Origin of the sequence: Streptomyces sp. NPDC005898 (assembly GCF_040629635.1) — a bacterium.
Lineage (GTDB): Bacteria > Actinomycetota > Actinomycetes > Streptomycetales > Streptomycetaceae > Streptomyces.
Window position 1 is genome coordinate 399230 of sequence record NZ_JBEXWC010000001.1, and the last position, 55491, is coordinate 454720.

Annotated in this window: 50 protein-coding genes and 2 pseudogenes (2 of these 52 only partly in view); 31 read left to right on the forward strand and 21 right to left on the reverse strand. The window is 72.3% G+C overall.

The features are described 5' to 3' along the window. The 3 genes from ABZ385_RS01530 to ABZ385_RS01540 form a co-directional block, all read left to right on the forward strand. A protein-coding gene (locus ABZ385_RS01530; protein ID WP_358909039.1) for an ATP-dependent DNA ligase crosses the window boundary here: on the forward strand, window positions 1–316 show its 3' portion. It extends 755 nt beyond the left edge of the window; the window shows 316 of its 1071 coding nt (coding positions 756–1071); the start codon falls outside the window, past its left edge; it ends in the stop codon at window positions 314–316. A 263-nt stretch (window positions 317–579) separates the two neighbouring features. Further along, window positions 580–2373 carry an FAD-dependent oxidoreductase gene (locus ABZ385_RS01535; RefSeq protein WP_358909041.1) on the forward strand — a complete coding sequence of 598 codons (1794 nt, stop codon included), beginning with the start codon at window positions 580–582 and terminating at the stop codon, window positions 2371–2373. A gap of 58 nt (window positions 2374–2431) precedes the next feature. After that, window positions 2432–3361: a DUF3048 domain-containing protein gene (locus tag ABZ385_RS01540; protein WP_358584931.1), complete on the forward strand. Its 930-nt coding sequence runs from the start codon at window positions 2432–2434 to the stop codon at window positions 3359–3361. Between the two features lie 13 nt (window positions 3362–3374). Here the strand turns inward: ABZ385_RS01540 and ABZ385_RS01545 are convergent, their stop codons facing one another. The 3 genes from ABZ385_RS01545 to ABZ385_RS01555 all read right to left on the reverse strand — a co-directional run bounded on the left by ABZ385_RS01545 (window position 3375) and on the right by ABZ385_RS01555 (window position 6780). Next, complete coding sequence (locus tag ABZ385_RS01545) at window positions 3375–4808, reverse strand: M64 family metallopeptidase (RefSeq protein ID WP_358584933.1); 1434 nt, start codon at window positions 4806–4808, stop codon at window positions 3375–3377. Window positions 4809–5025: 217 nt separating this feature from the next. Continuing rightward, window positions 5026–5994, reverse strand: coding sequence for an SDR family oxidoreductase (locus tag ABZ385_RS01550; protein ID WP_358584934.1), 969 nt, complete (start codon window positions 5992–5994; stop codon window positions 5026–5028). Window positions 5995–6015: 21 nt separating this feature from the next. Continuing rightward, window positions 6016–6780 carry an SDR family oxidoreductase gene (locus tag ABZ385_RS01555; protein ID WP_358584936.1) on the reverse strand — a complete coding sequence of 255 codons (765 nt, stop codon included), beginning with the start codon at window positions 6778–6780 and terminating at the stop codon, window positions 6016–6018. Between the two features lie 68 nt (window positions 6781–6848). Between ABZ385_RS01555 and ABZ385_RS01560 the strand changes: the two genes are divergently transcribed. The 4 genes from ABZ385_RS01560 to ABZ385_RS01575 are packed head-to-tail and all read left to right on the forward strand — an operon-like array spanning window position 6849 to window position 10346. Beyond that, the gene (locus tag ABZ385_RS01560) at window positions 6849–7616 is read left to right on the forward strand and encodes an enoyl-CoA hydratase family protein (protein ID WP_358909043.1); all 768 of its coding nucleotides are present in this window, start codon (window positions 6849–6851) and stop codon (window positions 7614–7616) included. Then, window positions 7613–8491 (forward strand): CoA-transferase, encoded by an 879-nt coding sequence (locus ABZ385_RS01565; protein ID WP_358697783.1) that lies wholly within the window; start codon window positions 7613–7615, stop codon window positions 8489–8491. Before ABZ385_RS01560 ends, ABZ385_RS01565 begins: the two co-directional genes overlap by 4 nt. Then, on the forward strand, window positions 8488–9273 hold the full coding sequence (locus tag ABZ385_RS01570; protein WP_358909045.1) for a CoA-transferase: 786 nt from the start codon (window positions 8488–8490) through the stop codon (window positions 9271–9273). Before ABZ385_RS01565 ends, ABZ385_RS01570 begins: the two co-directional genes overlap by 4 nt. Continuing rightward, a complete protein-coding gene (locus ABZ385_RS01575) occupies window positions 9270–10346 on the forward strand; it encodes a nitronate monooxygenase (RefSeq protein WP_358909047.1) in 1077 nt (358 codons plus the stop codon). Before ABZ385_RS01570 ends, ABZ385_RS01575 begins: the two co-directional genes overlap by 4 nt. 216 nt (window positions 10347–10562) lie before the next feature. Here ABZ385_RS01575 and ABZ385_RS01580 read toward each other — a convergent pair whose 3' ends face one another. From ABZ385_RS01580 to ABZ385_RS01595, 4 genes are all read right to left on the reverse strand, one after another. Then, window positions 10563–13214 (reverse strand): AAA family ATPase, encoded by a 2652-nt coding sequence (locus tag ABZ385_RS01580; RefSeq protein WP_358909049.1) that lies wholly within the window; start codon window positions 13212–13214, stop codon window positions 10563–10565. A 184-nt stretch (window positions 13215–13398) separates the two neighbouring features. Beyond that, on the reverse strand, window positions 13399–14556 hold the full coding sequence (locus ABZ385_RS01585; RefSeq protein WP_358909051.1) for an acetyl-CoA C-acetyltransferase: 1158 nt from the start codon (window positions 14554–14556) through the stop codon (window positions 13399–13401). Between the two features lie 46 nt (window positions 14557–14602). Further along, window positions 14603–15211, reverse strand: coding sequence for a TetR/AcrR family transcriptional regulator (locus tag ABZ385_RS01590; protein ID WP_358909301.1), 609 nt, complete (start codon window positions 15209–15211; stop codon window positions 14603–14605). A gap of 204 nt (window positions 15212–15415) precedes the next feature. Next, a complete protein-coding gene (locus ABZ385_RS01595; protein ID WP_358909053.1) occupies window positions 15416–16222 on the reverse strand; it encodes an SDR family oxidoreductase in 807 nt (268 codons plus the stop codon). A 127-nt stretch (window positions 16223–16349) separates the two neighbouring features. Between ABZ385_RS01595 and ABZ385_RS01600 the strand changes: the two are divergent. From ABZ385_RS01600 to ABZ385_RS01610, 3 genes and pseudogenes are all read left to right on the forward strand, one after another. Next, window positions 16350–16880, forward strand: a pseudogene (locus tag ABZ385_RS01600) (acyl-CoA dehydrogenase family protein); the annotation flags it as partial. Window positions 16881–17315: 435 nt separating this feature from the next. Next, a pseudogene (locus ABZ385_RS01605) lies at window positions 17316–17915 on the forward strand (acyl-CoA dehydrogenase family protein); the annotation flags it as partial. Next, window positions 17915–18895, forward strand: coding sequence for an acyl-CoA dehydrogenase family protein (locus ABZ385_RS01610; protein ID WP_358909055.1), 981 nt, complete (start codon window positions 17915–17917; stop codon window positions 18893–18895). The pseudogene ABZ385_RS01605 and the gene ABZ385_RS01610, both read left to right, overlap by 1 nt. A gap of 70 nt (window positions 18896–18965) precedes the next feature. Here ABZ385_RS01610 and ABZ385_RS01615 read toward each other — a convergent pair whose 3' ends face one another. After that, the gene (locus tag ABZ385_RS01615; protein ID WP_358909057.1) at window positions 18966–20129 is read right to left on the reverse strand and encodes a pentapeptide repeat-containing protein; all 1164 of its coding nucleotides are present in this window, start codon (window positions 20127–20129) and stop codon (window positions 18966–18968) included. A 193-nt stretch (window positions 20130–20322) separates the two neighbouring features. Between ABZ385_RS01615 and ABZ385_RS01620 the strand changes: the two genes are divergently transcribed. Beyond that, window positions 20323–20853, forward strand: coding sequence for a hypothetical protein (locus ABZ385_RS01620; protein ID WP_358909059.1), 531 nt, complete (start codon window positions 20323–20325; stop codon window positions 20851–20853). Between the two features lie 451 nt (window positions 20854–21304). Continuing rightward, entirely contained in the window at window positions 21305–21472 is a 168-nt protein-coding gene (locus ABZ385_RS01625; protein WP_358588855.1) for a hypothetical protein, read from the forward strand. 287 nt (window positions 21473–21759) lie between these two features. Here the strand turns inward: ABZ385_RS01625 and ABZ385_RS01630 are convergent, their stop codons facing one another. Both ABZ385_RS01630 and ABZ385_RS01635 read right to left on the reverse strand, forming a co-directional pair. Beyond that, window positions 21760–22362 carry a DinB family protein gene (locus tag ABZ385_RS01630; RefSeq protein ID WP_358588852.1) on the reverse strand — a complete coding sequence of 201 codons (603 nt, stop codon included), beginning with the start codon at window positions 22360–22362 and terminating at the stop codon, window positions 21760–21762. Window positions 22363–22376: 14 nt separating this feature from the next. After that, entirely contained in the window at window positions 22377–22526 is a 150-nt protein-coding gene (locus ABZ385_RS01635; protein ID WP_358909061.1) for a hypothetical protein, read from the reverse strand. A gap of 226 nt (window positions 22527–22752) precedes the next feature. On the opposite strand from ABZ385_RS01635, the gene ABZ385_RS01640 reads away from it, so the two are divergent. Both ABZ385_RS01640 and ABZ385_RS01645 read left to right on the forward strand, forming a co-directional pair. Then, window positions 22753–23937, forward strand: coding sequence for an anhydro-N-acetylmuramic acid kinase (locus ABZ385_RS01640; protein WP_358909063.1), 1185 nt, complete (start codon window positions 22753–22755; stop codon window positions 23935–23937). Between the two features lie 276 nt (window positions 23938–24213). After that, window positions 24214–25155, forward strand: a complete 942-nt coding sequence (locus ABZ385_RS01645; RefSeq protein WP_358909065.1) for a DUF2510 domain-containing protein — start codon at window positions 24214–24216, stop codon at window positions 25153–25155. A 159-nt stretch (window positions 25156–25314) separates the two neighbouring features. Here the strand turns inward: ABZ385_RS01645 and ABZ385_RS01650 are convergent, their stop codons facing one another. Further along, window positions 25315–25899 carry a TetR/AcrR family transcriptional regulator gene (locus ABZ385_RS01650; RefSeq protein ID WP_358588845.1) on the reverse strand — a complete coding sequence of 195 codons (585 nt, stop codon included), beginning with the start codon at window positions 25897–25899 and terminating at the stop codon, window positions 25315–25317. Window positions 25900–26102: 203 nt separating this feature from the next. Between ABZ385_RS01650 and ABZ385_RS01655 the strand changes: the two genes are divergently transcribed. Both ABZ385_RS01655 and ABZ385_RS01660 read left to right on the forward strand, forming a co-directional pair. Next, the gene (locus ABZ385_RS01655) at window positions 26103–26966 is read left to right on the forward strand and encodes a phosphatase PAP2 family protein (RefSeq protein ID WP_358909303.1); all 864 of its coding nucleotides are present in this window, start codon (window positions 26103–26105) and stop codon (window positions 26964–26966) included. Continuing rightward, window positions 26963–27877 carry a DMT family transporter gene (locus ABZ385_RS01660; RefSeq protein ID WP_358909067.1) on the forward strand — a complete coding sequence of 305 codons (915 nt, stop codon included), beginning with the start codon at window positions 26963–26965 and terminating at the stop codon, window positions 27875–27877. Before ABZ385_RS01655 ends, ABZ385_RS01660 begins: the two co-directional genes overlap by 4 nt. A 151-nt stretch (window positions 27878–28028) precedes the next feature. On the opposite strand, the gene ABZ385_RS01665 is transcribed toward ABZ385_RS01660, so the two are convergent. Together ABZ385_RS01665 and ABZ385_RS01670 are read right to left on the reverse strand one after the other, a co-directional pair. After that, on the reverse strand, window positions 28029–28937 hold the full coding sequence (locus ABZ385_RS01665) for a phospholipid scramblase-related protein (protein ID WP_358586554.1): 909 nt from the start codon (window positions 28935–28937) through the stop codon (window positions 28029–28031). A 342-nt stretch (window positions 28938–29279) separates the two neighbouring features. After that, on the reverse strand, window positions 29280–29579 hold the full coding sequence (locus tag ABZ385_RS01670; protein ID WP_358586552.1) for a hypothetical protein: 300 nt from the start codon (window positions 29577–29579) through the stop codon (window positions 29280–29282). Window positions 29580–29657: 78 nt separating this feature from the next. On the opposite strand from ABZ385_RS01670, the gene ABZ385_RS01675 reads away from it, so the two are divergent. The 4 genes from ABZ385_RS01675 to ABZ385_RS01690 are packed head-to-tail and all read left to right on the forward strand — an operon-like array spanning window position 29658 to window position 33164. Beyond that, window positions 29658–30077: a hypothetical protein gene (locus ABZ385_RS01675; protein WP_358586550.1), complete on the forward strand. Its 420-nt coding sequence runs from the start codon at window positions 29658–29660 to the stop codon at window positions 30075–30077. Next, complete coding sequence (locus tag ABZ385_RS01680) at window positions 30074–31420, forward strand: amino acid permease (protein ID WP_358909069.1); 1347 nt, start codon at window positions 30074–30076, stop codon at window positions 31418–31420. The genes ABZ385_RS01675 and ABZ385_RS01680 overlap by 4 nt, the downstream gene beginning before the upstream one ends. Continuing rightward, on the forward strand, window positions 31417–32403 hold the full coding sequence (locus ABZ385_RS01685) for an ornithine carbamoyltransferase (RefSeq protein WP_358909071.1): 987 nt from the start codon (window positions 31417–31419) through the stop codon (window positions 32401–32403). The genes ABZ385_RS01680 and ABZ385_RS01685 overlap by 4 nt, the downstream gene beginning before the upstream one ends. Beyond that, on the forward strand, window positions 32400–33164 hold the full coding sequence (locus tag ABZ385_RS01690) for an SDR family NAD(P)-dependent oxidoreductase (protein ID WP_358909073.1): 765 nt from the start codon (window positions 32400–32402) through the stop codon (window positions 33162–33164). The genes ABZ385_RS01685 and ABZ385_RS01690 overlap by 4 nt, the downstream gene beginning before the upstream one ends. A gap of 130 nt (window positions 33165–33294) precedes the next feature. Here ABZ385_RS01690 and ABZ385_RS01695 read toward each other — a convergent pair whose 3' ends face one another. After that, window positions 33295–35352, reverse strand: coding sequence for a phosphocholine-specific phospholipase C (locus tag ABZ385_RS01695; RefSeq protein WP_358909075.1), 2058 nt, complete (start codon window positions 35350–35352; stop codon window positions 33295–33297). Between the two features lie 272 nt (window positions 35353–35624). Between ABZ385_RS01695 and ABZ385_RS01700 the strand changes: the two genes are divergently transcribed. Together ABZ385_RS01700 and ABZ385_RS01705 are read left to right on the forward strand one after the other, a co-directional pair. After that, complete coding sequence (locus ABZ385_RS01700) at window positions 35625–36830, forward strand: serine hydrolase domain-containing protein (RefSeq protein ID WP_358909077.1); 1206 nt, start codon at window positions 35625–35627, stop codon at window positions 36828–36830. A 65-nt stretch (window positions 36831–36895) separates the two neighbouring features. Beyond that, entirely contained in the window at window positions 36896–37396 is a 501-nt protein-coding gene (locus tag ABZ385_RS01705) for an FBP domain-containing protein (protein ID WP_358699746.1), read from the forward strand. A gap of 9 nt (window positions 37397–37405) precedes the next feature. Here ABZ385_RS01705 and ABZ385_RS01710 read toward each other — a convergent pair whose 3' ends face one another. Both ABZ385_RS01710 and ABZ385_RS01715 read right to left on the reverse strand, forming a co-directional pair. After that, the gene (locus ABZ385_RS01710) at window positions 37406–37795 is read right to left on the reverse strand and encodes a (2Fe-2S) ferredoxin domain-containing protein (RefSeq protein ID WP_358586536.1); all 390 of its coding nucleotides are present in this window, start codon (window positions 37793–37795) and stop codon (window positions 37406–37408) included. Beyond that, a complete protein-coding gene (locus ABZ385_RS01715; protein WP_358909079.1) occupies window positions 37792–39168 on the reverse strand; it encodes a 6-phospho-beta-glucosidase in 1377 nt (458 codons plus the stop codon). The genes ABZ385_RS01710 and ABZ385_RS01715 overlap by 4 nt, the downstream gene beginning before the upstream one ends. Before the next feature lie 95 nt (window positions 39169–39263). On the opposite strand from ABZ385_RS01715, the gene ABZ385_RS01720 reads away from it, so the two are divergent. Beyond that, window positions 39264–40124 (forward strand): hypothetical protein, encoded by an 861-nt coding sequence (locus ABZ385_RS01720; RefSeq protein ID WP_358909080.1) that lies wholly within the window; start codon window positions 39264–39266, stop codon window positions 40122–40124. A gap of 70 nt (window positions 40125–40194) precedes the next feature. Continuing rightward, complete coding sequence (locus ABZ385_RS01725; RefSeq protein ID WP_358909082.1) at window positions 40195–41493, forward strand: MFS transporter; 1299 nt, start codon at window positions 40195–40197, stop codon at window positions 41491–41493. A gap of 16 nt (window positions 41494–41509) precedes the next feature. Here ABZ385_RS01725 and ABZ385_RS01730 read toward each other — a convergent pair whose 3' ends face one another. The 3 genes from ABZ385_RS01730 to ABZ385_RS01740 form a co-directional block, all read right to left on the reverse strand. Further along, window positions 41510–42361, reverse strand: coding sequence for a metallophosphoesterase (locus tag ABZ385_RS01730; protein WP_358909304.1), 852 nt, complete (start codon window positions 42359–42361; stop codon window positions 41510–41512). Between the two features lie 29 nt (window positions 42362–42390). Next, window positions 42391–44037, reverse strand: coding sequence for a cytochrome bc complex cytochrome b subunit (locus tag ABZ385_RS01735; RefSeq protein ID WP_358909083.1), 1647 nt, complete (start codon window positions 44035–44037; stop codon window positions 42391–42393). A gap of 93 nt (window positions 44038–44130) precedes the next feature. Next, the gene (locus tag ABZ385_RS01740; RefSeq protein ID WP_358909085.1) at window positions 44131–44781 is read right to left on the reverse strand and encodes a maleylpyruvate isomerase family mycothiol-dependent enzyme; all 651 of its coding nucleotides are present in this window, start codon (window positions 44779–44781) and stop codon (window positions 44131–44133) included. 70 nt (window positions 44782–44851) lie between these two features. On the opposite strand from ABZ385_RS01740, the gene ABZ385_RS01745 reads away from it, so the two are divergent. Together ABZ385_RS01745 and ABZ385_RS01750 are read left to right on the forward strand one after the other, a co-directional pair. Continuing rightward, on the forward strand, window positions 44852–45763 hold the full coding sequence (locus ABZ385_RS01745) for a LysR family transcriptional regulator (protein ID WP_358909087.1): 912 nt from the start codon (window positions 44852–44854) through the stop codon (window positions 45761–45763). 124 nt (window positions 45764–45887) lie between these two features. After that, entirely contained in the window at window positions 45888–47537 is a 1650-nt protein-coding gene (locus ABZ385_RS01750; protein WP_358909089.1) for a GMC oxidoreductase, read from the forward strand. Between the two features lie 30 nt (window positions 47538–47567). Here ABZ385_RS01750 and ABZ385_RS01755 read toward each other — a convergent pair whose 3' ends face one another. Further along, window positions 47568–48059 (reverse strand): carboxymuconolactone decarboxylase family protein, encoded by a 492-nt coding sequence (locus tag ABZ385_RS01755; protein WP_358700330.1) that lies wholly within the window; start codon window positions 48057–48059, stop codon window positions 47568–47570. A 3-nt stretch (window positions 48060–48062) separates the two neighbouring features. Beyond that, complete coding sequence (locus ABZ385_RS01760) at window positions 48063–49139, reverse strand: dihydrodipicolinate reductase (RefSeq protein ID WP_358909091.1); 1077 nt, start codon at window positions 49137–49139, stop codon at window positions 48063–48065. A 226-nt stretch (window positions 49140–49365) separates the two neighbouring features. Here ABZ385_RS01760 and ABZ385_RS01765 point away from each other — a divergent pair, with 226 nt between their 5' ends. The 5 genes in view from ABZ385_RS01765 to ABZ385_RS01785 are tightly spaced (at most 16 nt apart) and all read left to right on the forward strand, a layout consistent with a single transcriptional unit that may run on beyond the window. Further along, window positions 49366–50571, forward strand: coding sequence for a radical SAM protein (locus ABZ385_RS01765; protein WP_358909093.1), 1206 nt, complete (start codon window positions 49366–49368; stop codon window positions 50569–50571). Between the two features lie 7 nt (window positions 50572–50578). Beyond that, entirely contained in the window at window positions 50579–52717 is a 2139-nt protein-coding gene (locus tag ABZ385_RS01770) for a DegT/DnrJ/EryC1/StrS family aminotransferase (RefSeq protein WP_358909095.1), read from the forward strand. Then, window positions 52714–53901 (forward strand): hypothetical protein, encoded by a 1188-nt coding sequence (locus ABZ385_RS01775; RefSeq protein ID WP_358909097.1) that lies wholly within the window; start codon window positions 52714–52716, stop codon window positions 53899–53901. Before ABZ385_RS01770 ends, ABZ385_RS01775 begins: the two co-directional genes overlap by 4 nt. 9 nt (window positions 53902–53910) lie before the next feature. Beyond that, window positions 53911–55032 carry a hypothetical protein gene (locus tag ABZ385_RS01780; protein ID WP_358909099.1) on the forward strand — a complete coding sequence of 374 codons (1122 nt, stop codon included), beginning with the start codon at window positions 53911–53913 and terminating at the stop codon, window positions 55030–55032. A gap of 16 nt (window positions 55033–55048) precedes the next feature. Continuing rightward, a protein-coding gene (locus tag ABZ385_RS01785; protein ID WP_358590278.1) for a phytanoyl-CoA dioxygenase family protein crosses the window boundary here: on the forward strand, window positions 55049–55491 show its 5' portion. 418 nt of this gene lie beyond the right edge of the window; the window shows 443 of its 861 coding nt (coding positions 1–443); the start codon lies at window positions 55049–55051; the stop codon falls past the right edge of the window.

Sequence of the window (55491 nt, forward strand, 5' to 3'; positions counted from 1 at the left end):
GCTGGAGCCGCTGCGGATGGGGACCGCCGAGGGGCATCCGTGGGCGGCCTGGGGGGACGAGGCGGCGCACGAGACGGCGCGGCTGCCGGGGGCGCCGAGCCGCTGGTCGGGGAAGAAGGACCTGTCGTGGGTGCCGGTGCGCCCGGAGCGGGTCTGCGAGGTGGCGTACGACCACATGGAGGGCGGGCGGCGCTTTCGCCACACGGCGCGCTTTCGCACCTGGCGCCCCGACCGCGACGCGCACAGCTGCACGTACGCCCAGCTGGAGGAGCCGGTGCGCTACTCCCTCGCCGACGTCCTCGGACCCCCGGCCTGACGAACCCCGGGGTGCCCCGGCGCCATGACCAGGCCAAGGGCGGTGCCCCCTGGCTCCGTAACCACCCAACAGGCGGCGCCCCGGCACCGTAACCACACCCACAACGCGGCACCCCGGCACCGTAACCACACCCACAAGGCGGCGCCCCGGCACCGTAATCGCGCCAATGTTCGACGCGGCACCCCGGCATCTTCCGCCTCCTCCGCCGCGACCCTATGCTCCTGCGCCTGACACGTCAGTTACCGACGGTAAGGGGGGCGGGCATGGGGCGCTGTGGTGCCGGGGGAAGCACGCGAAGAGGGTTCGTCGCGGGGGCGGCGGCGGTCGGCGGAGCGGCCGCGCTGGGTGCGGGAGCGGGCGCGCTGCCCGCGGCGGCCGCCGCACCGGAAGGGCCGCGTCCAGAGCAGTCGGTGGCCGTCCTCGGCGGCGGCGTCGCCGGACTGACGGCCGCTCACGAGCTGGCCGAGCGCGGTTTCGCCGTCACGGTGTACGAACGCAGGGCACTCGGCGGCAAGGCCCGCAGCATGGACGTACCCGGCAGCGCGAAGGGCAACCGAAGGCCGCTGCCGGGTGAGCACGGCTTCCGCTTCATCCCGGGGATCTACCACAACCTCCCCGACACGATGCGCCGCATCCCCTTCCCCGGCAACGCCAACGGCGTGTGGGACAACCTCGTGGCACCGCGCGAGATGGCGTTCGCGCGCACCGGCCGCGAGGACATCCGCATGCCGATCCCGTGGCCGGGCCACGAGCCCGAGAAGCTCACCCTCGACGACATCGCGCGGGCGCTCACCGCGCTGCTCGACACCGCGCTCCATCTGCCGGCCCACGAGGTCGCGTACTTCGTGAACCGCGCGCTGGTCTACCTCACCAGCTGCGACGAGCGCCGCGACGACCACTGGGAGGCGACGCCCTGGTGGGAGTTCGTGCGCGCCGAGAGGATGTCGAAGGACTATCAGCGGATCCTCGCGATCGGTGTCACCCGCAACATCGTGGCGACGAAGGCCGAGGAGGCGAGCACCCGCACCGTGGGCACCCTCGGCGAGGCCTTCGTCCTCAACGCGCTCGGCCGCGGCGCCGACGGCCCGCCCGACCGGCTCCTGAACGCACCCACCAACGAGGCCTGGATCGACCCGTGGGTGACGCACCTGACGTCGCTCGGCGTGCGGTTCCGCATCGGCTGGACCGTGCGGGAGCTGGCGTTCGGCGGCGGCCGCGTCACCAGGACGGTGATCGAGGACCCCGACGGCGTACGGCGTGACATCACCGCCGACCACTATGTGCAGGCCATGCCGGTGGAGCACGCGCGCAGGACGTGGAGCGCCGCGATGAAGGCGGCCGACCCGCAGTTGGCGCGCTGCGACAAGCTGCAGACCGATTGGATGACGGGCATCCAGTTCTATCTGACCGAGCGCCCGCCGCTCGTGAAGGGCCACTTCAACTGCATCGACTCCCCCTGGTCACTGACCGGTATCGCGCAGGCGGCCCACTGGCCCGCGCGGGACTTCCCCGCCGACTACGGCGACGGGGTCGCGGTCGACTGCCTGTCGGTGGACATCTCCGAGTGGGACAAGCCGGGCGTGCTGTACGGCAAGACGGCCAAGCAGTGCACGCGCGAGGAGGTCGCCAAGGAGGTGTGGGCGCAGCTCAAGGCCGCGCTGAACGACACCGGCAGGACGGTCCTGAGCGACGGCAAGCTGCACTCGTGGTTCCTCGACCCGGGCGTCGACGGCCTCGGCACGCCGAACCCCACCAACGAGGACCAGCTCCTCATCCACCCGGTCGGCACCCTGCACAACCGGCCCTCGGCCGCGACGAGGATCCCCAACCTCTTCCTCTGCGGCGACTACGTGTCCGTGGACATCGACCTGGCCACGATGGAGGGCGCCAACGCCTCCGCCCGCCAGGCGGTCAACGCGCTGCTGGAGCGGGCGGGTTCCGACCACACGCCGTGCACGGTGACGCCGCTCTTCCGCCCACCGGCGATCGAGTCGGCCAAGCGCCACGACCGCGTCCGCTACCGGCTCGGGCTGCGCAACGCCCTCGATCTGGGGTGAGCGCGCAGGGCGTGCCCTGCGCGGGCTGCATTCGGTGCGCGCGGGGTATGACGTACCCATGAGACGGCGAATACGCACGCGCGTGGGTGCCGGGGCGGTGGTGCTCGCCGCCCTGGTGGCGGGCTGCACGGTGCGGCCCGACGGGACGGGGCCGTCCGCGGGCGGCCCCGGTGGCGGCACCGTCCTCGCCGTGAAGGTCGACAACGTCCGTCCGGCGCGCCCGCAGACCGGTCTGGACGCCGCGGACATCGTCTACGTCGAGCAGGTGGAGGCGGGGCTGAGCCGGCTGATGGCGGTCTACGCCTCCCGCCTGCCGCCCGTGATCGGCCCGGTGCGCAGCGCGCGCGAGACGGATCTCGAACTGCTGCGGCAGTTCGACCGGCCCACGCTCGCCTTCTCGGGGGCGCAGTCGAAGCTGCTGCCGTTGATCGCCGGCGCGCCCGTGCGGGCCCTGCCGCCCGGCAAGGCGCCCGGGGACGCCTATTACCGGGACGGCGGACGGGCCGCGCCGCACAACCTCTTCGTACGCCCGAAGGCGCTGAAGGCCGCCCCGCGCGCGGGCGCCCTGGAGAGCACCGGGTTCCGGTTCGGGCCGCGCCCGGCGGGCGGCACCCGGCAGACGCACCGGACGGTCCGCTTCCCCGCGGCGCGCTTCGCCTTCGACTGGGTGGAGTACGAGGGCCGTTGGCGCGTCACGATGGACGGCGAGCGGGCGCGCACCTCCGGGGGCAAGGAGCTGCGCGCGGCCACGGTCGTCGTGCAGTACGTGAAGGTGCGCCCTTCCGCCTTCCACGACCGCGCGGGCAGCGTCACGCCGTTCACCGGGACGGTGGGCGAGGGGACGGCACGCGTGCTGCGGGACGGACGTTCCTACGAGGCCCGCTGGCGGCGCCCGTCGGCCGCGGACGGCACCCGGTTCACGACCCCCGACGGCAGGCAGCTGCCGTTCGCCGAGGGCCAGGTGTGGGTGGTGTACGCGAAGGCGTGAGGGCCCGGAGGTGTCAGCCCGCGACGCGCCAGGTGAGCTTCTTGGTCAGGAGCTTGCGCAACGCCGGGTCGCGGACCGCGTCGGTGGCGTCGGTGCCCCGCACCGAGACGGTGTGCGCGCGGCCGTCGGCCGGTACGCCCAGGGCGCGCGGCGTCATGCTCTTCTCGCCCCGGCCCTTGTCGGTCGCGTGGCCGTCGACGTACCAGCGCAGCTGGATCCCCTTGCCCGCCTCGACGGTGACGGGCTGCGTGCGGCTCACCTCCCGATCGGTGCGGGTGGTGGCGCCGATGACCGACGCGTGCCGGTGGAAGCCGGCGATCATCGCCTCGCGGCCGGGCAGGTTGAACTCGCTGCCCAGGGTCCGCATGATCGAGTTCTGAGTGGGCCGGTAGATGCCACGGGGGTAGTAGCCGCCGCCCCGGTACGCGCCGACGGTGCCGCCGTCCGGGGACGTCCGGCCGATCCAGCGGTACCACTTCTTCTTCTGCGCGGTCAGCTGAGCCGCCTTGAGCTTGCTGATGTTCGACTCCCACGGCTCGGCGCCGGTGTAGGTGTCGTACTCGTCGTACCAGTACTCGTCGGCCAGCTTGCCCAGGGAGTGGCCCGTCTCGTGCACGACGATCTGGGAGGAGTCGGGGTTGTCGGAGGAGGCGGTGGCTATGCCGTCGTAGCCCGACGGGGAGACGATGTCGTTGTAGCCCGCGCCGCCGTACTTGGTGGAGTTGGCGAGGACGATCACCAGGTCGGCGTCGGCGGCCTTGCTCGCGTACGCCTCGACCTTCTCGGGGTTGACGCACAGCAGGCGCTCGACGTTGTCGCAGTAGAACGACATACCGAGAGCGGTTCGCTTGCTCGTGTGGTAGTCGGGGTCGCCGCCGACACCGGACTCCGGGGAGTGGGCCTGGACGGCCCAGACGTTGAACTGCTTCTTGTACGTGCGGTACGGCTCGACCGCGGAGACCTCCTTCCACTTCCTGCGCACGTCGGAGAGGAAGTCCTCCTGCTGGGACTTGGTGTATCCGTCGCCGAGGAACACCACGTCGGCCTTGGTGCCGATCGGGCCGTTCCGCACCAGGGAGACGACCTTCCCGTCCTGGGCGATGGCCGAGCGCTGCCTGCTGTTGAGCGGGGCGGGGACGGGGATGGTGGTGTGCCGCGGGTGGCTGTCGGGGCCGGGGAAGTACTCGACCTGCCGCTGAGGTCCTTCCGACGCCGAGGACGCGGCGGACGGCGGGGTGCCGGGGGTGGTGTCGGCGGCGATGGCGCCGCCGCTCCCGGCGAGGCCGGCCGCGACGGCCACGCCGGTGGCGACCGCGATCTGGAGCCGGGTACGTCCGGCCCGTCCGCCCGCGCGCCGGCTCGTCCGTACTGATGTGCCGGGTATTCGGCTCCGCATGAGGGTCCTCTCGACGTCCGCCGACGAACGGCGCACAAGCAAAATGGGCATGACAATACAAGGAGTGGGGTGCCGGGTGGGCCGTCCGAACGGCCGGCTCGACGCCCGGACCAGCGGGACCGCTCACCGCTGCCGGGGAACCGACCCCGTGACGACGCTGTGCCCCTACCTTGGCGTGGAGCGCTCACGTTTCGCTGACGTTCGGCTCACGCGCCGGTGACGGCTGTTCGCGGCCGGCTTCGGGTGGGCTGGGGCGGGCGCGGCAGGCTCACCGCGCCCCGTACACCGGCTGCGGCGGCTGCGCGTCGGAGAGGAGTCGGAGCGCCGTCTCGCCCGCCTCCGCGGGGGTCCAGCGGGCACCCTTGTCGGCGGTGGGCCCGGGACGCCAGCCCTCCATGACGGTGATGCGGCCGGCCTCCGCCTCGAAGACGCGGCCGGTCACGCCCGCCGAGGCGGTGGCGCCGAGCCAGACGACCAGCGGGGAGACGTTCTCCGGGGCCATCGCGTCGAAGGCGCCGTCCCCGGGGGCCGCCATGGTCTCGGCGAAGGTCCGCTCCGTCATACGGGTCCGGGCGGCGGGGGCGATGGCGTTCACCCGCACTCCGTAGGCCGCGAGTTCGGCGGCGGCGACCATGGTGAGGCCGAGGACGCCGGCCTTGGCGGCGCTGTAGTTGCCCTGTCCGACGCTGCCCAGCAGGCCCGCCCCGGAGCTGGTGTTGACCACGCAGGCGTGCGGCGTCCGGCCGGCCTTCGCCTCGGCCCGCCAGTACGCCGCGGCGTGCCTCAAGGGCAGGAAGTGGCCCGTGAGGTGGACCCGCAGCACGGCGTCCCAGTCGTCCTCGGCGAGGTTGACCAGCATCCGGTCGCGCAGGAAGCCCGCGTTGTTGACGAGGGTGTCGAGACGGCCGTACGTGTCCAGGGCGGCCCGCACCAGGGAGGCGGCGCCGTCCGTCGTGGCGACGTCACCGCCGTGCGCGACCGCCTCGCCGCCCGCGGCGCGGATCTCCTCGACCACGGCGAGCGCGGGCCCGCCGGACTCGCCGGAGCCGTCCGGGCCCACCCCGAGGTCGTTGACGACGACCCGTGCGCCCTCGGCCGCGTACGCGCGCGCGTGCGCACGGCCGAGCCCGCGCCCCGCGCCCGTGACGATCACGACGCGGCCCGCGCAGATCCCGGCCGGGGCGGGGAATGTCGAGGCGGGGTCGGGCACGGCGGCGGATGCGGCGGGCGAGGTCATGCGGCAACTCCCTCGGGAGGTTCAGTGGTTGACGGAGGCGGCGTCCAGGAAGGCCGGGCGTTCACCGCCGCCGTGCAGCTGGAGCGCGGCGCCGCTGATGTACCGGGCGCGGTCGGAGGCGAGGAACACGCAGGCGTCGCCGACGTCGGCGGGGTCCGCGAGCCGGCCCAGCGGGACGGTGCGGGCGACCCGTTCGACGCCCTCCTCGTCGCCGTAGTGCAGAGGGGCGCGCTCGGTCCGGGCGAGGCCGAGGACGACCGTGTTGACGCGCACGGCGGGGGCCCATTCGACCGCCATGGTCCGGGCGAGGTTCTCCAGCCCCGCCTTCGCCGCGCCGTAGGCCCCGCTGCCGGGCGAGGGCCGCGTGCCGCTGACGCTGCCGATCATCGTGATGCTGCCGCCGCTCTCCTGGGCGCGCATCACCTCGTGGGCCGCGACGGAGGCGTACAGCGGGGCGAGCAGGTTCAGTTCGACGATCCTGGCCTGGCGGGCCGGGGCCGCACCGGCGAGGAGGCCGTACGGCGTCCCGCCCGCGTTGTTCACGAGCGTGTCCACCCCGCCGTGGTCGGCGGCCACCGCGTCGAAGAACGCGGGGATCGCCTCGGCGTCGCGCAGGTCCAGCGGGCGGAACTCGGCGGTGGCGCCCGCCGCTTCGACCGGCTCCCGGGGCGGCCGGCGGGCGCAGACGACGACGCGCGCCCCGGCGGCGAGGAAGGCGCGGGCGATTCCGGCGCCGACGCCACGGGTGCCGCCGGTGACGACGACGACCTGTCCGGTGTCAGTCATCGCTGCTACCTTCCTGACTAACAAATGTTTGGTTGAAGGCGTGTGGTCGAAAGGTAGCGGATCCTCTGATGTCTGTCTCCACCTCCGTCACCACCTCCGTCCCGGACGACGGCGTGACCGTGGTCACCGTCGACCGTCCGCCCGTCAACGCCCTGCCCGCGCAAGGGTGGTTCGAGCTGGCGGACGCCGTGCGCGCCGCCGGGCGCGACCCCGCCACGCGCTGCGTGGTGCTGACCGCCGAGGGCCGGGGGTTCAACGCCGGCGTGGACATCAAGGAGCTGCGGCGCGACCGCGGCCACAGCGCCCTGCTCGGCGCCAACCGCGGGTGCTACGCCGCGTTCCGCGCGGTGTATGAGTGCGAGGTGCCGGTCGTCGCCGCCGTGCACGGCTTCTGCCTGGGCGGCGGCATAGGCCTCGTGGGCAACGCGGACGCGATCGTGGCGAGCGAGGACGCCACCTTCGGGCTGCCCGAACTGGACCGGGGCGCGCTCGGCGCGGCCACGCACCTGGCCCGCCTGGTCCCCCAGCACCTGATGCGCACCCTGTACTACACCTCGCGCACCGTGACGGCCGCCGAGCTGCACGCCCACGGCTCGGTCTGGCGGGTCGTCCCGCGTGCGGAACTACGTGAGGCGGCCCTGGCGCTGGCGCACGAGATCGCCCACAAGGACGGCACGCTGCTGCGCCTCGCGAAGGCGGCGATCAACGGCATCGACCCGGTCGACGTCCACCGCAGCTACCGCTTCGAGCAGGGCTTCACCTTCGAGGCGAGCCTCAGCGGCCTGGCCGGCCGCATCCGCGGGGACGTCGATGCGCGCGGGGAGGACGGCACATGACGGACCCGGCACGGACGGCCAAGACGATGACGCCGGAGGAGATCGTCGGGCGCCTGAGCAGCGGGATGACGCTCGGCATCGGCGGCTGGGGCTCCCGCCGCAAGCCGATGGCGCTGGTGCGCGCGCTGCTGCGGTCCGACGTCACGGACCTCACGGTCGTGTCGTACGGCGGCCCGGACGTCGGCCTGCTCGCCGCCGCCGGCCGCGTCCGCAAGCTGATCACGGCCTTCGCGACGCTCGACTCGATCCCCTTGGAACCGCACTTTCGGGCGGCACGCGAGCGTGGCGCCCTCGAACTGGTCGAGTGGGACGAGGCGATGCTGATGCAGGGCCTCACCGCGGGTGCCCAGCGGCTGCCGTTCCTGCCGATCCGCGCGGGCCTCGGCTCCGACGTGCCGCGTGTCAACCCCGGCCTGCGCACCGTCACTTCGCCGTACGAGGACGGGGAGGAGCTGGTCGCCGTGCCCGCCCTGCGGATGGACGCGGCGCTGGTGCACATGAACCGCGCCGACCGGTTCGGCAACGGCCAGTATCTGGGCCCGGACCCCTACTTTGACGACTTGTTCTGCGAGGCCTCCGACACCGCGTACGTCTCGTGCGAGCGGATCGTCGACTCCGCGGAGCTGACCGCGCACGCGGCTCCCCAGACCATGCTCGTCTCGCGGCACGCGGTGACGGGCGTGACCGAGACGCCACACGGCGCGCACTTCACGTCGTGCGTGCCCGACTACGGCCGCGACGAGCCCTTCCAGCAGGCGTACGCCACCGCCGCCGCCGACCCCGAGGCCTGGGCGGCTTTCCACGCCCGCTTCCTCACCGGCACCGAACAGGACTATCGGCTGGCCGTCGAGGCCTGGCACGAGGAGCAGCGATGAGGACGCCGACCGGTGCGCCGACGGCCGGGCGGGCGGCCACCCGCGCCGAGTACTGCGTGATCGCCTGCGCCGAGGCCTGGCGGGGCGACGGCGAGATCCTCGCGTCCCCGATGGGCACAATCCCCTCCGTCGGCGCGCGCCTGGCCAAGCTGACGTTCTCGCCCGAGCTGCTGCTCACGGACGGCGAGGCACTGCTCATCGGCGACGTGCCCGCGGTGGGCGCCGCCTCGGGCGTGACGGAGGGCTGGCTGCCCTACCGGCGGCATCTGACGATGGTGATGGGCGGCAAGCGGCACGTGATGATGGGCGCGAGCCAGATCGACCGCTTCGGGAACCAGAACATCTCCTGCGTCGGCGACTGGCGGCGCCCCCGGCGACAGCTCCTCGGCGTGCGGGGCGCCCCGGGCAACACGGTGAACAACCCGGTGAGTTACTGGGTCCCCCGGCATTCGGCGCGGGTGTTCGTCGCGAAGGTCGACATGATCAGCGGTGTCGGGTACGACAGCGCGGCCGCCGCCGGGCCCGCCGCGACGCGCTTCCACGAACTGCGGCGCGTGGTCTCCGACCTCGGTGTCTTCGACTTCGCCACGCCCGATCACTCGATGCGTCTGGTGTCCCTGCATCCGGGCGTCACGCTGGACCAGGTGCGCGGGGCGACCGGTTTCGCGCTCTCGGTACCGGACGAGGTGCCGTGCACGCGGGAGCCGACGGGCGAGGAACTGCGGCTGATCCGCGAGGTGGTGGACCCTCGGGGCCTGCGTGAGCGCGAGGTGCGCGCGTGACGCCGCCCGTGCCCGCCTTCAGGACGGCCCTGACCGAGCTGGTCGGGGTGCGGCATCCGCTCGTACAGACCGGCATGGGCTGGGTGGCGGGCCCCCGGCTGGTGTCGGCCGTGGCCGGTGCGGGGGCGCTCGGCATCCTGGCCTCGGCGACCATGACCGTCGAGGGGCTACGCGCGGCCGTGCGGGAGGTCAAGTCCCGTACGGACGCGCCGTTCGGGGTAAATCTGCGTGCGGACGCGGGGGACGCGCGCGACCGTGTCCGGGTCATCGTGGACGAGGGCGTGCGGGTCGCGTCCTTCGCGCTCGCGCCGTCCAGGGAGCTGATCGCCGAGTTGAAGGACGCGGGCGTGGTGGTCATCCCCTCGGTCGGCGCGCGCCGGCACGCCGAGAAGGTCGCCGCGTGGGGCGCGGACGCGGTGCTCGTACAGGGCGGCGAGGGCGGTGGTCATACGGGTGAGGTCGCCACGACGGTTCTGCTGCCGCAGGTGGTCGACGCGGTGGACATTCCGGTGATCGCGGCGGGCGGGTTCCACGACGGGCGGGGACTGGTCGCCGCGCTCGCCTATGGCGCGGCGGGGGTGGCGATGGGCACCCGCTTCCTGCTCACCTCGGACTCCACGGTGCCGGACGCGGTCAAGGCGCGCTATCTGGCGTCCACCGTCAAGGATGTCACCGTCACCACGCGCGTGGACGGCCTGCCGCACCGGATGCTGCGCACGGAGCTGGTGGCCGGCCTGGAGAAGTCGGGCCGGATCACGTCCCTGGCCCGGGCGGTGCGGCACGCCGCGGCGTTCCGGAAGGTCTCCGGTCTCGGCTGGACGCGCCTCGCGCGCGACGGCCTCGCGATGAAGCACGGCAAGGAGCTGACGTGGGCCCAGGTCCTGCTCGCGGCGAACACGCCGATGATGCTGAAGGCGGCGATGGTGGACGGCCGCCCCGACCTCGGCGTGATGGCCTCCGGCCAGGTGGCGGGCGTGATCGAGGACCTGCCGTCGTGCGCGGAACTGGTGGAGCGGGTGATGACGGAGGCGGCGGAGGTGAGGGACCGGTTGGTCCACCCCTGGTGGCCTTGACCGCGTGCTGGGGGCCGCCTGTGGGCCGCCCGGGTGGCGGGGGTGGGGGTGGGGGTGGGGCCATGGCGCCGGGCGGCTCGGCGTCAACGGTGAGGCCCCGGGCCACGCCCCGTGGCCTTACCGCGCTGCGTGGCTCGGCCTCGGCCCCGCGCTGCCCGGCGTCAGGGGTCGCGCGGCCCGGCCTCACCGCCACGCGACCCGGCGTCAGACTCGGCGTCAGCGTCGCGCCGGGGACAGGTGGTCCAGTGCTCGGTCGGTGAGGCCGTCCGCCCCGCAGCTGCGGGCCAGGGTCAGGCCCCGCTCCAGCTCGGGTGCGGAACCGGTCGCGATGCCGTACTCGACGCGGGCGACCGCGTGTTCGTAGGCACAGGGTGAGGCCTCCAGGTAGGTGACGGCCTTGCGGAGCAGCTCGATGGAGCGCGGTCCGCTCTCCAGGGCGGCGGCGCACCGCAGGGCCTCGCCGATCGCGGTGTCCGTGCCGAATCGCTCGGCCTGCGTGCGGGCGTCCGAGACGAGGCGCCCGGCGCGCTCGGGGTCGTCGTGGGCCAGGGCGCGGGCGAGGTCGTAGGCCCAGGGCGCGAGGACGGTGTTGTACTGTCCGCGCGCGGTGAGCGCCTTCCCCGTCGCTTCCAGGACGTCCAGTCCCTCGCGCGTGCGTCCGCGGGCGAGCAGCAGTCTGCCGCGTACGGACATGGCGTCGGGCACGTAGATCGTGGAGGCGGAGGGCGGCGCGAAGCCGTAGCGGTCGGCGACGGCGCCCGCCTCCTCGGTGTGGCCGCGCGCCAGCAGGGTGTCGATGAGCATGCTTGCCGCCTCCCAGTGCATGGGCAGGCCCTCGCCGACGCGGTCCGCGAGGCGCAGGCTCTCCCGCAGGGAGCGCTCGGCGTCGACCAGTCGGCCGCGTCTGCGATGGACGTAGCCGAGGAAGGCGTGGGCCAGGGCGAGGTGTCCGCCGCTCCAGCCCGCCGTCTCGTAGACGCACACGGCTTCGGTGAACAGGCTCTCCGCACGGTCGAGCCGGTCCGCGAAGGCATAGGAACCGCCGAGCATCAGCCGGAGTTCGAAGCTCCACTCCGTGTCGGTCCAGCCGAGGCCCGGTGCCAGGCGGCCGTTGACGAGGGCACGGTCGCACAGCTCGACGACCAGTTCGGCGTTCTCGCCGCGGGTCATGGCGTCGAAGGCCCGCAGGATCAGCAGGGCCCGCTCGGAGTTGTCCCGGCCGGTGAGGGGTCCGGCGAGTGCGGCCAGCCGCCGCGAGCGCCCCGGTGAGTCCTTCTCCCCGGCGTGGATGCCCTCCCACATGTAGCGCACGGCTTGCAGGCGCAGCTTCAAGGGCCCTTGGGCGAGCCGCTCCGCCTCCTCGTCGATGGCCCGCAGGCCCTCTCCGAGCTGGTCGTTGTGGACGAGCGCCTGGGAGAGCCGGCAGACCGCGTCGACGCGCAGCTCCTGGTCGAGGCCGCGCATGGAGAGCGCGTCGCGCAGGTGCCCGATGGTGGTGACGGGCGAGGTGAGGAGGGTGGCGCAACCCAGTTCGTAGAGCACGCGCGCGTGGATCTCGGGCAGCGGCGGCTCCCGCAGGGCCCGCTCCAGGCAGCGGCGGGCCGCCTCGGGCGCGCCGACCGCGAGGTGTTCGGCGGCGGCCCGGCGCAGCTGCTCGACCATGTTGGGGTCGTCCTCGGGGTGGACCTCCAGCAGGTGCCGGGAGGCGGCCGCCGCGCTCCGGCCCTCCCGGGTGAGCACCTCGGCGGCCACGCCGTGCAGGGCGGTGCGGGTGGCGGCGGGGATCGAGCGGTAGATGGTGCTCGCGATCTGGGGGTGGACGAACTCCAGGGTGTCCGCGTCGCGGAGCAGGATGCGTGCGGCGCAGAGCCGTTCCGTGCAGCGTTCGGCGGTCTCACGGGGCATGGCGGCGAGGCCGGCGGCCATGTCAAGGGGGGTGGCGGTGCCGAGAATGGCTACCGCCCAGGCGAAGCGGGTGGCGTCGGTGCCCAGCTCCTCGAGCCGGGCGACGAGGCCGTGGCCCTTGGCCGAGCGGTTGAGGGCGCGCAGCGCGTCCGCGGAGCTCTCCACCGGTTCCAGTTCGGCGTCCTGCACCTTGGCGAGCAGTTCGACGGACTCGTACGGATTGCCGCCGGTGACCGCCCACACCTCGCGGCAGAAGGGCTCGTCGGCGTGCTCGCCGAGGGTGGCGCGGGTCAGGCCCGCGGCGGCGTCGGGGGTGAGCGCGCGCAGGGTGCTGAACGAGCGGGCCGACGCGCCGGCCGAGGCCAGCTGGCGCAGGCTCTGGACGGTGGTGTCGCCGGGGCGGTGCGCGATGACGACGAGGACGGGCAGCTCGTCCAGGCGGCGGGCGAAGGCGACCAGCCACTGCAGGGTCTCCTGGTCGGCCCAGTGCGCGTCGTCGACGACGAGGACGAGCGGCCACTTGAGCTGCGCGAGGCGTGCGACCGTTTCGACGAGGCCGTCGCACACGCCCTGGGGGTCGACCTGGCGTCCGCCGGGCTGGACGATGCCGAGGGCAGGGCCCGCGATGTCGTACCAGTCGCCGAGGTATTCGCGGGTCTCCTCGTCGGAGATCGCGATCAGGACGGGCTGTAGGAGCTGGCGCACGACGTTGAAGGGGACGGAGGTGACCGCCTCGCCGCCGCGCGCGGTCCAGACGGTGGCACCGTGGTCCTCCGCGATGCGCCGCACCTCGGCGAGGAGCGCGGTCTTGCCGATGCCGGCCTCGCCGCTGAAGACGAGCAGGCCGCCCGCGCTCGCGGCGTCCGCGCAGAGCCGCTCGACGGCCTTGGTCGCCGTGGCGATCTCGGCGTCGCGCTCCCAGAGCGGGGTCCAGGCGGCTCCGCCGGGCCGTCCCTGCGTCATCGCGCTACCTCCCGGGGTCGCTCAATCGACGTACAGGAGTCGAGACTAGCCGGGTCGGGGCCGCTGTGGAGCACGGTCGGCCCAGGTACTCCCACAAGGGGTGAGCGGGATGCCGGCCCCGGCGGCCCGGCGGACTTTTCCGGGAGTGCGGACCCGAGTGGTCCGGCGGGGACGGGCGGGGCGGTCAGAGGCGTTCGATGATCGTCACGTTGGCCTGTCCGCCGCCCTCGCACATCGTCTGGAGGCCGAACCGGCCGCCCGTGCGCTCCAGTTCGTGCAAGAGCGTCGTCATCAGCTTCGCCCCCGTCGCGCCGAGGGGGTGACCGAGGGCGATCGCGCCGCCGTTGACGTTGACCTTCTCCGGGTCGGCCCCGGTCTCCCCGAGCCAGGCGAGGACGACCGGCGCGAACGCTTCGTTGATCTCCACGAGGTCGATGTCGTCGATGCTCATGCCGGTCTTCTGGAGCGCGTACGCGGTGGCGGGGATCGGCGCGGACAGCATCCGGATGGGGTCCTCGCCCCGCACGGAGAGGTGGTGGATCCGAGCGCGGGGCGTCAATCCGTGGACGCGCAGGGCCCGTTCGCTCGCGAGCAGCATGGCTGCCGCGCCGTCGGAGACCTGGGAGGAGCAGGCGGCGGTGATGGTGCCGCCGTCCACGACGGGTTTCAGGGCCGCCATCTTCTCCGGGGTGGTGTCGCGGCGCGGGCCCTCCTCGGTGCTGACGTCGCCGTACGCGATGAGTTCGCGTACGAAGCGGCCCTCGTCGATGGCGCGGATCGCCCGCCGGTGGGAGCGGAGCGCGAACTCCTCCATGTCGCGGCGGGATATCCCCCACTTCTCGGCGATCGCCTGGGCGCCGTGGAACTGGTTCACCGGCAGGTCGCCGTAGCGGGCGCGCCAGCCCTCGCTGCCGGCGTAGGGGCCTTCGGTGAGGCCGAGCGGTTCGGCGGCCTGCCGGGACGCGTAGGCGATGGGGATCATCGACATGTTCTGCGTGCCGCCCGCGACGACGAGGCCCTGGGTGCCGGACAGGACGCCCTGGGCCGCGAAGTGCACGGCCTGCTGGGACGATCCGCACTGCCGGTCGACGGTCACGCCGGGCACCTCTTCGGGGAGCCCGGCGGCGAGCCAGCTGGTGCGGGCGATGTCCCCGGCCTGGGGTCCCACCGTGTCCAGGCAGCCGAACACGACGTCCTCGACGGCGGCCGGGTCGACGCCGGTGCGCTCCATCAGGGCGTTGAGGACGTGGGCGCCCAGGTCGGCGGGGTGGACCCGGGCGAGGCCTCCCCCGCGCCTGCCGACGGGGGTGCGGACCGCTTCGACGATGTAGGCGTCGGCCATGACTGCGTACTCCTCGGTCGGGCGGCGCCGCGTGGCAACGCGCCGCTCAGGTGCGTACGGAGATGCCGTCCAGGACCATCGACAGGTACTGGCGGGCGATCTCCTCGGGGCTGTGGCCGCCACCGGGGCGGTACCAGGACGCGGCCACCCAGACGGTGTCGCGCACGAAGCGGTAGGCGAGCCGGATGTCCAGGTCGTCGCGGAAGGCGCCTTCCGCGACACCTCGCTCCAGCGTCGTCAGCCAGGCCTTCTCGAAGCGCTGCTGCGAGTCGGACAGGTACTGGAAGCGCTGCTGGGCGACCAGGTGCCTGGACTCCTTCTGGTAGATCGCGACGGCGGCGCGGTGCCGGTCGATCTCCCTGAAGGACTCGGTCACGAGCGCTTCGAGGGTCGAGCGGGGGTCGAGCCGGGCCCCGAGCACGGAGTCGTACCCGTCCCACAGCTCGGTCAGGAAGGTGCGGAGGATCTCTTCGAGCATCGACTCCTTCGAATCGAAGTGGTAATAGAGACTGCCGGCGAGCATGCCCGCGGCGTCGGCGATCTTGCGGACCGTGGTGGCGTTGTACCCCTGCTCGGCGAAGACGTCGGCGGCGATGCCGAGCAGCTCGCGGCGCCGCTCGGGCGAGGGACTCACCTGGGTCTTCTTCTTGGCCAGGCGCTGCGGACCCGCCCCGGTGCCCTGCCGGCGCGCCCCGGTGCCCTGCGGTCGAGCGTCGGTGCCGTGCTGTTCCGCGTCGGTGTTCTGCTGTTCCGCATCGGTGTTCTGCTGTGCCGCGTCGGTGTTCTGCTGTGCCGCGTCGGCGCTCTGCTGTCGTGCGTTGGTGCTCTGTTTCGGTTTCGACACACGGCCATTCTGCGCCTACGCGTGCTGGCTGCTGACCGAGACTGTCTCGCCCGTCATGTACGAGGAGTAGCCGCTGGCCAGGAAGACGATGACGTTGGCTATCTCCCAGGGCTGCGCGTACCGCCCGAACGCCTCGCGCGCGGTCAGTTCCTCCAGGAGCTCCGGGGTGGTCACCTTCGCCAGATGGGGGTGGAGGGCGAGGCTCGGCGCGACCGCGTTGACCCGGATGCCGTGGGGGGCGGCCTCGATCGCGGCGCAGCGGGTGAGGGCCATGACGCCGGCCTTCGCCGCGGCGTAGTGCGCCTGGCCCGCCTGGGCGCGCCAGCCGAGCACCGAGGCGTTGTTCACGATCGCTCCGGCGGGGCGGGTGCCGTCGCCGTCCCCCGCGCCGGCCCGTATCCGGCGCAGGGCGGCCCGTAGGCAACGGAAGGTGCCGTTCAGTGTCACGTCGATGACCCTGGTCCACTGCTCGTCGGTCATGTCCGTGAGCTGTGCCGTGCCCCCCAGTCCGGCGTTGTTCACCACGATGTCCAGGCGGCCGTGGGCCCGCTCGGCCAGGTCGAACAGGCTCTGTACCTGCGCCTCGTCGGTGACGTCGCACGGGATGCCGTCGATCCGGTCGGCGCCGAACTCCGCCGCGAGTGCCGCGACGGACTCCTTGGTGCGGCGTGCGTGGGCGTCGCCTATGACGACGCGCGCCCCCTCCTCCAGGAAGCGGCGGGCGGTGGCGCCGCCGATGCCCGCTCCGGCGGCAGCCGTGATCACCGCGGTGCGACCCGCGAGCAGATCGTGGCCCGGCGAGGACACGGGTGCGTCGACCATGAGCGGCTCCCCCCTTTTCCGGTGCGGCTGTGGTGCCAGGACATTTCCCTCGACTCGAGTCTCCCCACAAGGTAACCTACCAAACACTTGTTAGGGAAGAGCGGGTTGTCAGGGAGAGTGGGGGCTGATGGATCTCGACTTCACCGCCGGGGAAGAGGAGTTCAGGCGGCGGGCGCGCGACTGGCTCGCGGCGCATGTGCCGGCCGTGCCCCTCCCCTCCCTGGAGACCGCGGAGGGCTTCGCGGCCCACCGGGAGTGGGAGCGCGAGCTGGCGGCCGACCGCTGGTCGGCGGTGTCCTGGCCCGAGGAGTACGGCGGGCAGGGCGTCGACATCGTCAAGTGGCTGGTGTTCGAGGAGGAGTACTACGCGGCGGGGGCGCCGGGCCGCGTCTCGCAGAACGGCATCCATCTGCTCGCGCCGACGCTCTTCGACTTCGGCACCGCCGAGCAGCGGGCACGGGTGCTGCCCGCCATGGCGAGCGGCGAGGTGATCTGGGCGCAGGCGTGGTCGGAGCCGGAGGCCGGCTCGGACCTCGCGTCCCTGCGCTCCACCGCGCGGCGGGTGGCGGGCGGTTGGCTGCTGCGCGGCCAGAAGACGTGGTCGTCGCGGGCGGCGTTCGCGGACCGCGCGTTCGGATTGTTCCGCACCGGTCCGGACGGCGCCGGGGCGGGCCCGGGTGGTAGCGGCACGGGCGGTGCCGTCGGCGGGACGGGCGCCGTTGGCACGGCCAGCATCGTCAGTCGGCCTGGGGACCCCGCCGGGGCAGGTGCCGCCCACACGGCCAGCGCTGCCGGCCAGACTGGTCGCGGCGGGGAGCCGGGTATCGGCGGTGCGAGTGGGGGCATATACACGGCCGGCGTCGGCGGTGCCGGCAGTGGCGTCGATGAGGCCGGTGCCGGGGGTGAGGCCGAGGCTGAGGCCACGGGGAAGGCGGGTGCCGAGGCCGGTGCCGAGGCCAAGGGGAAGGCCGGTGCCCAGGCCAAGGGGAAGGCCGGTGCCGAGACCGCGGGCAAGACCGGCGGCGAGGGCACGGGAAAGACCGGTGCCGAGGCCACGGGGAAAACGGGCGGCGTTCCGGCCAAGCCGCACCATGGGCTGACCTACCTGATGTTCCCGCTCGACGCCGACGGCGTGACGATCCGTCCCGTCGGTCGCCTGGACGGCAAGCCCGCCTTCGCCGAACTCTTCCTCGACGACGTCTTCGTGCCGGACGAGGACGTGATCGGTGAGCCGGGCCAGGGCTGGCGTATCGCCATGTCGGCCACCGGCAACGAACGCGGTCTGACCCTGCGCTCCCCCGGCCGTTTCCTCGCCTCGGCGGACCGCCTGGTGCGGGACTGGCGGGCGCGCGGCGACCCCTCGGACACCGCGCTCCGCGACCGTGTCGCCGACGCCGTCATCGGCGCGCGCGCCTACGAGTTGTTCACCTGGGCCAGCGCGTCGCGCATCGCGGCCGGGGAGGCCGTCGGCGCCGAGTCCAGCCTCAACAAGGTCTTCTGGTCGGAGTACGACATCGCTCTGCACGAGACGGCGCTCGACCTGCTGGGCCCGGAGGGGGAACTGACGGACGGCACGGACTGGTTAGAGGGGTACGTCTTCTCGCTCGCCGGCCCCATCTACGCGGGCACGAACGAGATCCAGCGCGACATCATCGCCGAGCGGCTGCTCGGTCTGCCGAAGGGGCGCCGCTGATGAGGTTCCTCCTGGACGCGGAGCAGCGGGAGTTCGCGCGCTCCCTGAACGCGATGCTGGCGGCGTCCGACATCGTGACGGCCGCGCGCGCGTGGGGCGCAGGCGATCTCGGGCCGGGGCGCGCGCTGTGGGCGCGGCTCGCGGACATGGGCGTCTTCGCACTGCCGGTTCCGCAGACGTACGACGGGGTGGGCCCGCTGCCCGTCGAAACCGCCGTCGCTTTCCTGGAGTTGGGGCGGCACGCCGTGCCGGGGCCGGCCGTCGAGACGGTAGCCGCGGCGGCGCTGCTCACCCGCTTGGCGGAACAGGGCGAGCCGGGGCCAGCCGGGCGGTTCCTGCCCGCGTTCGCCTCCGGTGCGCTGAACGCGACGCTGACTCTCCCGGAAGGGAGCCCGTACGCCCTGGACGCGGAGGCGGCGAGCGTGATCCTGGCCGTGGTCGGCGACGAGTTGCGGCTCGCTCCCGGGCACGCGCGCGTACGTCAGTCCCTCGATCCCGTCCGCCGCCTGGCCGCCCCGCTGCCCGGTGGTGAACTGCTCGCCCACGGAGCGGCCGTGGCGGCGGCCGCGCGGCACGCGACGCAGTGGGCGGCGCTCGCCACGGCCGCGCAGGCGCTCGGCGTCGGACTCGCGCTGCTGGACAGGACCGTGGCCTACGTGAAGCAGCGCACGCAGTTCGGGACGCCGATCGGGGCTTTCCAGGCCGTCAAGCACCGCCTCGCGGATGTCTTGGTGCGCCTGGAGTTCGCCCGGCCGCTGGTGCTCGGCGCCGCGTCGACCATGGCGCCGGCGGATGTCGCCGCCGCCAAGGTGGCCGCGGGCGACGCGGCGTACGGCGCCGCTCGCGCGGCCCTCCAATTGCACGGGGCCATCGGCTACACCGCCGAGTTCGACCTCTCCCTGTGGCTCACGAAGGCGCGTGCGTTGCGGGGGGCGTGGGGAGGGCCGGAGGTATGGCGGCGACAGGTCCTCGCCGAGTGACGGCTGCCGGCCCGGACGTACGGCGCTCGGCCGGCGCGGAAGCGGGGCGCTCGCCCGGCGGGCCTCGCGGTCAGGGAGTGAACCGGAGCGGCGCCGCCTGCCACGTCATCCCCGGGGGCTGGAGCAGGGGCGAGGGCTCGGGGCCGGGGTCATCGGTGTCGACGACTCCGGCGGCCGTGTGGTCGAAGTCGGCGGGCCAACGGGTGCGCTCACTGGCCATGGCGTCGGTCAGGCGCGCCTCGGCAAGGTTGGCGGAGCTCAAGTCGGTGCCTCGCAAGTCGGCCATGCGGAGATCGGCGCGTTGGAAGACCGCGCCGTGGGCGACGGCCTTGCGCAGGTTCGCCTCGCGCAGGTCGGCCTCGGTGAAGTCGGCGTCACCCAAGTCGGTTTCGACCAGCTTCGCGCCCCGCAGGTCGGCCAGAACACAGCGAGCCCGCCGGAGGATCGCCGTCGTGAGGTCGGCGTGCCGCAGGTTGACCGAGACCAGGGACGTTTGGGTCAGGTTGGCGTGGTACAGGCCTGCGGCCTCCAGGCAGGCGCGGTCGAAGTTGACCTCGGGGAACCAGAGTCCGTCGCAGTCGGCCCGGCGCAAGTCGGTGATGCTGAGATTGACCCAGGACTGCTCCCGGTGCCGGCACAGCACGCCGAGCGCGGTCAGCGCCACCTGCGCGTCGGCGGCGCGAGTCTCCAGGGGTGCGATGTCGTTGATGGGCACGTCCGCCGCCGGTGATTCCGGCCCGGTGGGCGGCCAGGGCAGGTGCGTGCGCAGATAGGCGGCCTGGATGGAGATGATGGCCTCCCGGTCGCGGGCGGACTGCTCGGCGATCCGCCACAGCGCGTGCAACCCGCCGATGCGCACATCCAGCTTGTCGCTGCCGAGCTGGTCGACGGCCCGGCTGAATCGGTCGGTGACGTAACCCTCTTGGGTGGCGCGCAACCCCTCCTGGCTCACCCGCAGTTGCCGCCAGGTGGCAAACGCGCCGAAGAGCACGACCAGGCCGCCGATCACCTGCAGAAGCGTCGTACGGACATCATTCACGGCCTTCAGCCGATCCTGTGCGGCGACGCGCGCCCCGGCGAGATCGTGGTCGACCACCACACCGGGCAGCAGGACGAACACAGTGCCCAGAACGACCAGCCCCGCCGCCCCGGCCAGCAGAGCCACGGCTGCACGACGCCCGACCAGCCCGTCCCGCCATACCCGCCGCGCGCGGTCCGACTCCCCCATCTCCATGGGCACAGGAGCTTAGCTTGGCATTGAAGGTACGAGGTCGAACACAGCTCGAACTTGATCAGCGTTTTTGCAGTTCAGCGGATGTGAGGTTGTTACCGGAAGAAGGGCACCAAACCCCGGTGCACCGAGGAGCGGCAAACTTAACGGCCTGGGTCATGTGCACCGGCACGAGGCTGAAGAAGTTCATGGGGGTATGTCGGTGGATCTCAGCTCAGTGATCATCGCTGTCGCAGGCGTCGCCGGAACCTTGGGAGGGGCGCTACTCACCCAACGCGGTTCCGAACGAGCGAAGCGCCGAGAGATAGAGCTCGTTCGAAGCCATGAGGAGGCCCGCGAGAACCGTTCGCTGCGACGCACCTGTTATGTGGAACTCAACCGAGATGCCCGGCAGTTCACCACCTCACTCAACCGCCACCTGCACGTCATGAGGGAACGCGGCGTGGAGGAGGCCGACAGCGACGCACTTGAGGAGGCGAAGAACGCGCATCGCGATCGATACTCCGAAGCACAGATGATCGCCCCCGAAGAAGTACTCATACGAGCGAGTGTCGTCAACCAAGCCCTGAACAAGGTCTACGGCCAGGTCAAGTGCCTTGAACGAGACGCCCCTGCGCCAGGCGAAACGACGGAGACCGCGGCCCAGGCCCAGTACGAGGTCTGGGAGATGCTCCGAACCATGAGAACCGCTATGCGCCACGACCTCGGCGTGTCGCATGAAGATTGAGAGCTGGCACTCAGCTCCGTGCGAACTCTCTTGCCTGCGTCGACCGGCTAAAAAACTGGTCGAAGACTTGTCCCGCTATTGTGGCCGGGGCGGTGGCAAGGGTAGAGGCCTGGCATGATGACGTCCATGACCGCATACCGAAAGGCCGATGCCGCGTAGACGGCCGGGCGCCCTGCGCGCCGAACAATGTGGCTTTCGTATCTGGGAGGATCTGTCCCCGGATCGGATCCAAGGGCTCTCTGGCCGCACCAGCCTTGCGATACATCGGGTGGAGTCGCTTTCCGCCGACTACTACATCTATCCCGGTGCTACTGAACGCGCGTTGCGGCGGTATCAAGAGTTCCTGGCACCGCAGGGACGTGGCCCTCTGTACCCGCGATACGCGCACTGCTCGTGTCGTGGTTGTTCCTTCGACGACGCGCGACATGCACGCGACGTGCTGGAACAGGTCATGCAAGAGCTGCCTGCCCGACCCCGCGTGGAGCTGAAACGGCAAGTGGCCTCCCTGGACGCCGCATACCTCGGGCGCACCCTGCCCGATCCCTTCGCCCATCAGCGGCAGTGGCGCTCTGACCTGTGGTGGCGTCGCCGGCTCGCCGACGGAGAGGAGGGCGGATGACGGCCTTCTACCCCACTCCGCCACAGTGAAATGATCACAGCGTGGGTGGGGTGATCACGGCGTCGCAGCCGTCCTGGATGGCCCCCGTTCTCCGGGCTGAGCCCGCGCGCCTTTGGAAGCTGATGACGGCTCTGCGGCGCCAGGGCGCAGGCGCAGGCTGAGTCTCTGTGAGCCCGACCCGTAAAAGCCCGCGTCAACTGGACGAAGCGCCTGCCACTTCAATGAGCTGTCCCGCACCGGGACACCCCCAGCGCGAGCGAAGGTGACCCGCTCGTGGGCCCAAGCGGCTATGGCGAGGTCAACTGCTGGTCCTTCTCGGCGGCAGCTTTGGCGGCTCGCTCAATGTTCGTCCGGTGAGCTTCCCAGAAGGCCGCGTCGTGCTGTGGAGTCGCGTACTGGGCTGCCGTCCCGGTCGAGTTGTCGAGCTGTTCACGCAGGATGTCGGCGTGTCCAGCGTGCCGGCTGGTCTCGGTGAGTACGTGGATCAAGATGTTGAACAGCTTGACGTCGGGGCGTGGCCACCAGGGGACGTGGCCGGGGGAGTCGATCGGGAGGGCGGTGATCGTCGCGTCTGAGTGCTCCCATACGCGGCGGTAACGGTCGATGATCTCTCTGCGTGTCTCGTGCTCCGTTGCCCACATGTCGGCACCGCGCTCAGCGGCGTTGTCCCACCGGGCCAGAACTTCGGGGAACGGTCGGCCGAAGGCTTCGCCGAAGTACCTGGACTCCCAGAGCGACAAGTGCTTGACCAGGCCGAGAAGGTTGGTACCGGTCGCGGTCAGCGGGCGACGGATGTCGTACTCACTGAGCCCCTCGAGCTTCCAAAGGATGGCCTTGCGTATCTCTCGCAGATCGTTGTGCAGGTAGTCCTTCGCGAAGTCAGGAGTCATGGGGCACGAGCCTGTCATGCGCCATTGACGAGCTCAACCTTCGACCAGCCGGAGGAAGAAAGCTCCTGGGGCGCGTCGACGGCAGCGAAGCGCAGGTCCGCCGCGCCCGACGTCCGAGCGGCCGAGCGGCCGAGCGGGCGAGCGGGCGAGCGGGCGAGCGCCATGCGTCCGGGACCTCGGGGACGTCCGCGTGAAACGGCGCTCCGCAACGACTTCGCGCCGGAAGCGCACCCCCGTGCACCACCCCGCGCGCACGGCCCCGCCGGGCCAGGCACCGCCGTGAAAGCAGCCCAGCGCCCCGCCGCCGCTTTCGTGGAAGACGCGGCACCCCCCTCCCCCGGGATGCGATGATCAAGGTCCATGGTGAGCCGACCGAGAAGGAGGCCCCACGTGCGCGTGATCGGGCTCATGTCAGGGACCTCGTACGACGCGATCGACGCCGCGGCCGCCGATCTGACCCTCGACGGGGACCGGCTGACGCTCACCCCCCTCGGGCTGATCACCCGCGGCTACGACGAAGGGCTGCGCGCCTCGCTCGCCGCCGCGCTGCCGCCCGCGCCCACCACGCTCGCCGACATCTGCCGCCTGGACACCGCCATCGGCCGCGCCTTCGCCGCCGCCGCCGTCGAAGCCGACCGCGAACTGTGCGACGGGCAGGCGCGGTTGGTCGCCTCGCACGGCCAGACCGTCTACCACTGGGTGGAGGACGGGCAGGCGCACGGCACCCTGCAGATCGGGCAGCCCGCGTGGATCGCCGAGGCGACGGGGCTGCCCGTGGTCGCCGACTTCCGCCCGCGCGACATCGCCGCGGGCGGCCAGGGCGCGCCCCTGGTGAGCCTCGTCGACCGGATGTGGCTGCGCGACCGCCCCGGCACCCCCGCCGCGCTGAACCTCGGCGGCATCGCCAACATCACCGCCGCCGACGGCACGGCCTTCGACACGGGCCCCGCCAACGCCCTGGTCGACGCCGTGGTCGCCGAGGCGACGGGCGACCGCCTCACCTATGACCTGGACGGGGAGATCGCTCTGCGCGGCACCGTCCACCAGGACCTCTTGGACCGCCTCCTCGCCGAGCCGTACTACGCCCGTCCGGCGCCCAAGACGACCGGCAAGGAACTGTTCCATCTGCCGTACCTGCGTACGGCGTTGAAGGGGTACGAGGCGCTGCCCACCGAGGACGTCGTCGCCACGCTCACCCGGCTCACCGCCCGTACGGTCGCCGACGCCGTGCGCTCGGTGCGGGCCTCGGAGGTCGTCGCCTCGGGCGGCGGGACCCGCAATCCCGCCCTGATGGCCTTCCTGCGGGCGGAGTTGGGCGTCGGCGTGCCGGTGCGCACCTCGGACGAGCTGGGTCTGCCGGCCGCGGCGAAGGAGGCGTACGCCTTCGCCGTCCTCGGCTTCCTGACGCTGCACGGCCTGCCGGGGACGGTCCCGGCGAGCACGGGAGCCCGCCACGCGAGCGTGCTGGGCTCGATCACCCCGGGCCGGCGCGGCACGCCGTGGCCTGAAACGGTCCCGGAGAAGGCGGCCCCGACGCGGTTGGTCGTCGACGGACATGGGGGCGGAACACGGTAGGCGGCCGCCTCCCCGGCCCGAGCCACGCCGAGGTTATGGGCGTCGTGCGGCCGGCTGATGCGGACCGGATGGCCCTCCCATCCGATGGTGGCGATGACGATGCCCGCGTCCCCGCTGAGCGAGACGCTGCGGGCCCCGCCTGCCGCCCGCCGAGGTCGGTGCCCACGACGGATGGCGGGCGGCGCGATCACCGCCCTCAAGCAGCGCAGCATCGACGCCGCCTTTCGACCGGCCCCTCTCATGCCCCTTTCACGCGGGGCTCATACTCTGGCGCCCATGACGCAGATGACTCCCCCAGGCTGGTACCCCGACCCCGGCCAGACCGCCGGCGGTCCTCCCACCGAGCGCTGGTGGGACGGGAACGTGTGGACGGAGCAGGTGCGCGCCGCCCAGAACGCGCACGCCTATCCGACTCAGCCGGCCTTCCCGGCGTATCCAGGGCAGCCCCCCGCGCCGCGGCGAGGCCTGCGCGTGGCGATAGCCGTCGGCGTGGTGCTGGTCGTCCTCGCCGGGATAGGCGGCGGCGTGTACGCGCTGACCTCCGGTGACGACGACGGCGACGGCGGTGGCTCCGCGGCGCGGAAGCCGTCGACCGGCGCCCCCGAGGAGCCCGGCAAGCCCGGGGCGACGCAGACCCCCGAGGGCCCCGGGGCGCCGAGCGCGCCGGGCCAGGAGAAGGGCTTCGCGAGCGACCCCGTCAGCGGCATCAAGATACCGGTGCCGGACGGCTGGACGGGCGGCACCACCGAGCGCGGCGCCGCCGTGCAGACCGCCCCGCTCCCCTGTCCCGGGAACGCCGAGGAGCAGTGCACCCGCGGCAGCGCGTACTCCCAGACCGCCGAGCGCCTGCACCTCGACGGCAAGACGCCCGAGGCGGTCGCCAAGGCGGACATCAAGAGCAACGCCAACGAAGGGTACGGCGGCAAGACCTACGGCCGGATCACCTCGCACAAGGTCCTGGCGTCCGAGTCGATCACCGTGGCGGGCCAGAAGGGCTACTACGTCCGCTGGAAGGCCGTCACGGAGAAGAGCGACGACGGCTACGTCGAATCGCTCGCCTTCCCCTCCCCCGCCGACAAGTCGAAGCTCGTCGTCATCCGCATGGGCATCGACGTCAACCCCAAGGCCCCCTCGCCGTCCGTCATGGACCAGATCGCCAAGGGCATCAAGGCCGGTCCCACCGGTGAGGGCGGAGCGGGAGCCGGACAGGAGGTCTGAGCGCGGTCCGCGGCCCGGCGCACGGACCCAAAGGGCCGGGCGGGGTTCCTCGCCGCTCACGAGGAACCCCGTCCGGCCCGGGGGTGCGCGCCGCCCCCGTCCCCACGGTGCGGCGCGGGCAGGCCCGAGTCCCGTCATCCCACGGACTCGGGCCCACGATCAGGTGAGGCCGAGCGCGGGCAGCACGCAGGCCTCGACGAACCGGCTCAGATACTCCTCGTCGGCGTGGGCGCCCTCGATGATGGGCCGCGCCCGCAGCACGCCGAACAGCTGCACCGTGAGGAACTCCACCGCCGGGTGGCCCTCGGCGATCTCGCCGCGCTCGACGCCGCGCCGGATGATCGCGTCCATGGCCTGGAGCTCCGGTTCGACCAGGGTCTCGCGCAGCACCCGGCGCAGGTCCACGTCCTGCAGGACCGCGTGGCTGAGCGCCTGGACCAGCATCGTGTCCCGCCCCGACTGCTCCCCCGCGGCGCGGGCCGCCTCGCGCAGGTCGCCGGCGAGGCTGCCGGTGTCGATGCCCGCGAAGCGCACGCAGCGGTTGGCGCGCAGGGCCGCCGCGACGAACTGCGGCTTGGTCTTCCACTGGCGGTAGAGCGTGGACTTGCTGCACCGGGTGCGGGCGGCCACGCCCTCCATGGTCAGCGCCTCATAGCCGCACTCGCGGAGCTGGTCGAGGACGGCGTCGTAGAACTCCTGCTCACGCTCGGGCGTGATCTTCGAGCGACTCGACGTCGACGTCATGACTCTTCCCCTCGGTACGGCGGCCGGTCCGGCTGGAACGACCCTCATCGATACGCCAGTGTACCGGTACGTCGACGTATCGGTACACTGGCGTATCGATGAGCGGGGCGATCCCCCGCTCGGCACCGCACTACCCAGTCATCACGCAAAGGGGCCGGGGGATGGAATCCCGAACCGAGCCTGCCGAACGGGAGCCGGACAGCATGGTCCGGACGCCGGACACACACGTCCGGAAGCCGGACACATCTGCCCGACCGCCCCTCGTCCGCGAGCTCCTCCTCGTCGCAGGACTCTTTCTCGTCTACAAATTCGGCAGGCAGCTCGCCAACGGCCACACCGGCGAGGCGTTCCGCAACGCGCACCGCGTGTGGGACGCCGAGCGGGCCCTGCGCCTGCCCGGTGAGGGCGGCGTGCAGGACGCGCTGCTGAGCAGCGAGACGCTGATCCACGTCGCGAACACCTACTACGCGACCGTGCACTTCCCGGCCACGCTGCTCTTCCTGGTCTGGCTCTACGCGCGCCGCCCCCGGCACTACGTCTGGACCCGGCGGGTCCTTGCCGCGCTGACCGCGGCCGCGCTCGTGCTGCACCTCGGCTTCCCGCTCGCGCCGCCCCGGATGCTGGCCGCCGCGCACCTCATGGACACCGCGCAGGTCTACGGGCCTTCGGTGTACGCCGCCAAGCCCGCGACGGACACCATGGCCAACCAGTTCGCGGCCATGCCCTCCCTGCACTTCGGGTGGGCGCTGATGCTCGCCATCGGCATGATCGTCGCGACGTCGACGCGGTGGCGCTGGCTGTGGCTGCTGCACCCGCTGCTGACGCTCCTCGTGATCGTCGGCACCGCGAACCACTACTGGCTCGACGCGATCGCCGCGAGCGCCCTGCTCGGCGTGGCCCTCGCGGTGATCCGGCTGCCGCGCCCGACTCCGTCGCTCGTCGTACGGCGTTCCGGGGCCCGGCCCGCAGCAGATCCCCGGCCGGGCTCTGTCACCCCACCCGCCGCACCCGCCGCACCCGCCGCACCCGCCGCACCCGCGCTGACCGTCTCGGGGGTCCACCGATGAGCGCCACCCTCGTCGCCGTCGTCCTCTCCCTCGTCTCGGCGGGCGCCTACGCCGCCGCGGCCGTGGCCCAGGAGCGGCTCGCCTCCCGGGTCGCCGAGGGGGAGAGCGGCGCGCTGCGGATGCTCGCGAGCGGCGTCTGGTGGTCCTCGGTCGGGCTCAACGCGGCCGCCGCCCTGCTGCACGTGGCCGCGTTGAAGTACGGGCCGCTCACCCTGGTCCAGCCGCTGGGGGCGCTCACCCTGGTCGCCGCCGTGCCCCTCGGCGCGCGGCTCGCCGGACGCCGGGTCACCCGCCTGGAGTGGCGCGGCACCGGCCTCACGCTGATGGGCCTCGGCGCGCTGCTCCTGACCGCTTCGGGTCCGGCGCCGGACGACACCCTCACGGTGCCCGAGGCGCTGGTCGTGTCGGCCGCCACCATGGCGGTCATCGGGTTGCTCTCACGCCCGGGGGCCCGGCCGGGACTGCGGCACGCGACCGCGTCCGGTTTCGCCTCCGGCGTCGCCTCGGCGCTCACGCAGACCGTGACGGTCGCCGTGACCGACCGCTCGGGCCCGCTGCTCAGCCCGCAGGTGATCGTCGTGGCGCTGCTGGTCGCCGCCTTCGCCGCCGGCGGGCTGCTGCTCTCGCAGACCGCCTACCGGGGCGGCCTCGGCGCGCCGCTCGCCGTGGTGACCCTGTCCAACCCGCTGGCGGCCTCCGTCATCGGCGTCGCGCTGCTGGGCGAGCGGCTGCGGGGCGGGGCCGGCGGGCTCCTGCTCGCGGTGGCGGGCGCGGCGGTGGCGGCGTACGGGGTCCTGGTGCTCACCCGCTCCCCGCGGCTGCCCGGGGACGAACCGGCGACACCCGACTACCTGCCGTCGATCCCCTCGCCGGCCGTGGAACCGGCGGCGCTGCGGCTGTCCCGGCCCTGACGAGGTCGTACGGACGCCGGAACGGCGTCGTACGGACGCGGGAACGGCGTCGTACGGACGCGGGAACGGCGTCGGCCGCACCCCCTGGTGAGGGTGCGGCCGACGCCGTTCTCGTTCATCGGCCCGGCGGCCGAGCAGCCGAGCGGCCGGGTCACCCGAAGCCGCGGGCGTCCTGCTTGAGGGCCGTGTCGACCGTCAGGGCCGTCGCCACCACGAGGCTCAGGAGCGGCTCGGGCAGCTGGTAGTGGATCTGCAGGACGTAGTTGTCCGCGGTGGTGAACATGGTCTTGGCGAGACCTTCCCAGGTCTTCGTGATCCGGGCGACCTCGTTGTCCGCGTGGTCGACGATCGCGAAGTTCCAGGCGCGCCAGTTCTCCGCCTTGATGGCGCCGACCCGCTGGCCGTTGACCATCATCGCGAAGTTGATCTTGCCGATCATGTTCTGCTGGACGATCTCGCCGATCGGCTGCCCGTCCGCGCGCTCGACGATCACCCGTGACTTCATGAACTTCGCCGGGCGGGTCAGCAGCATCTGCGGCCGGCCGTGCGCGTCGCGGATCTCCAGCTTGTGGGTCATGTACTGGTCGAGGCTGGAGACGAAGCGCGCGACCTTCTTCAGCGTGCTCTGGCCCACCTGCACGACCGTGCCGAGCGTGTTGCCCGACTGGTCCATGACGCTGTACTCGTTGGTCAGCTCGATGAGCTTGGCCTTCTGGTTCACCACCAGAACCGGCTCCGTGAACAGCGTGCCGCCGCCCTGTGCGGACGGCGCGACGCCGGCCTGGTGCTGGACCTGGCGCTGCACCTTCGCGGGGTCGGCGGCAGGGGGCGCCACCGGCGCGGCCTGCGGCTGGGCCGGCGCGTGGCCGAACTGGCCCTGCGGCCCGCCGAACTGACCCTGCGGGGCCTGCGGGGCCTGCGGGGCCTGCGGCTGCTGCGGTACCTGCTGGGCCGGGTTGGTGTGCTGGGTCCACTGGGAGCCGTCCCACCAGCGGAGCTGCTGGGGGTCGCCCTGGGGGTCCGGGTACCAGCCTGCAGGAGTGTTCGAATGCGTTGTCACCCGGGTGACCCTACCCTCAGGCCACCGGATGCCCACCAGTCCCTCGCGCGGGGCCGGCGCCTCGATCCGGCCCGCCGCCCGCGGATCGGGCGGGCCGGACAGGCGGCCGGATTAACCGGACCGCCGAGCATGACAAAAAGAATCACTGCGTCAAGAACAAGGCCACAACAGTCCTGCCGAATCATGTAAATCGGATCGTCATATCCCGGGTGATCTGTACAGCGAAGCGCACCTGACTTCCCCGCCGGCTGGCTGGAACACATCCCTTTCTTTGGCACCCACACAGTGACCGGGTAGGCTTCCGTCTTTGAAATAGGCCGAAGTGAGCACACCTCCTGCCGACTACGTGGGGAGCTGGTCATGCGACCGGACGAGCGGATCGGGGGCCTCGTTCAGTCCCTCTCGGAACACCTGGTCAGGAATGTCGAGGAACACCGCCTGGAGGGTGCGCGCCGCGATTTCCTCCAGCGCGGATTCACCACACTGCCCTTCCTCGCGCCCGACCGTGTCAAAACAGCGATTGCGGACGAAATCGAAAGCCTCGTAGCGGAGCACGGCGTTCGCCGTGGAATCAGCTTCAAGGAGACCGGACATACGCCCCGGCACATGCGCAATGTCCGCCACAAGGAAATCAGCGACCACGGATCCGTCATTCCGGCGGTGTATTCCTCCCCGGATCTCCTCAGAGCTCTGGGCAGAGTCGCCGGTGAGCCGGTGCTCATGTGCCCCTACGAGCCGGAGCGGTACGTGATCACCGAGCTGGAGCGGTCCGGTGACACGCACGGCTGGCACTGGGACGACTACAGCTTCGCGCTCGTCTGGGTGGTCGACTGCCCGCCCGCGGAGCACGGCGGATTCGTCCAGTGCGTGCCGCGCACGTACTGGAACAAGCAGGACCCGCAAGTGCACCGGCAGTTCCTCAGGCAGCCCATCCACTCCTTCGAACTGCGGCCGGGCGACCTCTACCTGATGCGCACCGACACCACCCTGCACCGTGTCTATCCCCTGAGCCGCGGCCGTCGGCTCATCATCAACATGGGCTTCGCCTCCCATGCCGATCTGCACAAACAGATCAGTCACGAGACCATGGACGGGCTCTGGCGCGGCTCGCGCGAGGAACAGGCGGAACAGACCGTATGACGTCTGCCGGGGGGACTCCCGCACCAGGCCACGAGCCCCCTCAACTGCCGCGGCAGCTGACCACATCGGGGCTCGTCGTCCACTACATCACCTCCGTGATGGGCGCGGGCGTGCTGCTCATTCCCGCGCTCGCCTGGGCCGAGGCGGGACCGCTGTCCCTGGTCGCGTGGGGGCTGCTGATCCTCTACAGCTACCCCTTCGCCCTGATCTTCGCGAAGCTCTCCGTACGGCATCCCACGAGCAAGGGCGTCGCCCAGTTCGTGGAAGCGGCCTTCGGTGCGCGGGCGGGCCGGATCGCCGCCGTCTTCCTGCTCATCACCCTGCTCGCCGGCAATCCCGTGCTGGGACTCGCCGCGGGCCGCTATCTGCTCTCAGCCGTCGACCCCAGCGCCTCGAACCGGGCGGCGCTGCTCGCGGGCGCGGCCGTCATCGTGTTCTGCGTGGCCCTCAACCTCTGGGGGATCAAGGTGAGTACGCGCGCCCAGATGGTGGTTCTCGGCGCCGTGGTGCTGTTGCTGGCCGTCGTCATCTGCCTGGCGCTGCCCAAGGGGGACTACACGCGCCTCACGCCGTTCGCACCGCACGGCTGGAGCGCTCTCGGCACCACGTTGCTCATCTGCTTCTTCGGATTCATCGGCTGGGAGAACGCCGCGCCGGTGGCCGAGGAGGTACGGGACCCCGAACGCACCTTTCCCCAAGGCATTCTCTACGCCGTCAGCTGTGTGGGGCTCCTGTACTTCGCGATGGCCTTCACCGTCTCGGTGGCGCTGCCCGCATCGCCCGCGGGCGACTCCGGCGGGTCGGGGCAGTCGGATCTGACGGCATTCGTGCGGCTCCTCCAGGTGGCCACCGGGACCGGCCTGCGGAGCAGCGGATTCCTCGTCGCCGGGGTTCTGCTGCTGCTCACCACCAACGCCTGGTGCCTGGGCACCTCGCGCCTCGTCTTCGCCCTGGCCCGCGACGGCCTCCTGCCCGCCAAGCTGAGCAGGCTCACCGCCCGGGGCCGGATCCCGACGCGCGCCATTCTCGCGCTCCTGCCGGGCTACGCGGTGTCGGTCGTCGTCCTCCTCGTCACCGACTCCAGTGAGACCGCCCTCATCAAGGCGTCGTCGGCCACCTACCTGCTCATCTTCCTGATGGCCTTCTTCTCCGCGGCCAGACTGCTGCCCCGGGGCGGCACCGCCCGGCTGAATCTGGCGGTCATCGCGGCCACCGTCGCCATGCTGCCGTTCTTCGGCGTCAGTCTCGTCATCGCGCTGGCGATGCTGCTGCTCTCCGTCATCGCCGAGCGGTGCCTGCGCAAGCGCGTCACCCCACCCACCGAGACAGGAGTCCTCACATGAGTGTGCGACACATCCTGCGCATACAGGACCTCTCCGCCAAGGAGATGTGCTCCCTGCTCGACCTCGCCGAAGCGATGAAACGCGGCGACGACACACGTGCCCACCTGGCGGGCCGCTGCATCGGGCTCCTCTTCAACGTGCCCTCCACCAGAACCAGGGTCTCCTTCCAGGTCGCCGCCTCCCAACTCGGTGCGCACAGCTACCCGTACGGGGTGGAGGAACTGCGGCTCGCCAACCGCGAGTCGATCGAGGACACCATCGGCGTCCTCAACCGCTATCTCGACGCGCTCGTGGTCCGCTGGTACGACATGGACGACTACGGCGCGGGCCACCGCCGGCTGCGCGCGATGACCGAGCGCGCGACGATCCCCGTCATCAACGCGCTGGACGACGAGGAGCACCCCTGCCAGGTGCTCGCCGACCTCATGACGCTGCGCGAGCTGTACGGGGAGCGGGTACCGGCCAAACGGGTCGTGTACGCCTGGTCCTACTCGCCGCGGCAGAAGACCCCCGGGGTGCTGCACTCCTCGATGATGGCCGCGGCCGTGCTCGGGCACCGCATCACCGTCGCGCACCCCCCGGGCTTCGCGCCGGAGGAGCGTGTGACCCGGGCCGCCCGGTCCGTCGCCGCCCGTACCGGTGCGAGCATCGAGCTCACCCACGATCTGGAGGGGGCCGTCCAGGACTGTGCGGCGGTGTACACCCTGAGCTGGAAGTCCCCGACGCTCGTCGGCCAGGAGGAGATCCAGGCGAGGACCCGGCTCGCGGACCGGTGGCGGATCACCGCACCGCTGATGCGGCGGGCCGCCGACGGGGCGGTGTTCCTCGACTGCATGCCCACCAATCGGGGCGAGGAGGTCGACGCCGAGGTGAAGGACGGCCCGTGGTCGAAGATCTTCCAGCAGGCCGAGAACCGACTCCACACCCAGAAGGCGCTGCTCACCCAGTTGTTCGACGGCACGCTCCAGGGCGGCCCGCGATGACGGCGGCAAACCGCGGCACGCGGGTGGCCCTGGTCACCGGGGGCGGCGGGGGCATCGGCGGCGCCGTCGCGCGGCGGCTCGCGGACGACGGCGTGCACGTCGCGGTCGTCGACCGGGACCACGAGGCCGAGGCGGTGGCCGGGCGCATCCGGGAGGCGGGCGGGCGCGCCGAGTCGTTCCGGTGCGACCTGGCCGCGGAGAGCGAGGTGTCGGCCCTGGTCGAGGAGGTCACCGGCCGCCTCGGCACCATCACCGACGTGTGCTGTGTCGCGGGCAGCATCCGGCGCGGCACGGTGCCGGAGCTGTCCCTGGCGGAATGGCACAGGTCGTTCGCGGACAACGTGGACTCCGTCTTCCTGGTGTGCCGGGCGGTGCTGCCCCTCATGGAGCGGGCCGGGCAGGGCCGCATCGTCACCGTGGCCTCCGGATGGGGGCTGCGCGCCGGAAAGAAGGCCGCGGCGTACTGCGCGGCCAAGGCCGGTGTGGTGATGCTGACGCAGGCCATGGCGCTGGACCACAGCCCCGTCGGCATCAGGGTCAACTGCGTCGCCCCGGGCGACACCCGTACGCCGATGCTCGCCCGGGAGGCGCGTCAACTCGGCCAGTCCGACGCCGAGTTCCTCGCCGAGGCCGCCGACCGGCCGCTGGGCAGGATCGGCACGCCGGAGGACATAGCCGCCGCGGTGGCCTTCCTCGCCGGGCCCGACGCCGACTTCATCACCGGCACCGTGCTGAGCGTCGACGGCGGGGGCGGCGTCTGAGACGTCGGGGGCCACGGAGAAGAGGGGACACCGGCCGCTCCGGGAACGTCTGCGGTACCGTCGCCGCGGGAGTCCCGGCTGTCGCCCGCCGAGGCCCCCGCTCGTCGCCCCTCCGCGCCCCCGGCGCCGGTCAGACGGTGATGATCGCCGGGTCGCTCACGCCCGCCGCGCCGGTCTCCACGTGGCCCGCGAGCCTGCGCAGGAAGCCCGTGTCGGCGTCGGACTTCACGGTCAGGTCGTACCAGCGCCTGCTCGCCCGCAGGTCGACGGTGTGCGACACGGTGGCGCCGGCCTTGACCTTGAAGGTCTGCGGGGTGCCGCCGTAGGCGTTGGTCAGCGTGAGGTTCACATCCGTGCCGCCCGCGTTCCGCAGGGTCAGCCTGATGTTGCCGGTCGTCCCGTCGTGCCGGGCGGCGACCTCCGGGCCCGCCTTCTTGCCGGGGCCCTTGAAGGTGCGCAGGAAGCCGTTCGGACCGAACACCGACAGGTCGTACGAGCCGCCGGAGTACGCGGAGTTCCAGGTGTCGGAGAGCGTCTTGCCCGCTTCCGTGGTGTACGTCCAGGGGCCGTCGGTGCGGTTGGCCGAGCGGACGTGGAAGCACACGCCCGCCTTGTCGCCGCCGCCGAACGTCAGCGTGAACTTGCCGGCGGCCGCGTCCGCGCTGCCGTCGACCAGCGGGGCGTACGGCAGCGCGCGGGCGGGGCGCGTGCCCCGCTCCTGCTTGGGCAGGGCCGGGTTCGCGGGCGCCTTCGGCACGTAGTCGGGGTGGCGCTTGTCGTCCGGCGGCTCGTAGGCGGCGGTGTCGGGCAGCCGCGCCGGGCCGGTGTCCTTGCCGCTGAAGTCGAACGCGGAGGTCAGGTCGCCGCAGATCGCGCGGCGCCAGGGCGAGATGTTGGGCTCCTTGACGCCGAAGCGCCGCTCCATGAACCGGATGATCGACGTGTGGTCGAAGACCTCGGAGTTCACGAAGCCGCCGGTGCTCCACGGCGAGACGACGATCATCGGGACGCGCTGGCCGAGGCCGTAGTGGCCGGCCGCGTAGGAGGCGTTGCCGGGGAAGTAGTCGAGCGTCGTGTCGACGGTGGACCTGCCCTGGGCCGCGTCCTTGGGGACGTACGGCGGGACGATGTGGTCGAAGTAGCCGTCGTTCTCGTCGTAGGTGACGAACAGCGCCGTCTTGGCCCACACGTCGGGGTTGGAGGTGAGCGCGTCGAGGACCTGGGCGATGTACCAGGCGCCGTAGTTCACCGGCCAGTTGGGGTGCTCGGTGAACGCCTCGGGGCAGGCGATGTAGGAGACCTGCGGGAGCCGGTCGGCCCGCACGTCGGCCGCGAGGATGTCGAAGTACCCGTCGCCCGCCTTGGCGTTGGTGCCGGTGCGGGCCTTGTCGTGGAGCGGGTCGCCGGGCTTGGCGTTGCGGAACTTGTTGAAGTACAGCAGGGAGTTGTCGCCGTAGTTGCCGCGGTAGGCGTCGTCGATCCAGCCCCAGTGCCCGGCCGCGTCCAGGCCGTCGCCGATGTCCTGGTAGACCTTCCAGGAGATGCCCGCCTGCTCCAGGCGCTCGGCGTACGTCGTCCAGTCGTAGCCCGCCTCCTGGTTGCCGAGGACCGGGCCGCCGCCCTTGCCGTCGTTGCCGACATGGCCGGTGAGCAGGTAGTAGCGGTTGGGGTCGGTGGCGCCCATGAACGAGCAGTGGTAGTCGTCACAGATGGTGAACGCGTCGGCGAGGGCGTAGTGGAAGGGGATGTCCTCCCGCTTGAGATACGCCATGGTCCGCTCGGACTTCGCCGGGACCCACTGGTCGTACCTGCCGTTGTTGAACGCCTTGTGGCCGCCGGCCCAGTCGTGGTCGAGGCCCGCGATGAACTGCATGCCGAGGTTCTCGGCGGTCGGGTGGAAGGGCAGGACCTCCCTGCTGCCGTTCGGCTGGTTCCAGACCGGCTTGCCGTTCGGCAGGGTCACCGGGCGCGGGTCGCCGAAGCCCCGTACGCCCTTCATCGTGCCGAAGTAGTGGTCGAAGGACCGGTTCTCCTGCATCAGCACCACGACGTGCTCGACGTCCTTCAGGGTGCCGGTGACGCGCCTGGCGGGCAGGGACGCGGCGCGGGCGATGCTCTGGTCGAGCATGGCGTAGGCCGCGGTGCCGCCGGCCAGCTGCAGGAAACGGCGCCTCTTGAGTTCAGGCATGTGTATGTCGACCTCGTGTGGTGTGGGGGACGCGAGCGGGGGTGCAGTGTGTCAAGGGGAGCAAGCGATACGGAAGGGCTGGTGTCCGCCGGGTGAAGAGAAGTCCAATCTCTGGTCGGCGATGCACAAGTCCCTCGCTTGGAGGGCACGGAACCCCCACGGGCGCGGCACCGGACCGTTTCTGTGCCGATCGCCCCCGTTGACGGGGTAGGTGCCGTGGGCAACCATGCGGGCGCAGGGGAAAATTCGTCGCATCACCTCGGGGAGAGCCCATGACTGTGCGCGTCCACGGCACCTGTGCGCCCGGCTTCGAGCGCGTGCGCGAGGAGTTCGAGCGGAACTTCACCGAGCGCGGCGAGCTGGGCGCGGCCGTCGCGGTCACGGTCGACGGCGCGTTCGTGCTGGACCTGTGGGCCGGTGACGCCGACCGGAGCGGCACGCGCCCCTGGGAGCGCGACACGCTGGTGAACGTGTACTCGACGACCAAGGGCATGACGGCCCTGTGCGCCCATCTCCTGGTGGAGCGCGGCGAGTTGGACCTGGACGCCCCGGTCGCGCGGTACTGGCCGCAGTTCGCCCGGGCGGGCAAGGCGGACCTGCCGGTGCGGTGGCTGCTGAGCCACCGCGCCGGCTTGATCGCGCCCGGCGAGCCGCTGGGGCCGGGCGCGGTGTACGACTGGGAGAAGGTCACCGACGCGCTGGCCGCCACCACGCCCTGGTGGCGCCCGGGCACCGCGCAGGGCTATCACGCCGTGACGTTCGGCTTCCTGGTCGGTGAGGTGGTGCGGCGGATCACCGGGGTCACGCTCGGCGCCTTCCTGCGCTCCGAGGTGACCGGGCCGCTGGACGCCGACGTCTTCGTCGGCACACCGCCGGGCGAGCACGGGCGGTGCGCGGACATGGCGCCGCCGGTCACGGGCACGGACGACGCCCCCTCGCGCGGGGCGTTCGCCCGGATCCCCGACCCCCCGGTGAGCGGGCTCGGCGAAGCGCCCACGGCCCCGCTCACGCTGGCCTTCGGCTATCTGCCGCTCGGCGACGTGAACGGCGCCGCCTACCGGAGCGCCGAGATCCCCGCGGCCAACGGCCACGCCACCGCGCGCGGCCTTGCCGCCGTCTACCGGGAGTTGGCGTGCGGGCGCCTGCTCGGCGCCGACACGGTGGAGCGGCTGCGCACGTCGCAGAGCGGCGCCGACGAACCGGACCTGGTGCTGCGCGCGGGCACGCCGCTCGCCGGGACGTGGTCGTGGGGCCTCGGCTTCATGCTCAACCTGTACGGGCAGGCCGGCCCGAACCCGCGCGCGTTCGGGCACGGCGGCGCGGGCGGGTCGTACGCCTTCGCCGACCCGGAGAACCGCGTCTCGTACGCGTACGCGATGAACCGCATGGGCGTCGGCACGTCCGGCGAGGACCTGCGCAGCGCGCACCTGGTCGGCGCGCTGTACAAGGCGCTGGGGGCGGGTGGCGGGGGCGAGTGAAGCGTCGGGGCCGGGCGGGGGAAAATGACAGGACGGTTCCGTTTGTCCGTTGATACCTTCCGATCATGGAACCCGTCAGTGAAAAAGAGATCCGCTCGTCCTTCGTGAACTGTTCGAAGGGCGAGGCGAACCGGCTCACGCTGCCGACGGGCTACGCCGAGACCCCCTGGTCCGACCTGGACTTCCTGGGCTGGCGCGACCCCAAGGCCCCTGAGCGCGGCTATGTGGTGACGCGCCGGGAGGGCAAGCCCGTCGGCATCGCGCTGCGTGCCTCGACCGGGCCGCGCAAGAGCCTGCTGAAGTCCAGCATCTGCTCGGTGTGCGTGACACCGCAGGCCGGTTCGGGCATCACGCTGCTGGTGGCCCCGAAGGCCGGCGCGGCGGGCCGCGAGGGCAACTCGGTCGGCCTGTACATCTGCGCGGACCTCGCCTGCTCCCTGTACGTGCGCGGCAAGAAGGTCACGGCGCTCGCCCGCCGCTTCGAGGAGAGCCTCTCGCTCGAGGAGCAGAACGCCAGGACCCTGCGGAACCTGCACGGCTTCCTCGACCAGGTCCTCGCGGGCTGAGGGCCCTGCCTACCCGGCGCGCGGGTCCACCAGCTGGAGGGCGAGGGTCGGGGAGGGCTCCGCGAGCCCCGGTCCGCCCGCCTCGGCCCAGGCGAGTATCTGCTCCAGGGACTCGTCGTCCGTGACGAACCCGACCCAGGCCGCCCGGCCGCCTCGCCTGCGTCCCTCGTACGAGGGCTGGACGACGACGATGTTGGCCTGGCCGCACGGCCCGAGGCAGTCGCTCGTGCGCACCGCGAACCGGCCGCGGGAGGCCGCCGCGGCGGACCGCAGCCGCTCCAGCTGCCAGGCGTGGTCGATGCCGGGGTTCTTGCGGGCGTCGCCGCAGCAGCAGCCCCGGCACACGACGAGGGTGCAGGGGCGGCGGGCTGCGGCACCGATGGAGACGACGGGACTCATCCCGTGATCATCTCAGGCCCGTCCGGCGTCCGGCGGCCCAGGTAGGCGAGCTGGGGGTGCGCCTGGCGGTAGCCGTCCACCAGGCGCCGGGCGACCGTCACGGAGTCGACGAGCGGATGCAGGGCGAACGCCTTGACGGCCGTGGCGAGCGAGCCGCTGTCCGCCGCGGCGAGCACCTCGCGCTCGACGGCCTTGACGGCGCACACCAGCCCGGTGGCGTGGCCGGGCAGCGGGGCGACGGCCATCGGGTGGGCGCCGTTGGCGTCGACGGAGCACGGCACCTCGATGACGGCGTCGGCGTCCAGGGCGGCGAGGGTGGTGCCGTTGCGGACGTTGAGGATGAGCGTCGCCCGCTCGTCCCGCGCGATGGCCCGCATCAGCGCGAGCGCGACCTTCTCGTACCCGCCGGACTCCAGGTCCTCCTCGGCGCGCTCCCCCACGCCCGCCGCCTCCCTGTTCTCCGCCATGTACGCCGCCTCGCGCTCGGCGAGCGTGTCGTGCCACGCCTTGAGGGCGGGGGTGCCGGGGTGCCTCATCTCGGCGTAGAAACGCCCCTGTTGGCCGTGGAGGAAGACGCCGCGCGTCTGCCGCGCCTGCTGGTAGGCGCGCACGGTGTCGCGGTTGAAGTAGTAGTAGTGCAGGTACTCGTTGGGGATCGCGCCGAGGGACTGGAGCCAGTCGGCGCCGAACAGCCGGCCCTGTTCGAAGGAGACGAGGAGTTCGGGGTCGGCGAGCAGGCGCGGCAGCTCGTCGCGGCCCGCGACGCGCAGCCCGCGCAGCCAGCCGAGGTGGTTGAGGCCCACGTAGTCGATGAAGGCCTCGTCGGGATCGTGGCCGAGGACCTGCGCGACCCGGCGGCCGAGGCCCACCGGGGAGTCGCAGATGCCGATGACGCGGTCGCCGAGATGGCGCGCCATGGCCTCGGTGACCAGGCCGGCGGGGTTGGTGAAGTTGATGACCCAGGCGTCCGGGGCGAGCCGGGCGACGCGCCGCGCGATGTCCACGGCCACCGGCACCGTGCGCAGTCCGTACGCGATGCCGCCCGCGCCGACCGTCTCCTGGCCGAGTACGCCCTCGGCCAGGGCGACGCGTTCGTCGGCGGCCCGTCCCTCCAGACCGCCGACGCGGATGGCGGAGAAGACGAAGTCGGCGCCCCGCAGCGCCTCGTCCAGGTCGGTGGTCGCGGTGACGGCGGGCGCGCCGGGGATGTCCGCGGCCTGCTCGGCGAGGACGCGGGCGATGGCGTCGAGCCGCGCCGCGTCGAGGTCGTGCAGGACGACGTCCGTGACCCGGCCCTCGGCCCGGTCGCCGAGGAGGGCGCGGTACACGAGCGGCACCCGGAACCCGCCCCCGCCGAGAATCGCGAGCTTCATGTCGTCAACCACCTTCTGTCGGACCGTTATCACCGGGACTCACGTTACGTACGATGGCGCGGCAGCGTTCCGACCCCCCACCGAGGAGTGCCCCGATGACCCTGTGGAAGGCATCGACCGCCCTGTCCTGTGCCGCCGTGCTGGCGGTGACGACGGGCGGCGCCGCGTCGGGGGCATCCGCCTCGCCCGGCGACTGGCAGGCGTCGGGCACCTCGTACGTCAACTCCCTGACCGGCGGCCAGGGTCTCGCGAGCCGCGCGGACGGCACTCTGCTGTACCGGGGGCTCGGCTCGGTGCCGCTGGATCTGCGCGTCAAGGGCTGGGGGCACATAGGCGACCCCGACATCGCGGAGGGGCACACCTTCGACGCCTACCAGGGCGGTGACGGCGCGACGTCGAAGATGTTCGCGGTGACCACGCCCGGCGGGAAACGGCACGTGTACGAGCATCGCCTGGACGCGGGCGAGAAACTCAACAACTCCTTCGCCGCCGTCTCGCCTGACTCGCGCTGGCTGGTGTCCGGCGAGTGGGGCGACCAGAGCCGCCTCCAGGTCTTCCCCGCGCCGCTGCTCAATCCCGCGACGCCGCCGACGGGCGGGGCCCTGTCGCAGGCCGGGCAGATCACGCTGGACAAGCCCGTGCGCGACATCCAGGGCTGTGACTTCGTGGCCGCCAGGCGGCTGGTGTGCGCCTCCGACGACGCGTCGAAGGAGCTGTTCCCCGAGGAGCGGCCCGTGCTCCAGGTCGAGCTGGACCGCGCCCTCGACGGGCAGCCGGTGACCGGCCGCGTCTCCGTCCTCTTCGCGTCCCCGCGGCGCAGCGTCTGCTCCGGTTCGTTCGAGACGGAGGGCGTGGACTACGACGCGGCGCGCCGCACCCTGCGGGTCCAGGTGGTGCCCCCGGCGCCGTGCCTGGTGACCACGGCGGTGTACGCGTACAAGCCGACGACGGGCTGAGATCGGGAGGCCGTGTCCGCCAGGCGGACACCACGTGTGGGGCGCCGCCGCACCGGGGAAAGTCGTGATCATGACACAGCACGTCCCGCAGGTGACCGACGCCTCCCCCGCCCCCGAGCGGCGCCCGATACGGCAGTTGCTCGCCGCTTCGGTGGGCAACGCCGTGGAGTGGTACGACTGGTACGCCTACACCTTCCTCGCCACGTACATCGCCGGCCAGATCTTCCCCAAGGGCTCGGGGAACTCCCTCGTGCCGCTGCTCTCCACGTTCGCCGTCTTCGCCGTCGGCTTCTTCATGCGGCCCGTGGGCGGCCTGCTCATGGGCGCCGTCGCCGACCGGCGCGGCCGGCGCGCCGCGCTGACCGTCACCATCCTGCTGATGGGCGGCAGCAGTCTGCTGGTCGCCCTCACCCCGACCTACGCGGCGGCGGGCGTCCTCGCTCCGGTGGTGCTCGTCGTCGCGCGGCTGCTCCAGGGCCTGTCGGTGGGCGGGGAGTTCGCCGCGTCGACGACGTTCCTCGTGGAGTCGGCGGGCCCGGGGCGGCGCGGGCTGTTCTCCAGCTTCCAGTACGTCTCCACGACCGTGGGGCAGTTGACCGCGTCGGGCGTCGCGGCCCTGCTGGTCGCCACGCTCTCCGAGGGGCAGATGGACGGTTGGGGCTGGCGGCTGCCGTTCCTCGTCGGGGCGTTGCTCAGCCTGGTCGGCTTCTGGATCCGGCAGGGGGCGCGGGAGACGCACATCGCGCCGGCCGCACGGGGTGAGCGGCCCGGGCTCTTCGACGCGCTGCGCCACCATCCGCGCCAGTCGCTGCTGATCTGCGGCATCACGGCGGGCGGCACCCTCGCCTACTACACCTGGACGTCCTACCTGCCGACGTACGCCGAGCTGAACACCGGCATCGGCAAGAGCGGCGCGCTGCTCGCGGGCACCCTCTCGCTGGCGTTCTTCGCCCTGCTCCAGCCGGTCGGCGGGCTGCTGTCCGACCGGGTCGGCCGCCGGCCGCTCCTGCTGTTCTTCGGCGTCGGGTTCGCCGTCCTCAGCGTGCCGCTGCTCAAGGCCCTGACCGGGTCGTTCGTCTCGCTGCTGCTCGTGCAGTGCGCGGGGATGGTGCTGCTCACCGGTTTCACGTCGATCTCGGCGGCGGTGAACGCGGAGGTCTTCCCGGCGCGGGTGCGGGCCGCCGGGATCGGCTTCCCGTACTCGCTCACCGTCGCGCTGTTCGGCGGCACGGCCCCGTACGTGGGGACCCTGTTCAAGGAGATCGGCTCCCCCGGGCTGTTCCCCGGGTACGTGGCCGTGCTCTGCCTGGTGTCGTCGGCGGTGTACATGCGGTTGCCGGAGACGGCGCACCGCGAGCTGGCGCGGTGACCCGGCGCGGCCCCGCTCAGCCCTCCTGCGGCGCCGGCAGGATCTGGCGCAGGTGCGGGTCGGGGTGGAAGCTGCGGCGCCACTCGCGGGGGTAGCCGACGGACGCCTCCACGTGCGGGACGCCGTCGTGCCAGGTGGTGCGCGGGATGTGCAGATGGCCGTAGACGACGGCCGCCGCGTCGTACTTCACGTGCCAGTCGGCGCTCAGCTCGGTGCCGCACCACAGGGCGAACTCGGGGTAGCGCAGGATCCGGGTGGGTTCGCGCAGCAGCGGCCAGTGGTTGATGAGGACGGTGGGCAGGCCGGCGGGCCGTTCGGCGAGGCGTTCCTCGGTGAGCTTGACGCGGGCGCGGGACCAGTCGTCGCGGGTGGCGTAGGGGTCGGGGTGCAGGAAGTACTCGTCGGTGCAGACGACGCCCGCCTCGTGGGCGACCGCGAGCGCCTCTTCCTTGGTGTGCGTCCCCTCGGGGCGGAAGCTGTAGTCGTAGAGGAGGAACAGCGGGGCGACGGTGACCGGGCCGCCCGCGCCGCGCCACACCGGGTAGGGGTCCTCGGGGGTGGCCACGCCCAGCTCGCGGCAGAGCGCGACGAGGTGCTGGTAGCGCTCCTCGCCGCGCAGTTGGACCGGGTCGTCCTTGGGCGTCCACAGTTCGTGGTTGCCGGGCGACCAGATCACCTTGGCGAACCGCCCGGCGAGCGTGCGCAGCGTCCAGTCGATGTCGGCGACCCGCTCGGCGACGTCACCGGCGACGATCAGCCAGTCGTCGTCCGTGTGCGGCCGGATGGTCTCGACGTATTTCCTGTTCTCGGCGTACGCCACGTGCAGGTCGCTGATCGCCAGCAGCTTGGGAGTGCTCTCGAATGCCATCACCGTGCGAGGCTAACCGAGTTGTCCCGTCAGTGGTGATCACCCTCGCCCCGCTGGATCGCCAGGTACTCCTCCGTCGTCGGCTTCGGCACCTGCGCCTTGGGGCCGTACATGGCGTGGGAGAGGCGTGAGCGCAGCCGTTCGGAGCGGGAGACCTTGCGTACCACGCCGCCCGCGTCGACCAGGGGTCCGATCTCGTAGGGCCGGGGCTGTTCGTGCGCGGTCAGGCGGTACAGCTCCCCCTGGGGCAGCGGCTCGTGGATCTCGACGTACTCGCCGTGCGGCAGGCGCTTGATGGTGCCGGTCTCGCGGCCGTGCAGCACCTTGTCGCGGTCCCGGTGCTGCAGGCCGAGGCAGATGCGGTGGGTGATGAGGTACGCGAGGACGGGCGCCACGAAGAAGGCGATCCGCACGGACCACGTGATGACGTTGATGGAGAGGTGGAAGTGCGTGGCGACGACGTCGTTGCCGCCGCCGATCAGGAGCACGAAGTACAGCGTCAGCCAGGCGACGCCGAGACCGGTGCGCACCGGGGTGTTGCGGGGGCGGTCCGCGATGTGGTGCTCCCGCCTGTCGCCGGTGACCCACGCCTCGACGAACGGGTAGACGGCGATGGCCATCATGATCAGCGGGAAGAGCGAGAAGGGGATGAGGACACCGAGGGCGAGGGTGTGCCCCCAGACGTTGATCTCCCAACTCGGCATGACCCGGATCAGGCCCTCGGAGAAGCCGAGGTACCAGTCGGGCTGGGCGCCGGTGGAGACCACGTCGGGGCGGTAGGGGCCGATCGCCCAGACGGGGTTGATGGAGGCGACCGCGCCCATGATCGCCAGTACGCCGAAGACGAGGAAGAAGAAGCCGCCCGCCTTGGCGATGTAGATGGGCAGGAACGGCGCCCCGACCACGTTCTTCTCGGTCTTGCCCGGCCCGGCGAACTGCGTGTGCTTGTGGTGGAAGACGAGGATCAGGTGCGCGACGACCAGGCCGAGCATGATGCCCGGCAGCAGCAGGATGTGGATCGGGTAGAACCGCGCCACGATGTCCTCGCCGGGGAACTCCCCGCCGAACAGGAAGAAGTCGAGGTACGTCCCGACCACCGGGACGGAGAGGATCGCGCCGTGCGCGAAGCGCACACCGGTGCCCGAGAGCATGTCGTCGGGCAGTGAGTACCCGGTGAGCCCCGTGATGATGGCGAGCATCAACAGCGTCCAGCCGAAGAGCCAGTTGACCTCGCGGGGCTTGCGGAAGGCGCCGGTGAAGAACACCCGCATCATGTGCACGAACATGCCGGCGATGAAGACGATCGCCGCCCAGTGGTGGATCTGCCGGATCAGCAGACCGCCGCGCACCTCCAGGCTGATCTCCAGCGTCGACTCGAACGCCCGCGACACCTGTAGACCCTTGAGCGGTACGTAGGGTCCGTCGTAGGTGACCTCGGCCATGCTCGGTTCGAAGAACAGGGTCAGATAGGTGCCGGTGAGGATGAGGATCAGAAAGCTGTAGAGGCAGATCTCACCGAACATGAACGACCAGTGGTCGGGGAAGATCTTGCGCATCTGGGTCCTGGCCAGGGTGTTGATGCCCAGGCGCCCGTCCGCCCAGTCGGCCACCCGTTCACCTCTGCCGGGCCGTGCGGGTCGTCCTCGCGTGCCGGTGCGCTCGGTGTTTCCACTCATGCGACTCCCCTTCAGGCGGCTACCAGAGTAGGTCCCCCACAGGACGGATCCAACAGGCCCGAATGTGACAACCGCGCGCCGCGGAAGCCTCGTTCACCGCAGCAGGTAGCGCTCGCCACCCTCACCGCGCAGCCTGCCCGGTGGCACCTTGCGGCCGAACGCGACCAGCAGAAGGTCCTGCGCGGCGCCACGCACCGGGGCGCCGCTGCCGTACGTCCAGTCGAGGTCGTCGGCGTGCAGGGCGACGCCCCTGAGGTCGGCCCCGAAGAATTTCAGGCTCTTGGCGTCGACGGCGGCCAGGAGGAGGCGCACGCGCTCGGGCGGGACGCGGCGGTCCAGGCCGAGGGCCACGGTCACGTCGAGCCCGTGCACCACGTCGTGGCCCAGCGCCGAGGTGTATCCGCCGACCGGGGGCGTCCACGGGTGGTGCGCGTTGTCCCGGATCTGCGCGGTGAGGTCTTCGGTGGTGAGGGCGGCGGCGTCGGCGCGGGCGCAGCGGTCCGTCATGCGGTGCAGGCTGCCGCGCGCCTTCGCCAGTTCCCACAGGGTCCTCGGCAGCGAGTGGCGAAAGCCCAGGGACATGTGGGCGACGACCTCGCGAACCCGCCAACCGGCGCAGAGCGAGGGGGCGTTCCACTGGGAGCCGTGCAACCTGTCGAACAGGTCGGCCAGTTCACGGCGTTCAGCGGCGATCTCCGCACGGATGCGGCTCTCGGTCGGTGTCGTCCCGCGTGTCTTCCCCATGACTTCAGGGTGATCAAGAACCGGCCATAAGTCCAAGAGCTTCCCGTTCTCGCCACTAGCATCATCCGTTATGGAGCTCCGGCAGTTGCAGTACTTCGTCGCCGTGGTGGAGGAGGCCAACTTCACCCGCGCGGCGGCCCGGCTGCATCTGGCCCAGCCCGGGGTGAGCGCGCAGATCCGGCGGCTCGAACGCGAGCTGGGCCACCGGCTCCTCGACCGCTCCGGCCGTACGGTGACGCCGACCGAGGTGGGTCGTGCCGTACTGGCCCACGCGCGGGCGGCGCTGGCCGCCGCCGAGGGGGCGCGGCGGACCGCGGACGAGTTCACGGGGCTGCTGCGCGGTCATGTCTCGCTCGGTCTCGTGTCCGGCGCGGCCACCGGTGAGTTCGACGTGGTGTCCGTGCTCGCCGACTTCCACGACGCGCATCCGCGGGTGGAGATCTCCCTCACCGAGGACACCTCCGACCGGATGCTCGCCGCGCTGCGCCGGGGTGAGCTGGACTTCGCGCTGCTGGGCCTCACGTCGCGGGAGCCGCCGCCGGACGTGGCGCTGGACGTGGTGGTCGACGAGCCGCTGGTCGCCGCCGTGGCGCCAGGCGATCCGCTGCTGCGCCCCGAGGACCGGGCGAGCGTGCCGCTGGCCGAGCTGGCGGGGCGTGCGCTGATCAGCCTGCCGCGCGGCACCGGGTTGCGCGGAGTTCTCGACGCGGCCTGCGCCGAGGCGGGTTTCCGGCCGGTCATCGCCTTCGAGGCCGCCTCGCCCGAGGTCCTCACCCGGCTCGCGGCCCGCGGTCTCGGCGTGGCGGTGCTGCCCGCGCTGCCCGAAGGGACCGCCGCCGGCCTCGGCCTGCGCACGCTGCCGCTCACCGACCCGCGGCCGCGCGGCCGGATCGCGCTGACCTGGCGGGCGGACGGCCCGGCGACGCCCGCGGCCCGCGCCCTCCTCGCCTGCCTGCGGGCGGAGTTGAACGGCGCCGGGTGACCCGTGAGGGAGCGGGCCGTTCGAGAGGCGGGACCGGACAGAAATTACTTCCAGGTATGGCGTGACTTCCCTTGCGGGGAGCAGTAGAACTCGTTCCAGTTCGCCCCAGAGTGAGGAAGATCCCATGGACGCTGCATCCGAGCCCGGCACGTTGTCCGGCGCGACATCACGGCGGAGGTTCATCGCTGGAACAGGTTCTCTTCTCGGTGGCCTCGCACTCGCGGGCCGCGCCACGCCGGCCGGCGCCCGGAGCGGGCCACGGGCGTCGGCCGCTCCCCTCACGGACGGTGCCCGCGTGGCCGCCCTGGTGATCGGCACCGGGTACGGCGGCTCCGTCGCCGCCCTGCGGCTGGCCGAGGCGGGGGTCGAGGTCCACATGGCCGAGATGGGCATGGCCTGGGACACGCCCGGCCCCGACGGCAAGATATTCGCCAACACCACCAGCCCCGACTACCGTTCGTACTGGCTGCGCACCAGGACCAAGCAGCCGCTGAGCAACTTCCTCGGTTTCCCGATCGACAAGGCCGTGCCGCGCCACACGGGCATCCTGGACGCCGAGGAGTTCGGCGGCATCACCGTCTACCAGGGCCGGGGCGTCGGCGGCGGCTCACTGGTCAACGGCGGCATGGCGGTCACCCCGAGGCGCGAGAACTTCGCGGCCGTACTGCCCACGGTCGACGCGGCCGAGATGTACGGCACCTACTATCCGCGGGCCAACGCCGGGCTCGGCGTGAACACCGTCGACCCCGACTGGTTCGAGACGGCCGAGTGCTACCAGTACGCCCGGGTGGGCCGCGAGCACGCCCGGCGCTCCGGCTTCCCCTTCGTGTTCGTGCCCGACGTGTACGACTGGGACCACATGGAGCGGGAGCAGGCGGGCACCGCCCCGAGGTCCGCGCTGGCCGGGGAGATCCTCTACGGCAACAACCACGGCAAGAAGACGCTCCAGCAGACCTATCTGGCCCGCGCCAAGGCGACCGGTCGGGTCACCGTCTCACCGCTGCACAAGGTCACCACGGTCGCCCCGGCCGCCGGGGGCGGCTACCGGGTCACGATCGACCAGATCGACACCGAGGGGAACACCGTCGCCACCAAGGAGGTGACGGCCGACAAGGTCTTCTTCGCCGCGGGCAGCGTCGGCACCAGCAAGCTGCTCGTCAAGCTGCGGGCGACGGGCGCGCTGCCGCGCCTCAACGACGAGGTCGGCACGGGCTGGGGCGACAACGGCAACGTCATGTGCGGGCGCGCCAACCACATGTGGGACGCGACCGGCGCTCTCCAGTCGTCCATCCCGACGGCCGGCATCGACAACTGGGCGGCGGGCGGCGCGTTCGCCGAGGTCGCGCCGCTGCCGACGGGGATCGAGACGTACGCCTCGTTCTACCTGTCGATCACCAAGAACCCGCACCGCGCCCGGTTCACCTGGAACGCGGCGGCGGGCCGGGCCGAACTGGACTGGCAGACCGCCTGGAAGCAGCCCTCCATCGAGGCCGCCAAGACGATCTTCGACAAGATCAACGCCAAGGAGGGCACGATCTACCGCACCGACCTCTTCGGCGCGTACAAGATCTGGGGCGACCACCTCACCTACCACCCGCTCGGCGGGGCCGTCCTCGGCCGGGCCACGGACAACTACGGGCGTCTGCAGGGCTATCCGGGGCTCTACGTCATCGACGGCGCGCTGATCCCCGGCAACACCAGCGTCAACCCGTTCGTGACCATCACGGCGCTCGCCGAGCGGAACATCGAGAAGATCGTCGCCACCGATCTATGAGTCCCTCGCCGGCGCCCCACCGGCACCCCGTCAGTGCTTCGGCAGCACGCACACCGTGTCGAGGCCGAGCACATGATTGAGCCGGCCGAACGCCAGCCATGACCCGATGCTCATGCTCAGCTCCACGATCTCGGCCTGGCCGTAGTGCGCGGTCATCCGCGTCCAGAACTCCTCGTCGAGACCGTGGTGGTCCAGGGTGTACCGCTCGGCGTACTCCGCGGCCAGCCTCGTGCGGTCGTCGAAGGCGTCGGTGGTACGCCACCGGGCGACCGCGTCGGCGAACTCCTCCTCCACCTTCCGTCCGTCGCGCTCGGTGCGCCAGTCCAGGCAGAACGCGCAGCCGTTGAGCTGCGCGACCCGCAGCCGCGCCGCCTCGAACTCGCGCAGCCCGAGCGTCGTGTGGGCGTAGACCGCGAGGGAGAAGTGCGACGCGGCCGCGCCGATCTCGGGGACCATCTCGCCCCACACGTAGGGGATCGCGTCCTTGCCCTCGGGGATGTCGATGCGCGGGAACGCGCCCATGGGTCACTTCCTTCCGAGCCGGCCCGCCGCCGGGCGCAGCGGGACGTCGAGCGCGTCGTAGAGGCCGGGTCGGGCGTCCACGAGCCAGTCGATGGCGTTCACCAGGCGGCCGACGGCGGTGGCGTTGCCGCCCGCGGAGCGGTTCTCGCCCTCGTCCGCGGCCTCGACCGTCACCTCGATGCGGGGGCGGCCCTCCACGATCACGCGGTGCGCGCCGTCCCCGCCGCCGGGCGGCGCGGGCCAGTCCGGCGCGCAGGACGGATGGATACGGGTGACGTGCTCGACGACGATGCGGGGTTCGCCTCCCACGATGCCCCGCACCTCGAAGCGGACGGCGCCCTGGGTGCCTGCGGCGAACTCCCCCATCGTGCGCGTGCGCACCGTCGCGCCGAGGGGTCGCCGCGCCAAGGACTCGGTGACGGCGTCCAGTTCGGCGCCGAGCGCCCTGGCGATCAGACGGATCTGGCCGCCCCACACCAGTGTCGGGACCGACGGCGCCAGCATCGGCGGCTCGTACTCCATCGGCTGCCCCATGCCGATGAGGTGGCGGACGGAGTCCTCCTGGTCGTACGTGGAGTAGTCGAAGATCTCCTGGCAGCGGATCGCGTCGACGGTGGTGCCGAGTCCGCTGATCAGCAGGGGCAGTACGTCGTTGGCCCAGCCCGGGTCCACCCCGGACACGAAGAGCGAGCCCCCGCCCGCGGCGACGGCGGCGAGGACCGGGTCCCGGAACTCCCCCGGCGCGCCGTGCCGGTCGTAGAGCGGGTACAGCGCGGGCGTGACCACCACGGCGCCCGCCCGGACGGCCCTGACGACGTCGTCCAGGGCCTCGGCGGGGCGCAGGTCGCCGGAGGCCGCGTACACGACGGCGCGCGCTCCGGCGGCGAGCGCGGCGTCGACGTCGTCCGTCGCCGCCACCCCCACCTCCTGTCCGAGCCCGGCGAGTTCGCCGGCGTCCCGGCCGACCTTCGCCGCGCTGTGCACGAGTACGCCCGCGAGCGTGAGCGCCGGATGGGCCTCCACGGCACGGACGGCCGCGCGGCCGACATTGCCGGTGCCCCAGACCACCGTGGGAATCATGCGCGGAGGGTAGCGGCCCGGCCTGAGGGATGACAGAGCCGAGCGCCCCCTGAACCAGAGCAGTTCGCCGACGTCCGGCCACTGGGGGCCGGGGCCCGGCCCAAGGGCTCCTTGTGGCGTCAACTCCCTTGTTGTCTAGACCCGTTGACAGTCCGGACCGGTCTCCCTAATGTCGCAAAGGACCGTCTCGGACAGCGTCACCGCACATCGATCGCGTGGGGGGTTCGTGAACAGCACACCCGGTTCCGGCGACATTCGCATCGCGGCCCCACACAATCGAGAAGGCCTGCCGATCGTCAGTCTCGATCAGGCGCACTCCCCGCAGAAGGTCCTCGCCCACGGGGAGCTGCTGCGCCGCTTCGTCGCGGGCCAGGAGATCAAGCCCGTCCATATGCGGATCGGCATCATGGGCGCCTGCAACATGCGCTGCAACTTCTGCAACTTCCACTCCCCCAACGAAGAGCAGTTCTACGACCTGTTCTCGTTCAAGGACTCGATCGCCACCGACAAGGCCGTCACGCTGCTGCGCGAGTTCGCCGCCAACGACGGACGCGCGGTGACCTTCTGCGGCAGCGGTGAGTGCACCATCCACCCGGGCTACACCGAGATCTGCCGGGCGGGGCACGCGGCCGGGCTGCGGATCGGGCTGATCACCAACGGCTCCCGGCTGGGCCGCCCGAAGACTACCTCCTGCGTCGCCGAGACCCACACCTGGGTCCGCATCGGACTGAACGCGGGCACGGAGGCGACCTTCGACGAGATCACGCGGGACCGCGAGCAGACGTTCTCCCGGTTCATCGGCTCGGTCGGCCGGCTCAGGCAGAGCGCCGTCGACCCCGACTTCCGCATCGGCTTCAACTACGTGATCACCCTGCAGAACTATCGGGAGATCATGGCGGCCGCCCATATCGCCCGGGATTCCGGCGCGCATTACGTGCGTTTCGAACCGGAGTTCTACAGCGCCCTCGGCCACGAGACCATCGAATCGGTGATGCCGGAGATCTCCGAGTCGCTCACCGCCGCCGCCGCGCTCTCCACCCCGGACTTCGAGGTGTCGGTGCCCAAGCTGGACCGCGGGCCGATGGACCAGGTGGAAGAGGTGGAGGGCGACTTCGAGCACTGCCACTACAGCCGTTTCGTCACGGCGGTCGGTGCCGACGGAAACCTGTATCCGTGCCCCCAGGTGCATCTCAACAGCCGCTATCTGATCGGCGACGTGGTCGAGCAGGGGTACGCCGAAGTACTCGAAGGCGGCCCGCGCGCCGAGTGGGAAGCCTCCAACCCGCGCCGGACCGACCTGTGCAAATCGTGTTTCTACCGCCCGCAGAACGAACTCCTGGAACTCCTCAAACGCGGCCAGATCAAACTGGACGAGGCGCTGGACGCCTACGCGCTGGAAGTGCCCAGCACCCTGCACGCCGATTTCGTCTGAGCCGCGCATGCAGCTCCGTCACCTGCGCCGGCTCCTGACCGCCGAACCGGCCCTGCGCCACGAGCCCTTGGACGGCGCCGGAAGCCGCTCCGCGCGGCTGCGTGCCGTGGTGGCGCGGCTGGCCCGCGTGGAGCGGGCGCCGCTCACCGTCACCGGGAGCCACACCGCCGTGAGCGACGGACTGCACCGCGAACGGCTGATGTTCGACTCGCCGGTACGCGGCGCCTTCCCCGGCACCCTCCTCGCCCCGCCGAGCGGCGCGCCCGGCCCGGCCGTCCTCGTCCTCGGCGGCAAGAACGCCCGCCTCGACCAGCTCACCGGCGCCGAGCCCCCCGACCACCCGGACCGCAACGTCGCCGAACAGCTGGCCCGCGCGGGCTTCGTCACCCTCTCCTTCGACCACGGCATCGGCGGCGGCCTGGACGGCGGGCGCACGGCCGGGCGGGACGAGGGCACGCTGCTCGCCCACGCGTTCACGCTGACCGGCCGCTCGCTGCTGGGCGCGCTCGTCGGTGACGCCCTGGGCGCACTCGACGTCCTCGCGGCCCATCCACGGGTGGACCCCGAACGCGTAGGCCTGTTCGGGCACAGCCTCGGCGCGGCGGTCGCCCTGCACACCGCGCTGCTCGCACCCCGCGCGGGTCTTCCGCTCTGCGCGGCCAGTCATCTGGGCAGCTACCAGGCGCTGTTCGTGCGGCTCCTGACGGGCCACGAGGGAGCGGTGCTTCCCGGCATCCTGGAGTACGCCGACCTGGCCGACCTGTATGCCGCGCTCGCCCCGGCCCCGCTCCAGCTCCAGTACGGCACGGCCGACGCCTACCTGGAACCGGCCGACGCGCGGGCCGCCGCGGAGACGGTCCGCGCGGCGTACGAGAGCGCCGGGTCGGCAGCCGCCTCCTCGGGCGCCCCCGCGCTGGAGGTGCACGAGCTGCCCATGGGCCACGGCACGCACGTCGGCCACGCGGCGGACTTCTTCACGCGCGCCCTGTCCGCCGGACGGCGGCCCGCTCCCGCTCCGGTCCCGGCCCAGCGCGTCCACTTCACCGTGTCCGACCGGCGCGCCGTGCTCGACCGCGTCGACGCCGCGCTCGCCTCCGGTGTCCTCACCCAGGGCCCGCAGGTCGCCCGGTTCGAGGAGCTGGCCCGCCCCTGGACCGGCACCCGGACCGCCGCCGTCGCCTCCGGTTCGGCGGCCCTGGAGATCGCGCTGCGCATCATCGGCGTGGCCGGCCGCACGGTGCTCATGCCCGTCAACACGTTCTTCGCGACGGCCGCGGCGGCGGTGCGCGCCCAGGCGGCCGTACGGTTCGTCGACATCGAGCCGGACGGCCTCGGCATGGACCCGGACGCGCTGCGCGTCGCCCTGGACCGGTGTCCCGACACGGCCGCCGTGCTGCCGGTCCACATCGGCGGCATCGTGTCACCCGCGCTCGACGGGGTCCTCGCGCACTGCCGGGAGCGCGGCATCCCCGTGGTGGAGGACGCCGCGCACGCCTTCGGCGCCACGCTGGACGGGCGTCCGGCGGGCGGCTTCGGCCGGTTCGGCGCCTTCTCCTTCTTCCCGACGAAGGTCGCCGTCAGCGGTGAGGGCGGCCTGCTGTCCGCCGCGCTGCCCGGCGATCTGGAGCAGGTGCGGCGCTGGCGCGACCACGGCAAGAGCGCCCAGGGCTCCACCCTGCACGACCGCCCGGGCGGCAACTGGCGGCTGAGCGAACTCCACGCCGCCGTCGGCACGGTCGACCTGGAGCGCTTCTCCCGCACCCTGGCGAGGCGTCGCGAACTGGCGGCCCGCTACGACGCGTTGCTCGCCGACGTGCCGGGCATCCGGCCGCACGCCGTGCCCCGCGCCTCGGGCGGCAACTTCTACAAGTACCTCGCCTACCCCGACCCCGACGGGCCGCTGGACCGCGCGCTCCTGAAGAAGCGGCTGCGGGAGCGGCACGGCGTGGCGCTCGCCGGTGAGGTGTACGACCATCTGCTGTGCGACCACCCCTACTTCGCGTCCGGTGCCCACCGGGCGGCGCCCGGCGGGTTCGAGCACGCCCGCTGGTTCGCCCGGCACCATGTCGCGCTGCCGCTGTACCCGTCCCTGACGGAGGCCGAGCAGATCCGGGTGGTCGCCGCGCTCCGCAGAGAGCTGTCGTGACGGCGGTGCTCGGCGCGTTCCGCAGGGGTGGCTGGCACACCTCCCCGGACACCGCCGCGCTGCCGGGCCCGAGGACGGCGTACCGTCTCGCGCTGGTCCCGGAGATCGTCGCCGACGCCGACCACAAGTGGTGGCAGGCCGTGCGCACCGATCTGCCGCCGCTCACCGACCGCCGTGAACTGCTGCTCGCCGCCCTGGAGTTGTTCGCCCAGGGCAGGGTCGAGATCGGGGGTCTCGGCGAGCAGGACGCCGACGGCTTCCGCGCGGCGCTGTGGGAGACGGCGGGGCTGCCCGGACCGCTCGTGGACCGCTGGTGCGCGCTGCTCCGCGAGAGCCTGCTGAAAGCGGGCGCCGGGGCGCCGGCCGACGACCGGCTGGCCCTCGTCGCGCTGCCGGGGAACACCTTCACCTGCCTGGACTCCGTGCTCGGCGAGGCCGAGCGGTCCGGAGCCGTGTGGGTGCGCCCCAGCCGGCGCGAGCCGCTCTCCGCCGCCCGGCTCGTCGCCGCCCTGCTCGCCGTCGGCTGGCCCGCCGCCCGCCTCGGCCTCTACCCCTGCGCGCAGCGGTCGCTGCACGGCCTGTTGCGGCGCGCCGACCGCCAGGTGGTCTACGGCGGGACCGGCCTGGCCGCGGCACTGCGTACGGCCCCCACGCTCACCCTGCACGGGCCGGGCCGGGGCTGCGCCCTGGTGCCCTCCGGGATGCCGGCCGGCGAGGCCGTGGCCTGGCTGCTGCCCCTGGTCGCGGGCGATTCGGGGCGGTTCTGCAGCAACGTACGCACCATCATCTGCGCGGACCGCGAACAGAGCGCCTCCCTCGCGTCCTCTCTCGCCGACGCCCTCGACGCGATCGCCCCGGCCCGCCACCACACCGACTGGCCGCTCACCGTCTTCCGCGACCCGGACACGGCCCACCGGGCCCTGCGCTCGGTCCGGGAGCGGATGCGCCCGGACGACCGGATGCTCACCCGCCGGGACCCGATCGCCCTCGTCGACGGAGCCCCCTGCGTACTGCCCCGGCTCGTGCTGATCCAGGACCCCGAAGGCCATCCCCTGGTCGGCCACGAAGTCCCCTTCCCCTTCGCCGCCGTCCTGCACGCGCGGCCCGACGCCGTGCGGTCCTTCACCGCCGGGTCCCTGTTCGTGCACCGCCCCGTGCCGTCCGCGCCCCGCCCAGCGAAGTGAGGCCCCGCGATGACCACCGCCTTCGGCACGCTTGCCGCCACCTTGCGCACGCGCGTTCCGGAGCTGGGCATCGACCTCGACACGTGGACGCGGCGCATGATGCGCTGGCACTTCGACCCGCGGACGGCGAGCCCCTTCTGGGCGGCCCGGCGCGGCTCGCTCGGCTTCGACCCCGTCAAGGACGTCGACGGCTTCGCCGCGCTGGAGCTGTTCGGCCTCTTCGACAAGGCGGAACTGCGCGCCGCCCACGCCCGTGACCTGCTGCCCCGCGGCTACCGCGACCGGCCCTTCCGCGTCTTCGAGACCGGCGGCACCACCGGCGCGCCCTGCCGGATCGTCAACGTCACGCGCCTGGCGTACGACGTGGAGATCTACCGCATGGTCCTGGAGGCGCGCGGCGTGGCGGGCGGCGACGTCCTCGCCATGACGCCGAGCGGCCCGCACGCGTACGGGCACTTCGTGGAGGGCCTCGCGGACAGCTGGCGCGGCGCCGTGCACTCCATCGACTTCGACCCGCGCTGGGTGAAGGCCGCGCTGCGCTCGGGCGGTGAGGCGGACGCGTACACCGTGCACCTGGTCGACCAGACCCTGACTCTGCTGACCGCCGAGCGCCCCGCGCTGCTCTTCACCACCTCGCGGCTGCTCCTGGAACTCGCGATGCGACTGCCGCGCCCCCTGCGCGCGTACGGCGTCCGCGCGGTGTGCACGGGCGGGACGTCGTGCACGGCGGCCGAGGCCCGGTTCCTGCGCGAGGAGCACCTGGCGGGCGTGCAGTGGATCGACACGTACGGCAACACGCTGGTCGGGCACGCGCTCCAGGGCGACGCGGCGGCGGGCGCGGCGGCCGGGCTGCCGGACGGGGCGGGGCACTCCTACCATCTGCCGCCGCCCTTCGCGGTGCTGCGGGTCGTGGACCCCACCGACCCGTGGCGCGAGGTCGCCGTCGGCGGGCGCGGGCGCGTGCGGGCCACGACGCTCCTCGAAGACCTCTTCCTGCCGAACCTCCTGGAGCGGGACAGCGCGGTCAGGACCGGCCCGCACCCCTGGTTCCCCTGGGACGGGGTGGCCGCGGTGCGGCCCTTCCGGGCGGACGGCGAGGGCTCCGCCGAGGCGGTGGAAGGCGTCTACTGACCGAAGGACACCCCCAGTGAACTTGTCGTCGAACGGCGTGCCCATCCCCTTCACGCCGGAACTCTTCGGCCGGCTGCGGCCCAGCGCCGACCTGCTGTCGTCGCGGGATCCGGCGGCGCTGCGCGCGCGGCTCCATGCGGACGGCTACCTGTACCTGCCGGGGCTGCTCGACCGCGGAGAGGTGCTGGGGCTGCGCGGCCGGTACTTCTCGCTGTTCCCGCCGGGGCTGCTCGCGGCGGGCAGCGACCCGCGCGACGGCGTGTTCTCCGGGCGGGTGCCCGCGCGGATCCCGGAGTACGGGGTTCCGGGGCATCCCGCGTACGCCTTCGTGCGCTCGGCGCCCTTCGCCCGGTTCGTGGGCGACCCCGCCCTCGCCGCGCTCGCCTCCCAGCTCCTCGACGCCGACGTCCGGATGCTGCCGCGCCGCATCCTGCGCCACTTCCACCGGGGCACGCGCCG

What these genes read in the sequence shown, in the direction of transcription:
- ABZ385_RS01690 (WP_358909073.1), top strand. Translation starts at nt 32,400, where the DNA reads ATGACGGCGGCAAACCGCGGCACGCGGGTGGCCCTGGTCACCGGGGGC.
- ABZ385_RS01635 (WP_358909061.1), bottom strand. Translation starts at nt 22,526, where the DNA reads ATGGCGCTCGCCCGCTCGCCCGCTCGCCCGCTCGGCCGCTCGGCCGCT.
- ABZ385_RS01660 (WP_358909067.1), top strand. Translation starts at nt 26,963, where the DNA reads ATGAGCGCCACCCTCGTCGCCGTCGTCCTCTCCCTCGTCTCGGCGGGC.
- ABZ385_RS01695 (WP_358909075.1), bottom strand. Translation starts at nt 35,352, where the DNA reads ATGCCTGAACTCAAGAGGCGCCGTTTCCTGCAGCTGGCCGGCGGCACC.
- ABZ385_RS01735 (WP_358909083.1), bottom strand. Translation starts at nt 44,037, where the DNA reads ATGAGTGGAAACACCGAGCGCACCGGCACGCGAGGACGACCCGCACGG.
- ABZ385_RS01760 (WP_358909091.1), bottom strand. Translation starts at nt 49,139, where the DNA reads ATGATTCCCACGGTGGTCTGGGGCACCGGCAATGTCGGCCGCGCGGCC.
- ABZ385_RS01725 (WP_358909082.1), top strand. Translation starts at nt 40,195, where the DNA reads ATGACACAGCACGTCCCGCAGGTGACCGACGCCTCCCCCGCCCCCGAG.
- ABZ385_RS01615 (WP_358909057.1), bottom strand. Translation starts at nt 20,129, where the DNA reads ATGGAGATGGGGGAGTCGGACCGCGCGCGGCGGGTATGGCGGGACGGG.
- ABZ385_RS01745 (WP_358909087.1), top strand. Translation starts at nt 44,852, where the DNA reads ATGGAGCTCCGGCAGTTGCAGTACTTCGTCGCCGTGGTGGAGGAGGCC.
- ABZ385_RS01700 (WP_358909077.1), top strand. Translation starts at nt 35,625, where the DNA reads ATGACTGTGCGCGTCCACGGCACCTGTGCGCCCGGCTTCGAGCGCGTG.
- ABZ385_RS01645 (WP_358909065.1), top strand. Translation starts at nt 24,214, where the DNA reads ATGACGCAGATGACTCCCCCAGGCTGGTACCCCGACCCCGGCCAGACC.
- ABZ385_RS01540 (WP_358584931.1), top strand. Translation starts at nt 2,432, where the DNA reads ATGAGACGGCGAATACGCACGCGCGTGGGTGCCGGGGCGGTGGTGCTC.
- ABZ385_RS01565 (WP_358697783.1), top strand. Translation starts at nt 7,613, where the DNA reads ATGACGGACCCGGCACGGACGGCCAAGACGATGACGCCGGAGGAGATC.
- ABZ385_RS01550 (WP_358584934.1), bottom strand. Translation starts at nt 5,994, where the DNA reads ATGACCTCGCCCGCCGCATCCGCCGCCGTGCCCGACCCCGCCTCGACA.
- ABZ385_RS01685 (WP_358909071.1), top strand. Translation starts at nt 31,417, where the DNA reads ATGAGTGTGCGACACATCCTGCGCATACAGGACCTCTCCGCCAAGGAG.
- ABZ385_RS01780 (WP_358909099.1), top strand. Translation starts at nt 53,911, where the DNA reads ATGACCACCGCCTTCGGCACGCTTGCCGCCACCTTGCGCACGCGCGTT.
- ABZ385_RS01535 (WP_358909041.1), top strand. Translation starts at nt 580, where the DNA reads ATGGGGCGCTGTGGTGCCGGGGGAAGCACGCGAAGAGGGTTCGTCGCG.
- ABZ385_RS01655 (WP_358909303.1), top strand. Translation starts at nt 26,103, where the DNA reads ATGGTCCGGACGCCGGACACACACGTCCGGAAGCCGGACACATCTGCC.
- ABZ385_RS01750 (WP_358909089.1), top strand. Translation starts at nt 45,888, where the DNA reads ATGGACGCTGCATCCGAGCCCGGCACGTTGTCCGGCGCGACATCACGG.
- ABZ385_RS01630 (WP_358588852.1), bottom strand. Translation starts at nt 22,362, where the DNA reads ATGACTCCTGACTTCGCGAAGGACTACCTGCACAACGATCTGCGAGAG.
- ABZ385_RS01610 (WP_358909055.1), top strand. Translation starts at nt 17,915, where the DNA reads ATGAGGTTCCTCCTGGACGCGGAGCAGCGGGAGTTCGCGCGCTCCCTG.
- ABZ385_RS01715 (WP_358909079.1), bottom strand. Translation starts at nt 39,168, where the DNA reads ATGAAGCTCGCGATTCTCGGCGGGGGCGGGTTCCGGGTGCCGCTCGTG.
- ABZ385_RS01755 (WP_358700330.1), bottom strand. Translation starts at nt 48,059, where the DNA reads ATGGGCGCGTTCCCGCGCATCGACATCCCCGAGGGCAAGGACGCGATC.
- ABZ385_RS01740 (WP_358909085.1), bottom strand. Translation starts at nt 44,781, where the DNA reads ATGGGGAAGACACGCGGGACGACACCGACCGAGAGCCGCATCCGTGCG.
- ABZ385_RS01585 (WP_358909051.1), bottom strand. Translation starts at nt 14,556, where the DNA reads ATGGCCGACGCCTACATCGTCGAAGCGGTCCGCACCCCCGTCGGCAGG.
- ABZ385_RS01545 (WP_358584933.1), bottom strand. Translation starts at nt 4,808, where the DNA reads ATGCCCATTTTGCTTGTGCGCCGTTCGTCGGCGGACGTCGAGAGGACC.
- ABZ385_RS01705 (WP_358699746.1), top strand. Translation starts at nt 36,896, where the DNA reads ATGGAACCCGTCAGTGAAAAAGAGATCCGCTCGTCCTTCGTGAACTGT.
- ABZ385_RS01580 (WP_358909049.1), bottom strand. Translation starts at nt 13,214, where the DNA reads ATGACGCAGGGACGGCCCGGCGGAGCCGCCTGGACCCCGCTCTGGGAG.
- ABZ385_RS01555 (WP_358584936.1), bottom strand. Translation starts at nt 6,780, where the DNA reads ATGACTGACACCGGACAGGTCGTCGTCGTCACCGGCGGCACCCGTGGC.
- ABZ385_RS01650 (WP_358588845.1), bottom strand. Translation starts at nt 25,899, where the DNA reads ATGACGTCGACGTCGAGTCGCTCGAAGATCACGCCCGAGCGTGAGCAG.
- ABZ385_RS01680 (WP_358909069.1), top strand. Translation starts at nt 30,074, where the DNA reads ATGACGTCTGCCGGGGGGACTCCCGCACCAGGCCACGAGCCCCCTCAA.
- ABZ385_RS01730 (WP_358909304.1), bottom strand. Translation starts at nt 42,361, where the DNA reads ATGGCATTCGAGAGCACTCCCAAGCTGCTGGCGATCAGCGACCTGCAC.
- ABZ385_RS01720 (WP_358909080.1), top strand. Translation starts at nt 39,264, where the DNA reads ATGACCCTGTGGAAGGCATCGACCGCCCTGTCCTGTGCCGCCGTGCTG.
- ABZ385_RS01710 (WP_358586536.1), bottom strand. Translation starts at nt 37,795, where the DNA reads ATGAGTCCCGTCGTCTCCATCGGTGCCGCAGCCCGCCGCCCCTGCACC.
- ABZ385_RS01770 (WP_358909095.1), top strand. Translation starts at nt 50,579, where the DNA reads ATGCAGCTCCGTCACCTGCGCCGGCTCCTGACCGCCGAACCGGCCCTG.
- ABZ385_RS01620 (WP_358909059.1), top strand. Translation starts at nt 20,323, where the DNA reads ATGTCGGTGGATCTCAGCTCAGTGATCATCGCTGTCGCAGGCGTCGCC.
- ABZ385_RS01570 (WP_358909045.1), top strand. Translation starts at nt 8,488, where the DNA reads ATGAGGACGCCGACCGGTGCGCCGACGGCCGGGCGGGCGGCCACCCGC.
- ABZ385_RS01675 (WP_358586550.1), top strand. Translation starts at nt 29,658, where the DNA reads ATGTGCCCCTACGAGCCGGAGCGGTACGTGATCACCGAGCTGGAGCGG.
- ABZ385_RS01560 (WP_358909043.1), top strand. Translation starts at nt 6,849, where the DNA reads ATGTCTGTCTCCACCTCCGTCACCACCTCCGTCCCGGACGACGGCGTG.
- ABZ385_RS01595 (WP_358909053.1), bottom strand. Translation starts at nt 16,222, where the DNA reads ATGGTCGACGCACCCGTGTCCTCGCCGGGCCACGATCTGCTCGCGGGT.
- ABZ385_RS01625 (WP_358588855.1), top strand. Translation starts at nt 21,305, where the DNA reads ATGCAAGAGCTGCCTGCCCGACCCCGCGTGGAGCTGAAACGGCAAGTG.